We start from the raw sequence: 57,671 nt of genomic DNA, 5'->3' as shown, positions 1-57,671 counted from the left end.
GCGCTCCAGCAGGAACCCGCGCAGCTCCTGCACGGTGGGACCCGAGGCCCCGTCCGGCACGATGACCGCGCAGATCCGCTCGCCCTCACCGCCCGGCTCGGGGATCCCGACGGCGGCGCAGCGGCGCACCCGCGGGTGGGCGGCCACGTGGGCCTCGACCTCCTCCGCGGAGACGCTCTCGCCGTTGCGGTCGATCGTGTCCTTGACCCGGCCCTCCACCACGAGGTGGCCGGAGGGCAGCTGCCGGACGAGGTCCCCGGAGCAGTAGAAGCCGTCGGGCGTGAAGGCCGTGGCGTTCACCTCGGGGGCGCGGTAGTAGCCGCGCAGCGTGTACGGTCCGCGCACCAGGAGTTCGCCCACCTCCCCGGGCGGCACCTCCCGGCCGTCGGAGTCCACGACGCGCAGCTCGTCGTCCTCGCTGAGCGGGCGGCCCTGGGACACGGCGACGAGATCGGCGTCGTCCCCGGGACGGGTGTAGTTCAGGAGGCCCTCGGCCATGCCGAAGACCTGCTGGACGGCGCAGCCGAGCGTGTCCGGGATGGTCCGGGCCAGGTCTGCGGAGAGCTTCGACCCGCCGGCCTGGAGGACCCGCAGGCTGGAGATGTCCGCCGGGTCCCACTCGGCCGCGTCGATCCACAGCGGGATCAGCGGCGGCACCAGCGCGGTGTGCGTGACCCGCTCGGACTCGATCAGGGGGAAGGCGTCACCGGGGGCCGGGGACGGGGCAAGGACGACCTTCCCGCCGACCGACAGGGTGCCGAGCATGCCGGGGCAGGCCAGGGGGAAGTTGTGCGCGATCGGCAGGCTCGCCAAGTACACGGTGTCCTGGTCGAGTTCGCACACCGCAGCGCTGGCCCGGGCGTTGAACCCGTAGTCGTTGTGGGTCCTGGGGATCAGCTTGGGAACCCCCGTCGTCCCGCCCGACACCAGCAGGAGGGCGACGTCGGCGGGGTCCGGGTCGGCGAAGGATCGGGGCTCGGCGTCCACCTTCGCGAGCGCCGTGTACGGTCCGGGGTCACCCGCGACCAGCACGTGCCGCAGGTCCGGAGCCTGTTCCAGTACGGCAGCGGCCAACGTCCGGTAGTCGAACGCCCCGTACTCGTCGGCGATCACGTAGGCCACCGCCCCGGACAGGCGCGCCAGGTGGCCGATCTCGGTGATCCGGTGGGCGGGCAGCGTCAGCGCCGGTACGGCGCCGAGGCGGGCCAGTGCGAAGAACAGGACCGGGAACGCGGCGTCGTTGGGCAGCTGGACCAGGACCCGGTCGCCGGCCCCGATCCCGAGGTCGGCCAGACCGGCGGCCATCCGGTCGGCCCGCTCGTCGAGTTGACGGTAACTCAGCCGCTCGGTCCCGGCGACGACGGCGGTGCGGTCCGCGTACTCCTGCGCCCAGTCGTGAAGCAGCGTGCCGAGGGTCCGGCCGTCCCAGTGGCCGGCCGCCGCGTAGCGGGCTGCGGTCTCCTCCGGCCAGGGGGTCAGTCCCGAAGGCAGGGGAGCGGGGGGCATGGTGGCGTCTTGGGTCACGGTGACTCGACTCTCGTGGGCCGGAGGGCGCCGTGCGCACTCACTGTGTTCCGCTCGTCAGGGGCGTGGACGCCGGAACCGCTGACGGCATCCACAAACAAGTCTGGTTAGGTTAACCTAACTCTCGTCGTTGCACACCTCCCGTCGCGAAGGGTGCTCAGGATGGTCATGTCTGTTGCTGCGAAAGCTGTTTGACGTCAGTTTTCGACCGCACTCCTCACTGGGCACCGCCGCCTCCGCCCGGGCATCCGGAAGGCGCGAAACAGGCCCGCGACTCCTTCACCACACGACGCGTTAGGAAGAAGCCGCTTCATGTTGTCGATCGACGACCTCCGCCGTGTGGTCACCGACCTGCTCGGCTCGGACGCCGAGCCCGTCGGTGACCAGGTCAACCTCATCGAACTGGGCCTGGACTCGCTCAAGTTGATGAGGATCGCGGACCGCTTCCGGCGGGCCGGGATGGACGTGGGATTCGCCGACCTGGCACGACGGCCGACCCTGGCCGCATGGGGAACCCTGCTCGCCGCCGCCGCTCCGCAGCCCGTGGCCGCCGCCGAGCCCACCACCACCGCAGCCGCCCCCGCCCGGCCGGCCCCGGCCGACGGCCTTCCCGACGGGGCGGAGCCCTTCCCGCTCGCGCTGATGCAGCACGCGTACTGGATCGGCCGGGGATCACAGACCCTCGGAGCGGTGGCGGCACACCTGTACACCGAGTTCGAGGGAAGCGGCGTCGACCCGGACCGGCTGGGCACGGCGGTGGCCGCCCTCGCCGAACGGCACCCCATGCTCCGCGCGCGGATCCTCGACGACGGCCGGCAGGTCATCGGACCGTGGACCCGCGGCACCCGCATCCCCGTCCTCGACCTGCGCCACGCCACCGAGGAGGAGGCCGAGCGGGAGGCCGACCGGCTGCGGGACGAACTCTCCCACCAACTCCTGGACGTGTCGGAGGGTCAGGTCTTCGACGTCCGCCTCACCCGGCTGCCCGGCGGCCGCACCCGGGTCCACGTCGACGTGGACATGCTGGCCGCCGACGCACGCAGCTTCCGCGTCATGCTCGCCGACCTGGTCCACCTCTACGATCACCCCGACCAGCCGCTCCCCGAACTCGCCTACACCTACTCCCGCTACCTCGCGGAACGCCGCGCCCAGCCACCGCGCCCGCAGGACGTCGCCTGGTGGCGCGAGCGCCTGGGCGAACTCCCCGGCGCGCCCGACCTGCCGACCCGCCCCGAAGCGGAACGCGGCCCGGCCAATCGCGTCACCCGGCTCCACCACTGGCTCGCCCCCGAACAGCGGGCCGCCCTCACCGAACAGGCCCGCAAGCACGCGGTCACCCCCGCCGTCGCCGCCGCCACCGCCTTCGCCGAGGTGCTCGGCGCCTGGAGCGGAGAGCCCCGCTTCCTGCTCAACGTCCCCATGTTCGACCGCCGTCCGCTCCACCCCGACGTCGACGGCCTCGTGGGCGACTTCACCAGCTCCGTCCTCCTCGACGTCGACCTCACCGGCGTCCGCAGCTTCGCGGACCGGGCGCGCGACGCCCAGGACCGGATGCACGCCGCGGCCGCCCACTCCTCGTACTCGGGCGTCGAGGTCCTGCGGGACCTCTCCCGCGACCAGGGCACGCAGGTCCTCGCGCCGGTCGTCTTCACCAGCGCCCTCGACCTCGGCGAGCTCTTCGGCGCCGAAGTGGAACGCGTACTGGGCGAACCCGTGTGGATCGTCTCCCAGGGCCCGCAGGTCCTGCTCGACGCCCAGATCACCGAACTCCACGACGGACTCCTCGTGAACTGGGACGTCCGGTCGGACGCCTTCCCCGACGGCACCGCCGAAGCCATGTTCGCGGCCTTCACCGACCTGATCGGCCGGGTCGCCGACGGCACCGCCTGGGACGTCCCGGTCGGCCCGCTCGCCACCCCCGCCCAGCTCGCCGTACGCGCCGCGGCGAACCGCACCGACGGGCCCGTCCCGCAACACCCCCTGCACCACTCCTTCTTCGCCCGGGCCGCCGTAGCGCCGTCCGCGCCCGCGGTCCTCGCCGCCGACGGCACGACCCTCGACTACGGCCGGCTCGCGGACCGGGCGCTGCGCGTCGCCGGAGCCCTCCGCGACCACGGGGTCGAGCCGGGCGACGCCGTAGCGATCAGCCTCCCCAAGGGCCCCGACCAGATCGTCGCCGTCCTCGGCGTCCACGCCGCCGGCGCCCACTACGTACCGATCGGCATCGAGCAGCCCCCCGCCCGGGCGCGGTCCATACGCGAGCGGGCGGGCGCCACCCTCGTCCTCGGCTCCACCACCGGGCCCGGTGCCCTCGCCCTCGGCGAAGCCTCCACCTGGCCCGACCCGCTGCCCGAGCCGGTGTACGCCGCACCCGACACCGTCGCGTACGTCCTGTTCACCTCGGGCTCCACCGGAGAGCCCAAGGGCGTCGAGGTCTCCCACCGGGCCGCCGCCAACACCGTCGACGACCTGGTCGAACGGCTCGGCCTCGGCACCGGCGACCGCACCCTGGCCCTGTCCGCCCTCGACTTCGACCTGTCCGTCTTCGACGTCTTCGCCCCCCTGTCCGCGGGCGGCGCCGTGGTCACCGTCGACGAGGCCACCCGCAAGGACGCCGCCGCCTGGACGGGCCTGGTACGCCGGCACGCCGTCACCGTCCTCAACTGCGTGCCCAGCCTGCTCGACATGCTGCTGACCGCGGCCGAGCAGGACCCGCCCGGCGACACGCTGCGCGCCGTCCTCCTCGGCGGCGACTGGGTCGGCGTGGACCTGCCCGTCCGCCTGCACGCCCAGGTCCCCGGCTGCCGCTTCCTCGGGCTGGGCGGCACCACCGAGACCGCCATCCACTCCACCGTCCAGGAAGCCGTCGGCGGCCGGGTGCCCGCCCGGTGGACGAGCGTCCCCTACGGCACCCCCCTGCGCAACGTCCGCTGCCGCGTCGTCGACGTCCAGGGCCGGGACTGCCCCGACTGGGTCGCCGGCGAACTGTGGATCGGCGGCACGGGCGTGGCCGACGGCTACCGCCAGGACCCCGTCCGCACCGCGGACCGCTTCCTCGAACAGGACGGACTGCGCTGGTACCGCACCGGCGACCGCGCGCGCTACTGGCCCGACGGCACCCTGGAGTTCCTCGGACGCGCCGACGACCAGGTGAAGATCCGCGGCTTCCGCATCGAACTCGGAGAGGTCGAAGCAGCCCTCGCCGAGCACCCCGCGGTCCGCCAGGCCACCGCCCTCGTCCTGCGCACCGGCCCCACGCCGAGGCTCTGCGCCGTCGTCGCGACCGGGACCGGGGAGGCCGACACGGAGGACATCCGCGCCCGGGCCGCCGAACGCCTGCCCGCCCACATGCTGCCCGACACCCTCGCCGTACTCGACGAGATGCCGCTGACCGCCAACGGCAAGACGGACCGCCGCGCACTGCGCGAGCTCCTCACCGGGCGGATGGGGACGGACCGCGCCCAGGCCGGGGCGCGGACCGCGCTGGAAGACGTGATCGCCCGTGTCTGGGCCGACGTCCTCGCCGCCGGATCCGTGGGCCGGGAGGACGACTTCTTCGCCCTCGGAGGCGACTCCATCCTCGCCACGCGCATCACCTCCCGGCTGCGTGAGGCCCTCGACACCGACGACCTGTCGGTCCACGACGTCCTCGCCTCCCTCACCGTGGCCGACCTCGCCCGCAGGCTCACCGCCCGCGAGGAGGAACGCGGCCGGCTGGAGGCCGTGGCCGAGGTCTTCCTGGAGATCGACGGTCTCACCGACGAGGAGATCGAGGCCCAGCTGGCGGCCGGCGACGGCAGCGGCACCGCCCCCGCGGGCCCGGACCATGCCTGAACACCCGCCCGCACACGCGGGCACCGGCGCCTCAGCCTGGTTCCGCCGGTACGCTCCCCGGCCGGACGCCGCTGCACGCATCGTGTGCTTCGGCCCGGCCGGCGGGGCCCCGGCCTTCTACCGGGACTGGGCCCGTACGGTCCCCCAGGACGTGGAGGTCCTCTCGGTGGTCCTCCCGGGGCGCGAACGCCGGACGGCCGAGCCCGCGATCACCCGCATGGCCGACCTGGCCGACGCGCTCGCGCGGGCCGTGACCGCATGCCTGGACCGGCCCACCGTGTTCTTCGGACACAGCATGGGGGCGTCCGTCGCCTTCGAGGTCACCCGCCGGCTCGAACTCCGGCCGGGACCACGGCCCGTGGGCCTGGTGGTCTCGGGCCGCCCCAGCCCCCGCCTGCTGCTGGAACACCCCTCGCCGGTCGCCGGCTACGACGACGAGCAGATAATCGCCTACCTGCGCGGCCTGGGCGGCACCCCCGACGAACTCCTCGACGACCCGGCGGTCCACGAACTGATCCTGCCGCCGTGCAGGGCGGACTTCGGGGTCATCGGGCGCTACGCACCGGACCTCGGCCGGCCCCGGATCAGCACCCCGGTCCGCGTGCTCCGGGGTGCGTCCGACCCCGCCACGCCCGCCTGGGACGCCCTCCGCTGGCGTGAGGTCGCCTCACGGGTGACCGTCCCGGACGCCCTGCCCGGTGGCCACTTCTACCTGCTGGACCACCTGCCCGCCGTGGTCGACCACGTGCTCCGAACCCTGCGGGGCGAGGCGGACACCGCTCCGGGCGGGGCTTGGGCTGCAAGCCCCTCCACCGATCCCCGCGGGACCACCCGCCCCACCGGCCCGACCGGCCCCACCGGCCCCACACGCCCCTCCGGACCCACCGACTCCGGGAAAGAGAGAGAAGTCGTGACCCAGGCCCCTGCCTACCATGAGCGCCGGATACCGCTGACCGGCGACGTGCTGAGCACCGCGGCTGCCCTGTCCGAGACCTCGGCGGACGCCTACGTGCTCTACGAGAACCGAGGCGCCGTCGGATGGGCCGAAGGCGAACACGGCACCATCACCGTCCACGCGGACCGCACCGTCCTCACCGTCAAGGACTCCGGAGCGGCGGACACCTCCGCGGTGTTCACCGCCGAGGGCGGCGTGCTCGACGCCCTGGACCGGGCCCTCGCCGCCGTACCCGTCCACGGCTGGCGTGCCTACGGCTGGGCGGCCTTCGAACTCAGCTACCCCCTGCACGGCCTGCCCGCCACACCCGGCGACGCCCCGCTGGCCGTGCTGGCCGTCCCGGCACGCGAGGTGCGGCTGGAGGAGGGCGGCGCCCTGCTCCGCACCCTCGATGCGAACGAACTCGACTCCCTGGAACAGCGCGTACGCTCGGCGGCCGCCCTCGGCGGTGCCGTCGGCAGCAGCCACCGCGTCCTCGCGGACGTCGACAACCACGACGCGGAGTCCTACAAGGCGGCGGTCTCCGCCGCCGTGGACGAGATCCGCGCGGGGAAGCTCACCAAGGTCATCCTGTCCCGCGCCGTGCCGGTGCCCTCGCCGATCGACCTGCCCACCACCTACGTGGAGGGCCGCCGCGGCAACGATCCGGCCCGTTCGTTCCTCCTGCGCCTGGCCGGCTGGGAGACCGCCGGCTTCAGCCCGGAGATCGTCGCCGCCGTCGGCGGGGCGGGCCACGTCGTCGCCCAGCCGCTGGCGGGGACACGTGCCCTCGAAGGGGACCCGGAGGGCGATGCCGGCCGCCGGGCCGAGCTGTACCGGGACGAGAAGGAGGTCTTCGAGCACGCGGCCTCCGTCCGCCTGGTCGTCGAGGAGCTCCAGCAGGTCTGCACGCGGGAGTCGGTCACCGTGGACGACTTCATGTCCATCAAGGAGCGCGGCAGCGTCCAGCACCTGGCCTCCCGGCTCTCGGGCACCCTCGCCGACGGGCACACGGCGTGGGACGCCGTCGGCGCGCTGTTCCCGGCCGTCACCGCGTCCGGCATCCCCAAGGCCGAGGGATGCGACCTCATCCGGCGCGCCGAGTCCGGCCCCCGCGGCCTCTACAGCGGCGCGGTGCTGACCGTGGACGCGGACGGCACGGTCGACGCGGCGCTCGTCCTGCGCAGCGTCTACCGGCACGAGGGCCGCACCTGGCTGCGGGCCGGCGCCGGAATCGTCGCGCACTCCACCCCGGAGCGCGAACTGGAGGAGACCCGTGAGAAGCTGCGCAGCGTCTCGCGGTTCCTCGTGCCGGCGGCGGAAGCCCCGGTCTCCGACGGTCCCGAGGTCTCCGCCCTGGACGAGGAGTCCGCAGCGCTGGCCCGCTGAACCTCCACCGACCGGGTCGGAAGCACGACGGGCCGGGCGCCGCGCGCAGAAGCGCGGCACCCGGCCCGTCCGGCCGGTCGTGCGACGCGTCGTCAGGACGCCTTGCGCAGCTCCAGCGTGCAGCACTTCACGCTGCCGCCGGCCTTGAGCAGCTCGGACAGGTCGACGCCCAGGGGACGGTAGCCGCGGTCGCGCAGCTGCGCGGCCAGGCCCACGGCCCCCTGCGGGAGGACGACGTTGAGACCGTCCGAGGTGGCGTTGAGGCCGAAGACGCGGGCGTCGGCATCGCCGGCGATCAGCGCGTCGGGGAACAGCCGGCGCAGGACGGCCCGGCTGGAAGCCGAGAACGCCGGCGGGTAGTAGGCGACGGTCTGGTCGTCCAGCACGCTCAGCGCGGTGTCCAGGTGGTAGTACTCCGGGTCCACGAGGGTCAGACTGATCACCGGCCGGCCGAAGAAGTCCTGGGCCTCCGCGTGCGAGCGGGGGTCGCTGCGGAACCCGGTGCCCGCCAGCAGCAGATCACCGACGAGGAGGTAGTCGCCCTCGCCCTCGTTGACCAGTTCGGCGGTCTTGGGCCCGGGGAACCCGTTGCCGTGCAGCCAGTCGCGGTACGCGGGAGCCTCCGCGACCCGCTCCGCGTCACGGAACCTCGCCACGAGGGCGCGGCCGTCGATCACCGTGGCCCCGTTCGCGGCGAAGACCATGTCCGGCAGGCCCTCGACGGGCTCGATCAGGTCCACCGTGTGGCCGAGGTCCACGTACACCTGGCGCAGCTGCTCCCACTGGGCCACGGCCAGAGCCCTGTCCACCGGCTTGCCCGGGTCCATCCACGGGTTGATGGAGTAGACCACGTCGAAGTACGTGGGGCGGCACATGAGGTAGTGCCGGGGCGTCGCAGTGCGCATGGTGTGAGTCCCTGGGGTGATGGGCTGTCCTCTTGCCGTCGCTCCGTCAGCGACCCGAGGCAGAACGCGAGTAGTAAAGCAAGGCTTACCTAAATTCCGCAACGGGGGGTTACGATGCAGGAGTTGGAGGCGAAGCAGCGTGCCGGACGCAGGACGGCCGGCCCGCGCCCGTCGCTCTCGGGGAGAGGAGTCGGTCATGCCTGCACCCGTGGACGGACCCGTCGAGCAGGCGCACCGGAAGGTCGCGGAGCTCGACGACGCCGTGATGGAACTCGTCCGCAGGCGCACCGCCGCTCACGCGGAACTCGTCGCCCTGCGGGTCCGGGCCGGCCTGCCCGCCACGGAACTCGCGCGCGAGAACGAGGTCATGCGCCGCTACAACGAAGCCCTGGGCCCGAGCGGTACGGCACTCGCCCTGCTCCTGATGGAGCTCGCCCGCCGGACCCGGGTGCCCGAGGTGCGCATCCCGGCCCGGCCCCGGCGCCAGGGCGAGCAGGCCAGGATCGAAGCGCACCGGGCGTAGCCGGCACCGTGACCGCGCTGGTCGACCGCTACGGGGTCAGGCACTCGGCGAGCAGGCCGACGACGTCGTGCCAGGCCCGCCGCGCGTGCAGTGGGTGGTGGCCGACGCCGGGGACCACGGGGTGGTCGACCGGCGGGTGGTGGAAGGCGTGCAGGGCGCCGCCGTAGACCACGAGGCGCCAGTCGACGCCCGCCGCCTGCATCTCGGCGGCGAAAGCGTCCCGTTGCGCGAGCGACATGATCGGGTCTTCCGACCCGACCCCGGCCCACACCGGGCAGCGGATGCGCGCGGCCTCGCCCGGGCGGCCCGTGGTCAGCGCGTTGACCGTCCCGATCGCACGCAGGTCGACGCCGGCACGACCGAGCTCCAGCGCGACGGCGCCCCCGGTGCCGTAGCCGACGGCGGCGATCCGGCCGGGGTCGGTCCGCGGCTCGGCGCGCAAGACGTCGAGCGCCGCATGACCGATGTCCCGCATCCGGTCCGGGCTGGCGAGCAGCGGCATGCAACGGGCCAGCATCTCCTCGGGGTCACCCAGGTACCGCCCGCCGTGAAGGTCGAAGGCCAGCGCCACGTATCCCAGCTCGGCGAGAGCATCGGCCCGGCGGCGCTCGACGTCGCTGAGCCCCGTGCCCTCCGGCCCGAGCAGCACCGCCGGCCGGCGATCGACTCCGGCCGGGAGGGCGAGGTACCCGATCATCGTCAGACCGTCGGCCGGGTACTCGACCGTGCGCGTCGTCATCGTGGTCATACGACGGGACTGTAGTGATCGTCGGTCCGGTCGGGCCGCTGTTCCGCCGCCGGCGGAACAGCGCGGGCGGTCGGCGGTCAGCGGTAGGCGGCGAGGAAGGCGCGGACGCCGGCGGCGGCGTAGTGGTCGAGGTCGGCCTCGGTGTGCTGGGGGCCGCCGTGGAACATGGCCTTGTTCACGGGGATCCACAGCAGCAGGCCGGAGAAGTGGTGGGCGGCCAGGAGCGGCTCCTCGCACCGGAGCAGCCCGTGGTCGGCGAGGCGCTCGAAGGTGCCCGCCAGGGTGGCCAGGACCCGTTCGAACCCCTGCTCGTACCAGCTGGCGCCCAGTTCGGGGAAGGAGTCCGCGTTGGCGATGACCAGGCGCCGGAGCTGGAGCACCTCGGGCCGGGTGAGTGCGGCCAGGAACTGGCGGGCGAGACGGGTCAGGTTGTCTTCCAGGGCTTCTGCGTCGGCCGGGATGTGGGCCACCAGGTCGACCATGCCGTCGATCCGGTCGGTGGTGGCCAGGACGATCTCGGCGAACAGCTTCTCCTTGTCGGAGAAGTGCTTGTAGACGGTCTGCTTGGACACCGCGGCCAGCTTGGCGATGTCGTCCATGCTGGTGCCGGAGTAGCCCTTGTTCATGAACGCGCTGGTCGCCGCCTCCATGATCGCCTGGTGCTTCAGCGCCGACCGGCCCTGCTCGCTCGCTTCCATGCCACCTCCCGGGTTCGGTACTGGACGGTCCCAGTCGTCAGGGCAAGTACTGTACCGTCCAGTTCCATGATTGGGTGTGGGAGTACCCCCACACCGCCGACGCGCCGCGGGATAGGGTCGGACAGTGGCAGGAGGAGAGCAGGGCATGAGCGAAGAGGAACCGGAACTGTCCGGCGGCGAAGGCGGCGAAGGGGGCGAAGGCGGCGAAGCGCCCGATCCGGCGGCCGAGGTGCTCGCCCGTCGGATCGAGTACCTCTTCGAGTACGTGCAGCCCCTGGGCCGCCGGTACACGCTGCAGGAGGTCGTCGACGGCATCAAGGAGGCCGCGGGGCCCGGCGACGCCAAGCTGTCGGTGGGCCGGCTGTGGGCACTGGCCAAGGGCAGGGCGCCGAATCCGACCGTGGGCACCCTGCGCGTGCTGGGCGCGTTCTTCGGCGTACCGCTGGCCTACTTCGTCGACGACGAGGTCGAGGCCCGGGTCTCCGCCCAGCTCGCCCTGATCGCCGCGATGCGGGCGAACGACGTGCGCTCGGTGGCGCTGCGCGCGGCGGCCGTGGCGACCATGTCGACGCAGGGCATCGAGGCCGTCCGTTCCCTGATCGAGAAGGGCGGCGCCGCCGCGGGCGGGCCGAGCGCATAGCGGCGCCGCCACGCGCCCGCGACGCCCCGCGGCCCCGGGAGGGGGCCGCCGGAATGTGTCATGTCCCTGTGTAAAGATCGATGGATCACGCACGGCCTGACCAGCCGCGCGGCCGTCCGGCTGCACAAGGGGACACGGAAGACGCATGGACCGCGAAGACTGGCGGGCCCTCAGGGGGAGATATCAGGCGCTGATCCGGCGCTTCGCACTACCGCACCCCTTCCAGGTGGAACACCTCTGCGAGGCCATCGCCGCCGAGCGCGGGCGGCCGCTGCACCTGCTGCCGATGCCGGACTCCATGCCCGTGGGCGCCGGCGTCTGCGGCATGTGGGTTTCCTTCGGCTCCGCGGACCAGGTCTACTACAACGTGGTGACCAGCCGCCCCCACCAGACCCACATCATCCTGCACGAGCTCGCCCACATCCTGCTCGACCACCGCGAGTCGACCGCTCCGGAGCCGGCGATGCTCGCCCAGCTCTTCCCCGACCTCGATCCGGCCATGGCCGCCCGCCTGCTGGGCCGCACCAGGACGACGGCCACGACCCGGCAGGAGCAGGAGGCCGAACTGCTCGCCTCGGTGATGTGGCAGCACTTCAGCGCGGCGCCCGCGACCCTGCCGACCGCCGCACCCCACACGGCCGACACCCTGAACCGGGTGATCGGCGCCTTCTCCCACCGTTCCACACCCCCGAGGTCCCGTTGAGGCTCTTCGACTTCGTCGCCGTCCCACCGCTGTGGCTGTTCGTCTTCTGGAAGCTGCCCGGGATCCGGGCGGCGCCCCGGCAGCACCGGTTGATGTGGCGGATGTGGGCGATCTGGGCCGTGGCCTTCACGATCGGCATCCCCGCCGTACGCCGGGTCATCGATGCCGCCGTGGGGCTGGAGAGCTTCACCAACCTGCCCGTCCACATGCTGTCGTTGTGCGCGATGGCGATGCTGTTCGAGTTCATCCGGGAGGCCACGGGGGCGCGCCACCACGGGATGGCGCGCCTGCGCTGGGCCGTGCTGGGCCTGGCCGAGGCGGGGCTGGTGGTGACCTTCGCGCTCACCCCGCTGCCGGACGGCGAGGCGGACCTGGTGACGGCCGTCAACTCCCCTGCGATGACGGCCTATTGGATGATCTTCCTCGGCTACGTGGCGTACGGGGTGGTGAGCGCCATCCGGCTGTGCTGGCGTTACGGGCGGCACGCCGCGCCGGGTCCGACCCGGACCTCGATGCGCCTGCTGGGCCTGGCCAGCTGCCTGGGCCTGGTGTACGTCGTTCACCGGCTGGTCCACCTGGTGGCGACGGCCGCGGGAGGGCCCGGGCCGTCCGCGCGCGGGGTGGTGGCGACCACGCAGGCCCTGCTCGCCGGGACCCTGCTGCTGCTCGTGGCCAGCGTGTGCTGGCCCTCGCTGGCGGAGGGGCGGCGGCGGGCCCGCCTGCGGCGGCAGGTGAAGGCCATCCGCCCGTTCTGGCGCCTGCTCACCGGGGCGACCCCGGAAGTCGTGCTGCCGCTGCCGGAGGAGCTGCACGAGGACGAGGAACTCGTCCGGTACCGCTACGTCATCGAAATACGGGACAGCGCCATGGCCCTGTCCGGCCACGTCGGCGAGGCGGAGCAGGAGGACGCCCGCCGGGCCGCGGCCGACGCCGGGGTGCCCGGCCCGGAGGAGACGGCCGAGGCGGCGGTCCTGCTGTTCGCCGCGGGGTGCGAACGGGCGGGCCTGCCGCCCAGGTTCCCCGAGCACGCCCTGGTGCAGGAGAGCGCCGACCTGGACACCGAGGCCGAGTGGCTGCGCAGGGTAGCCCTGGCGGCTGCGGCGCCGGCGGCGGCCAGGATCGCCGAAGCCCTCCGGGCCGCAGCGGAGGCGGCGGACGGCGTGAACGCCGGCCACCGCGGTACCGAGTAGGCCGTGCGCCCCGGTACGGCGGGCTGACCAGGCCCCACCGGCCGGCAGGCGGCGTCGACCCGACGTCGACGGGCAGGGCGGTCATGCCAGCAGGCGCAGTGATGCCGCCGCGATTCCCACCCGTACGCTCTGGCCCCAGCTCAGCTGCAGCGCATCGGCTTCCATCCCGTCGCCGAAGACCACGAGCCGGTCCGATTCCACGGTCAGCCGCAGCCCCTGCTCGCGCTCGAGATGGCCGGAGGTCCTCGAGGTTCCGGTGGCGGGGGACGGCCAGGCCTCACGCACGAACCACAGGAGCCGGCGGTCGCAGGGCGCGGGCAGCCGGGTGGTGCTGCCGCGTTCCAGCCACAGGGAGCGCAGCCAGCCGGTGGCCCCGGTGCCGGTGCCGACGATCACGCCGGAGGACGCCTGGGGCTCGCCCGGGCCCTGTTCGCCGTCGGGGCCCAGGCGGTAGCGCGCCGTCTGGTGGCCGGGCGGGCCCAGATAGATCTCGTTCAGCGCGAGCAGGCGCTGGGTGTCGTCGGCGACGGCCTCGACCATGGTCAGTTCTTCCGTCCGCCCCCCGGCGATCGCCGCACGCAGGAGGGCGGCCGTGTCGGCGCAGCGGTGGCGGACCAGGACTCCCGGGTTGCGACCCGGGTCGGTGTCGATGCCCACCACCGGCTGCCCGGAGAGGTACTTCGCGGTGTTGGCCACCAGGCCGTCCTGCCCGACCACGACCACCACGTCCTCCGGCGCGAACAGGAAGCGGTCCAGGTCCGCCCGTTCGACCTGGGAGCTGCGCCAGGTGAGCGGAACCGCCGCGGCCACCTCCCGCAGCGCCCGCCGGGTCCGGTTGTGGCGCTCGAGCACCTCGTCGATCGAGCGGTGCCGGCTGGAGAGGAAGAACGCGGCCTGGCCGTGCGTCCCGTGGCGGTCGATCAGTTCCTCGTACTCGGTCCTGCGGTGCACGAGCACCGCCCGGGGGGCCAGGCTCACGTGTCCGCCCCGGGACCCGGTCGCCCGAGCCTGCCGATCAGCCCGGTGAGGACGTCGGGGGTGAGCGTGATGCTTTCGACCCGCGGCAGGTTCTCCGCCAGGCGGGTCGCCGCCAGGGCGTACAGCGTGCCGGGGCCGGTCTCGCCGTGCACCCGCAACCAGGCGGCCTGGGCCTCCGCACGCGCCGAGCCGGTCTCGCGCGCCGCCGCGGCGTCCGCGCGGGCCAGACGGACCTTGCGCTCCGCCTCGGCCTCGGTCCGTACTCGGTCGGCCGCCGCCTTCTCCTCGGCCTCGCGCCGGGAGTTGATGCCCCGCTGCTCCACCAGCTGTTCCTCGCGCCGGGCCAGTTCGATCTGGCTGGCCAGCTCGTTCTCGGCGATCGCGCGCTCGCGTTCGACGGCGACCGCCCGCCGCTCGTAGGTGGCCCGGTCCGCCTCCATCTGGATCTGTTCGCGGGCCGGCGTCCGCAGGGCGCGCTCCACCTCGGGTTCGGGCCGGATCGCGACGACGCGCACGGCCACCACGTCGAGGCCGGTGGCCGGGAGTCTGGGCTCGGCGGCGAGGCCGGCGGCGACGCTCTGCCGCACGGCCGCGACGCCGTCGACCAGGGCGACGGCCAGTGGAGTGCGGGCCAGCACGTCCAGGGTGTGCTGCTGAGCGGTCTCGGTGAGGAGGGTGGAGATCTGCTCCAGCGGGGCTCCGCGCCAGCTGCCGGTGTCCGGGTCGACGGAGAAGTCGAGCCGGTCCGCCGCCTCGGCCGGGTCGCTGATCCGGTAGGTGACGGTGGCCTGCACGGTGACGTCCTGGAAGTCGGCCGTGCGGGCATGGAACGCCATGGCCAACTCCCGCTCGTCGACGGGAACTTCGGACAGTGCCGCCGACAGCGACCGGTACCAGAAGCTGAGCCCGCGGCCGTCGTGGACGAGTCGGCCGCGCTTGTGGTGGCGGATGTGACTGGTGGGCGCGGATCGCAGATGACGCCAGCCGAAGCGCCGGGTGATGTCGGCCATGGTGAACCCCCTCATTTCGTCACCATGACGATAATGGAGGGGTGGCGATATCGTCAAGTGGACGAGAACAGGCGGGCGACCGGCGCGGTGCGGGGGCACCGCGCCGGTCGCGCGGCCTCAGCGGGCCGTCGCGAAGTTCTGGGTCCAGTAGTGGCTGGTCCCGGAGAGGCCGACGCCTATCTCCTTGAACGAGCAGTTGAGGATGTTCGCCCTGTGGCCGGGGCTGTGCATCCAGGCGTTCATGACCTTGGCGGGGGTGTTGTAGCCGTAGGCCACGTTCTCGCCGTAGGTGCGCCACTGGTACCCGGCGCGGGTGATGCGCTGGCCGGGGTTGGAGCCGTCGGAGCCGGTGTGCGACATCCGGTGGTGGCGGGCCTGGTCCCGGCTGTGGCTCTGGGCGGCCTTGGTCAGCTTCGCGTTGACCTTCACCGGGCGGCAACCGGCCTTGGCGCGCTCCCTGTTGACCAGCGCGACGACCTTGGCGGTCGGGCTGGTGGTGGCCGTCGCCGCGGGGGCGGCCGGCGGGGTTTCCTGGGAGGCCATGGCGGCCGTGGGTATGCCCGTGATGCCCAGGGCGGCGACCGCGATGGCCGCCTTCCGGAAGTGAGTCGTCCTGCGGTGCTTGTGCATGCGTGACCTCATTCGATGTGCGAAAGGCCGACGGCGCCGGGGTCTCCGGCGCCGGACGGGCCGCCATTCTTCGAAGTCGACGAGGACATGGCAAGTCGCTCCGCTTCGGCGTGCGTCAGCCGGGCCGCACCGAGCTTGAAATGAGCGCGCGGTCATGCAAGTCGCCCGGTCGGCGCCCGGCGCGCAATTTCTGACGATCAGTCAAAGTCCGTTTTCACCTGCGACTTCATCGTCCCGGTCCCTGATGCCGAGACGGGCATCGCGCCGGAGTCGGAGCATGTCGCTGCTCATCGGGCATGTGCGGACATAGCGAGGCGCGGCAGGCGGCCGTGATGCTTCCGTTACCCCGCAGTGATCCGTGATCCATGTCACGGTGCTCCGCGCTGGGACATCACTGCCGAAGTCGCGTCTGTGACGGACCGTGAGGCCCCGCCCGTTCCGCGGTCAGTCGTCGCAGGACTCGGCCAGGTAGTCGGCCGCCAGTCGGCCCGCCCGCGTGAACCAGTCGGCGAGGACGGCCACTTCGTCGGGCGTGTACTCGGCGAAGAGCTGGGCCAGGCGCACGTAGTACGGCTCGTAGACGGCCCGGACGCGGTCCGCGGCCGCCGGGACCGCGACCACGCGCACCCGTCGCCGGTCGGCGGGGTCCGGCTGCCGGGTCACGAAACCGCCGCGTTCCAGACGGTTCAGGATGCCCGTGACCGCGCCGGTCGTGACATGGGCCCGGGCCGCGAGGTCGCCCGCGGTGACCGGGGTGTCGCCGGCCTCGAGGACGTAGGCGAAGCAGATCAGGTCGGTCGCGCTGAGCCCGAGGTTCCGGGCGAACTCCTGTTGGCCGACCATGCTCGTCGCGATCAGGTGGTCCATCGCTCCGATCGCTTCGGCGGGGGTGGCGGCGGGGCGGGGGGAGCCTTCCATGAAAAATCCCTTAGCTGCTAAGATAAATTCCTCACTTGCTGAGACATCTTAGATCCGTGCAGGTCGGAAGGGGTTGCAAGGATGAGCGGACATGGGTACGACGAGGGCCACACCGTCGCCGGATGGACCGGGACGGCCGTGGCGACGGCCGGGGCGGCCCTGACCGGGGTGGGCGTGTGCGGGTGGGCCCCCGGCATCTGGTCGGGGCTCGGGGTGCTGGTGCTGGCCGCCCTGCTCACCTGGGCCCTGCACCTCGCGGGCTGGGGCAAGGCCCCCGGGCCCCGGCCCGTCGGCGAGTGGGGCCTGCGGTCCCGCGACCTGGCCGCTCGCGCCGGGCACGAGGACTGCCTCGGCTGCCGCCTGGCCGGCCGGCGCCGGGCGTCCGTACCGGACGCGGACGTCGGGGCGGCCGTGGCCCCGGTACTCGCGAGCGGCACCGCGGCCGCGGACCCGGCCTCCTGAAACCGGCGGACGGATGGGCCTGCCGGCGGCTGTGCGCCCGGGCGGACGCGCCCCCGCGCTGCCCCGACCGCCGGCGGGGCCGTCAGTCCCGGCCCGCCGCCGGGACGTGGCCCGCCGCTGTCCGCACCGTGGCCTCCAGCTCGTCGCGGTCCATCCCGAGTGTCTCCGCGAAGTGGTCCAGGGCCGTATCCAGCAGCCACCAGGGTTCGCGGGCGTCTTCCCAGGCGTCCCGCCAGATCACGTGCTGCTCGTCCGTCCACCGGGCCGAGTCGCCGAGCTCCTCCTGGAGCCGGGCCAGGTCGGCCTGCGCTTCGTCGGTCGCCTCCTGCATCTCTATCAGTTCGTCGAGCACGTCGGACAGTTCGGTTTCCATGGCGGGAGTCTAAGTACTCCCGAGGAAGTGATCTCCGAATTGTGTCGACAGGGCGCCTCGGCACCCGGCACAGTGGCCACCCGTGACGAGCAGTGAACTGTGGACCCGTGAGACCGCCGACCGCTACGACGCCGAGGAGGCCGGAGCGTCCTCGGCCGCCGTCCTCGGACCGACCCTCACCTTCCTCGCCGAGCTCGCCGGAGACGGCCGGGCGTTGGAGTTCGCCATCGGAACCGGACGGGTGGGCGTCCCGCTCCGGGAACGCGGCGTGCCGGTGGTGGGCATCGAACTGTCCGAGCACATGGCGGCGGTGCTGCGGCGCAAGACGGACGAGGAGACACTCCCGGTGACCGTGGGGGACATGGCCACCACCGTCGTCCCCGGCCAGTTCTCCCTGGTCTACCTCGTCTACAACACCATCACGAACCTGCTCACGCAGGACGAGCAGGTCGAGTGCTTCCGCAACGCCGCACGGCATCTGGAGCCCGGCGGCCGGTTCGTCATCGAGCTGGGTGTGCCGCCGCTGCGGTTCCTGCCGCCCGGCCAGGTCGCGGTGCCCTTCGACGTCTCCGAGCGGCATCTCGGCTTCGACACCTTCGACCTGGTCGAGCAGGTGCTCGTCTCGCACCACTTCACCCGTGACGGCGACGACGGCCGCTACCGCCGTGAGAACTCCCGGCACCGGTACGCCTGGCCGGCGGAGCTCGACCTGATGGCGCGGATCGCCGGGCTCGAACTGGAACGCCGGGTCGCGGACTGGGACGGAGCTCCGTTCACCCAGGACTCGGCGAAGCACATCTCCGTGTGGCGCAAGCCGGTCTGAGGCCGGCCACCGGGCCCTTCCCACGGTCTCGGCCGAGCCTGCCGGGAGCAGTGACGGGGACCTCGGACAGCGGGAGGCCGCCGGTGGCGGCAGCGGTGTGGGGGAGTGGGGGAGGGGCGGAGTGGCGGAGCCGGGTCCGCCGACGGGACGTGCCCCGCGTACCCGGGAATCGCCCGGCACGACCCCTGGGAGCCAGGCACGACCGCGACCGGTCAGCGCACGGCGCCCACCCCCGCGCCAACGGTCGCCGAAGGCGGAACCGAGTGTCCGACCTGCGCCGATGCCGCACGGATCGTGCGGCACCGGAGTCGAGGGGCAGCATGGAAGGGAGCCTTCGACCCGGCGCGCGCCCTGAGCGGGCTCCGCGAAGGAAGGAGCTGTCCAGGATGGGTGCCCACCAGCCGCGGCCCGGCCAGGGGCCGGACCGCCGGGCGGCGGCGTCGCCGCCGGGAGGGCTGCTCGACCTGCTCAGCGTCGCCGCCATCGTGCTGGACACCCGCGGTCGGATCGTGTTCTGGAGCCCCCAGGCCGACGAGGTCTTCGGCTACACCGCCGACGAGGCCCTCGGCCACGACGCGGCCATGCTGGTCCGCGAAGAGCACAAGGACCTCGTGGTCAAACTGTTCGCCGAGGTGATGAGCACCGGAGCGAGCTGGGCCGGCGCGTTCCCGATCCGGCACAAGGACGGCAGCACGCGCCTGGTGGAGTTCCGCAACATGCGGCTGCTGGACGACCTCGGCGACGTCTACGCCCTGGGCATCGCCGCCGACCAGCGGACGCTGCAGCGCGTGGAGACCGACCTGGCCCTTTCCCAGCGCCTGGTCTCACAGGCCCCGATCGGCATCGCCCTGCTGGACACCGACCTGCGCTACCTGCTGGTCAACCCGGCCCTGGAACGCATCAACGGCGTCCCGGCCGCCGACCACATCGGCAAGCACCCCCACGACATCCTGGCGTTCCTCGACATCGACACCATCGAGTCCGCGATGCGCCAGGTGCTGATGACGGGCACGCCCCTGATCGACCAGTACACCGTCGGCCGCACCAAGGCCGACCCCGAGCACGACCACGCCTGGTCGGTCTCGTACTACCGGCTCGACGGTCCCAGCGGCCGGGTGATCGGCGTCGCGAACTCGGTGGTCGACGTCAGTGAACGCCACCGGGCCACCACCGAGGCCGACCGGGCCCGGCGCCGCCTGGCCATGGTCGCGGACGTCTCCGCCCGCGTCGGCTCCACCCTCGAGGTGGAGCACACCGCCCAGGAGCTGGTCGACGTCGCCGTGCCCGACCTGGCCGACCTCGCGGCGGTGGACGTCCTCGACGACGTCCTGGCCTTCCGCCGCACCGCACCCTCCCACGAGCCGGGCCCGGAGCTGTTCCGCGCACTCGCCGTGGCCGCCGCCTACCCCACCCACGCCACCACCGCCTCCCTGGCGGCCGGCGACCTCGCGGCGTACGGCGCGGACCGGCTGATCACCCGTTGCGTCCACACCGGACAGCCCATCGTCGTCACCCGCGCCGACGGCGACGACCTGCGGCACATCGCCCGCGACGCCGATGCGGCGGCCGCCTTCGCACGGGCCGGCGTGCACTCCTACCTCGCCGTGCCGCTGATCGCCCGCAACGAGGTCCTCGGCGCGTTCGACCTGCTGCGCGCCCGCAACCCCCTCCCCTTCGACGAGGACGACGTCCTCCTCGCGGCGGAGATCGCCGCCCGGGCCGCCGTCGCCATCGACAACGCCCGCTGGCACCAGAGCGTCCGCAACACCGCCGAAACCCTCCAGCGCAGCCTCCTGCCGGGCCACCCGCCCCCGCTCGCGGGCCTGGACGTCGCCTCCCTCTACCAGCCCGCCCAGGCCACCCACGAGATCGGCGGCGACTGGTACGACGTCATCCCCCTGGAGGGCGACAAGACCGCCCTGGTGGTCGGCGACGTCATGGGCAACGGCATCGACGCCGCCGCCACCATGGGCCGCCTGCGCACCGCCACCTGCACCCTCGCCGACCTCGACCTCGCCCCCGACCAGGTCCTCCAGCACCTGGACAAGATCACCCGGGGCCTGGAGCACTACATCGCCACCTGCATCTACGCCGTCTACGACCCCCTCCACCACCGGTGCCACATCGCCAACGCCGGGCACCTCCCGCCCGTCCTCGCCCCAGCCGGCCACCACCCCAGGCTGCTCGACCTGCCCACCGGCGCGCCCCTCGGCGTCGGCGGCGTCCCCTTCGACACCACCGCCTTCGACCTGCGCCCCGGCGACCGGCTGGTCCTCTACACCGACGGCCTCGTCGAAACCCGCCACCACCCCATCGACGAACGCCTCGACACCCTGCTGCGCACCCTCGACGAACCGCGCCGGCCCCTTCAGGAGACCTGCCGGTGGCTCCTGCGCTCCCTGCGGTGCCCCGACGACCACGACGACGTCGCGATCCTCCTCGCACAAGCCGCGCCCACGCCCTGACCAGGCCGCGCCCTCCCGGGCAGGCGGGACGGTGGACTCGGCGGGACGATGAAGGGGGAAGCGCCGCACCGCGGCGTGCCCCGTACCAGCCGCCCGGCAAGCGGAGCGAACCCGTCGGGCCGGCGTGCGGCCGGCCCGCGCCCCCGCCCCACCGGAGGAGCGCCATGAACCGCCGCGTCCCAGCCCGTCGCCCCCGCGTCACCGCCCGCCTCACCGCCCTGGGCGCGGCACCGCTCATCGCCCTGTCCGCGCTCGCCCCGGCGGCCACGGCCGCGACCACCACCGCGCCCGCCGCAGCCGCAGCCGCCACCACGTTCCCGGACACCTGCCACCTGCGGAGCCTGCCCGCGGACCCGTACCACCTGGGCTGCCGCGAGGGCTTCGACCTGGGGGTGGCGGCAGGCCACGAGAACGGGCTGAACTGCCAGAAGCTCCCGCCCCCGCTGTCGCCCGTGAACCCCACCCCGTACGAGAAGGGCAAGCGGCAGGGCTACGTCGAGGGTTACAACCAGGCCTTCCAGCACACCTACGAGCGCAACTGCGACCTGCCCCAGCTCCCGCCGCCGCAGACGCAGCCGCCGCAGTCCCAGACGCCGGAGGGCATGGCCGCCGCGGGCCAGGCCGCCGGAGCCAAGTGGGGCGCGGAGGACGCCCGGCTCACCTGCACCCGCGAGCACGCCGACCTGACCCCGCCGGCGAAACCCGACACGCTGATCACCGCCTACCAGAACGGCTACCGCGTCGGCTACGACGTCGCCTACGACGAGGCGTACCGCCGGCACTGCATGAACAGATGACCTCGAGAAACAGCAAAGGCAAGGATCCCGACGGACTCCTTGCCATGTTCAACTTATAACGCATAGGGGGGCTTGCGGCAAGGGCCGGGGCATCGCTCAGAATCTCCCGCTGTAACCGGAAATTCCGAAACGGGGGTTCTATGTTCGACGTCGTCATCGCCGGTGCCGGACCGACCGGGCTGATGCTCGCCGCGGAACTGCGGCTGCACGGTGTGCGCGTGGTCGTGCTGGAGCGGGAGGCCGAGCCGACCAAGGTGGTCCGTGCGCTCGGCCTGCACGCCCGCAGCGTCGAGGTGATGGCCCAGCGCGGCCTGCTGGACCGGTTCCTGGCGTGCGGGCAGAAGTTCGCGGTCGGCGGGTTCTTCGCGGGCATCGACAGGCCGTGGCCGGAGCACCTCGACACCGCGCACCCGTACGTACTCGGCATTCCGCAGCCCGTCACCGACCGGCTGCTGACCGAGCACGCCGTCGCACTCGGCACGGAGATCCGGCGGGGCTGCGAACTGGTCGGAGTGGCCCAGGACGAGGACGGGGTGACCGTCGAGCTGGCGGACGGCTCGCACATGCGCTCGCGGTACCTCGTCGGTTGCGACGGCGGCCGCAGCACGGTGCGCAAGCTGCTCGGCATCGGCTTCCCCGGCGAGCCCGCCAGGGCCGACACCCTGCTGGGCGAGATGCGGGTGTCCGTGCAGCCGGAGACCCTGGCCGCCACGGTGGCCGAAGTCCGCAGGACACAGCTCCGGTTCGGGGCCATGCCCCTGGGTGACGGGGCGTACCGCGTGATCGTGCCCGCCGAAGGCGTGGCGGAGGACCGTACGACCCCGCCGACCCTCGAGGAGTTCAAACGGCAACTGCGGGCGCACGCCGGCACCGACTTCGGCGTGCACGATGCCCGCTGGCTGTCCCGGTTCGGCGATGCCACCCGGCAGGCCGAGCGCTACCGCGCCGGCCGGGTACTGCTGGCCGGCGACGCCGCGCACGTCCACCCGCCGACCGGCGGGCAGGGCCTCAACCTCGGCATCCAGGACGCGTTCAACCTCGGCTGGAAGCTGGCCGCCGAGGTCGGCGGCCGGGCGCCGGAGGGCCTCCTCGACAGCTACGAGAGCGAACGGCACCCGGTGGCGGCCGCGGTACTGGACAACACCCGCGCGCAGATGGAGCTGATGTCCACCGAGCCCGGTCCGCAGTCGGTACGCCGGCTGATCACGGAACTGATGGGGTTCGAGGAGGTGAACCGCCACCTGATCGAGAAGATCACCGCCCTCGGGGTCCGCTACGACCTCGGCGAGGGCCACGACCTGCTCGGCCGGCACCTGCGGGACGTGACGCTCAAGCGCGGCAGCCTGTACGAGCTGATGCACACTGGCCGCGGGCTGCTGCTCGACCAGACGGGCGGCCTGTCGGCGGCGGGCTGGGCCGACCGCGTCGACCACGTGGTCGACGTCAGCGACGAGTTGGACGTGCCCGCAGTGCTGCTGCGGCCCGACGGCCACGTGGTCTGGGCCGGCGAAGCCCAGCAGGACCTGGAGGCGGCACTCCAGCGGTGGTACGGCACCGCCGCCGACTGAGCAGCGGCGGGCGCGGTCCGCGAGGGGTGTGCCTGATCCGACCGCCCCCGCTACGTCCTACTCCTCCGGCTCCCAGGCGCGGAGCAGGTCGGGCAGCCCTGCGTCTCCGTCCACGCGCAAGGAGTCGGCGGGGATGCGGTCGTACAGGTAGAGGACCAGCTCACTGGCCGTGCCATGGACGGAGACGCCGGCCGCGTCGGAGTCGTGGCCGGTGGCGGCAGTGGGCGCGGGGATGCGGGTGGAGCGTGCGCCGTCACCGTCGACCGTGAGGCGCCAGGACCGGCCCCCGGTAACGGTCTCCGCCACCCAGGTGCTTCACCAGATCGAACAGCGTCCACCCGGGGCACGTCGGCACCGGTACGTCGAGACCGGGCGCGGCGGCGACCGCGGTACGGAAGGCGGTCGACCGTTCGTCGATCAGTCGCAGCAGGTCGGGGAACTCGAGATTCTTTTCCACGCCGGACATCTGTCACCGCGCTCCGCCGATGGACAGCGGTTCTTTGCCGGCCGGGGCTACTCCACGAGTGCCGCGGTGCACTGCTCGGCGAGGTCCTCCGCGTGCGGCGGTAGTTCGGTGCCCGCGCGGACATGGCGGCGGACGATGGACAGCGGGAGGTCGATCAATGCGAGCGTGACGCGCTCCCGGGCCTGTTCGCCGACGGCGCCCAGGGCCTCGCCGAGGCCGTGCACCGCGGCGAGGGTCCGGTGGTTGCCCGCATCGGCGCGGGTGATGTGCTCCTGTGACCAGTGCGCCCGGTCGAAGTCGGCGGCGCCGTACAGGAGGAGGGCCGCCTCCTCGGGGTGGTGGCGGCTCCAGGCGACCACGTGCCGGGACGCCGCGCGCGCCGCCCGGCGGGGATCGCCCTCGCTGCCGAGCACGTCGGCGTAGCCCTCCTGGAAGCGCTCCACCGTGCGCAGCCACACCTCCGCGAGCAGGGCCGTGCGGCCGCTGAAGCGGTGGTACACGGACCCGCTCGGCGCGCCGACGGCCTGGGCGACCGCGGACATGGTCACGCACGCCGGTCCGCCGGCGGCGGCGAGGCGGACGGCGGCGTCGAGGAGCTGCTCCGTACTGAAGCGGGGTGGTCTCGCCATGAAACAGAGGGTACCCTCCAATTTATTGGAGGGCTGTCTCCAATAAAGCGTTGGGGGAGAGACATGGGCGTCTACAACGTGCACGAGCGCCTGCTGGCCGCCGGAACCGGCGAGGTGGGCGCGCTCATCGACACACTGGCCGGCGGGGACGACGACCGGCTCTGGCCAGGCGAGCAGTGGTCGCCGATGGAGTTCGACCGCCCCTTGGGTCCCGGAGCCGCGGGCGGTCACGGACCGGTCCGGTACACCGTGACCGGCTACGTGCCGGGCCGGTGGATCCGCTTCGAGTTCACCGGCCCCAGCGGCTTCGACGGCTTCCACGAACTGGCCGTGCTGCCCGCCGGTCCCGACCACACCCGTCTGCACCACACCTTGACCATGTCCACGCGCGGCCCGGCCCGGCTCACCTGGCCGCTGGTCTTCCGCCCGATGCACGACGCCTGCATGGAGGACGCCTTCGACCGCGCCGAACTCGCCTGCACCGGCACGGTCCTGCGCCCGGCCCGCTGGTCGCGGTACGTCCGCTTCCTCCACGCCCTCGCCTCCCGCACCCTCCGCCACCGCGAGCAGTCCGGCGCCGACAGCTGAGCAGCGGTCACGACGGTGGCCTCGGTCAGCCCGTACGGAGAGCGGCAGCGCCCGGCGCGGTCGGCAGCTCGGCCGCGCTGCCTACCGCGCCGGACGGTGACAGCGCCGCTCCGACAGCGGCCCACAGGGCGGTGACGATCAGTGCCGCCCAGGCGATGTGGATCACGCTGGCCATCGCGAACACGACCGTCAGGCTGCCGAACAGCAGCGCCATGTGGCCGGCGCAACGGAGCCGCCCAACAGCCCGGCCGCCTTGCCCGCCTTGGCGGGTACGCCGGACCCCGTGCCCGGGGGCAGGATGCCGTCGGCAGTACGGTCCCCGCGGGGGGCTCCGCCGTTGCCGTCGCCCGTACCACTGCCGGTGGGACCGGCCGACTCACTCCCTTGCCCGCCCGGCCGACCAGGAACCCGGCCACGGCCGCGCCAACCAGGAAGACCCCCCGGGCGCCGGCGGGCGAACTCCTGCAGGTCGCCGACCAGCCCCTCGGGGCCGCTGCGCTCCATACGGGTGGCGACCTCATGACCGCCGTCCGCGATCTTCCGGACCCTTTGGGCCATGGCGGAGTCGGACTTCCCGTCCTCGCTCCTCTCCTGCAGTTCCTGCGCCAGCCGGCGCACGTTCTCGGCCAGATGCCGGGTCTGGGCCTGCGCCTGGCCCTCCAGCTGATCGCGCAGGTCGCCGACGAGGTTCCCCGCCCCGTCGGCGCCTGCCCGGATTCGAGCACCCAACCCCCCCGGGCCGGTCCGGCCACCACACCACACCACACCGGGGGCGACCGGGGGCGTCCGGAACGTGGGGATGGGGCCGCTGCCCCGCCCGGGGCGGCCCCATCCCCGTCGTACCGGGCGTCGCGCGGCACGTCCGTTACTCCCGAGTGCCGTGCGGCGCTTCGGGCTTCCCGGTTCCCATGACCTCTTCCGCCGCCTCCTTGAGCTTCTGCGCCATGCCAGGACCCCGACTCCTGTCGTCGGACCGGGACGCCTTCCGCTGCCTCTCCTCCTCCGGCGTCATGTCGTTCTCGCCGGTCACTTGCTCCAGTGGTGATCTGCTGTCCTTCGGGTCAGGCATGACGGCGCTCCTTTGGCTCCTTCGGTGCCGGACCCTGCGCCTGTCCACTCCCCGTCTCCTGAACCCTCGCGGTCTCGTCGGGCCGGGACCGCGCGCCGCGGTCAGTCGGAGACCGTTCCGCTCATCAGATCGATCAAGCGCGGCATCCCGCCCTCGGCCAGCGCACGCCGCTGGTCGTCAGCGGGCGTGCCGACCCGGAGGAGACGGTGGACGAGCCCGCTCACCGCCCGCAGGTCGCCTGCTTCCTCGAGGGCGGGCCCGATGTGCTCCAGCAGGGCGTAGAGCACGTCCCCACTGCTGTGGGGGCGGCCGAGGGGATCGACCAGGGTGCCGTTCAGCCCGTACCGGGCGGCATGCCAGTTCGCCGCCTGAAGCAGCTCGGGGGCGGTCACCGGCAGGGCGGCGCCCGACTTCTCCTCCATGATCGCCGTGGCCACCAGGGCCCGGACGATCCCCGCGAACATCACGGCGTCGTCGGCCCGCAGCTGGACGTCGAGACACCGCACTTCGACGGTGGGGTAGCGCTCGGACAGCCGGGCCTGCCAGTACACCTGCCCCCGGTCGGCGATGACACCCGATGCCACGAGGGCGTCCAGGCGCTGTCCGTAGTCGGCGAAGGAGTCGAAGAGCGGGGGCGGGCCGCTGACGGGCCACCGGCTGAAGACGATGGTGCGCCAGCTCGCGAAACCCGTGTCCCGTCCGTCCCACAGGGGGGAATTGGCACCCATGGCCAGCAGCACCGGCAGCCAGCCGCGGATGCGGTTGAGGACCGCTACACCCGTCTCCGGGTCGGGCACGCCGGCGTGGACGTGCATACCGCAGATCAGCTGCTCGTCGACGAGCTGGCGGGCCTCCCCCTCCATGCGCAGGTAGCGCGGGGACGGGGTCACCGGCACCGGAAGGGTCCCCCGCACCGGCGCCGCACCCGTGGCCGCGACACGGCAGCCGCTCGCCTCCGCGGCCGAGCCGATGGCATGCCGCAGGCGCAGGAGGTGCCCTCCCACCTCGTGAAGGGTGGAGCACACGGGGGTGGCGACCTCCACCTGCGCCTGGAGCAGTTCGTCCTGGACCTCGTCGCGTTCCGCGAAGGGTTGGAGGCCGGCGGTTCGGCACACGGCCTCGACCAGCGGTGTGGGCACGCCCGTGACCGGGTCCACCAGCAAATACTCTTCTTCGACACCTACTGTGATCACACCCCCCGACTACCCCCCATCGGGATGATCACCCCTCGGCCGAGCCGCCCGTCAGCGAACGGAGCCGGCGGAAGGGCCGAGCCCGGGAACCCGGGGCCTCACCGGGGGCGCCGGCCCCTGGACGCCGGGTTTCCCGGCCGCTTCTGGGAGCGCTCTCAGGGGGCGGGCGGCAGCGCTTATCCTGTTCGGCGTCGGACCGAGCGGTGCGGCGTCGGCCGCGGACGGAAACAGGAGTGCCTGACTTGCCCGAGCAGACCGCGGGGTCGTCCCGTCCCACACTGGAAGCCGTCGCCGCGCGGGCCGGCGTGTCCCGGGCGACGGTCTCACGGGTCGTCAACGGCGGGGCGGGCGTGCGGCGGCCGGTGGCGGACAAGGTCCGCGAGGCGGTCCGGGAACTCGGCTACGTGCCGAACCGCGCGGCCCGCTCGCTGGTCACGCGCCGCCACGGAGCGGTCGCCGTGATCATCGCGGAGCCGGAGTTCCGCATCTTCTCCGACCCGTTCTTCGAGAAGCAGGTGCGCGGGATCAGCCGCGAGCTGACCGCCCAGGACACCCAGCTGGTGCTGCTGTGGGTGGAGGGCCTCGGCGACCACGAGCGCATCGCGCGCTACCTGGACGCCGGGCACGTGGACGGGGCGCTGGCCTTCTCCCTGCACAGCGACGACCGGCTGCCCGCGCTGATCGCGCGCAGCCGGGTACCCGTGGTGTTCGGGGGGCGTCCGGCACCGGCGGCCGGGCCGGACGTGCCCTTCGTCGACTGCGACAACCGCGGTGGCGCCCGGGCCGCGGTAGCGCACCTGGTGTCCCTGGGGCGCCGCCGCATCGGCCACATCGCGGGCCCCCTCAACCAGACCTCGGCGCTGGACCGGATCGCCGGCTACCACGACGTGCTGGTCGACGCCGATCCGGCGCTGCTGTGCCAGGGCGACTTCACCCTGGAGGGCGGGGCCCGCGCGATGGCCGGGCTGCTCGACCGGCAGCCGGACCTCGACGCCGTCTTCGCCGCCAACGACCTGATGGCCGCGGGTGCCCTGCGCACCCTGCGGGAGCGCGGGCTCCGGGTGCCGGAGGACGTGGCGGTGGTGGGGTTCGACGACATGGACGCGGTGGTCCGGGAGGCCGAGCCGGCGCTCACCACGGTGCGGCAGGACATCGAGGGCATGGGCCGTCTGATGGTCAGGCTGCTGATGCGGGTGCTGGACGGGGCGGCCGGCGCGGCGTCGGCGTCGGTGATCACGCCGACGAGTCTGGTCCGGCGCGTGTCGGCGTGAGGATACGGCGGCGGGCGCGGGGCCCGTGCTGCCCCGCGCCCGCCGCTCTTCCCTACCGCGTTCCCACCCGTGCGGGTCAGTCGTACGGGATGACCAGGACGGAGGTGTCCGTGCCCGTCCGGAGCCGGGCATCGGCGCTGCCGATCGCGCTCCACACCTCCAGCCGGACCGTTCCGCCGCGCAGGTCGCCGAGCGTGCCGGTGGCGGCCTTGAGGCCCCGGGTCTGGTTGTACTCCTCCCAGCCGGCGACCGGGTCGGTGGCGAAGTAGTGGTAGGTCTCCGTCCGCTCGAAGGTGCCGTCGCCGGTGAGGTCGTAGCTGACCCGGGCCTGCTGGCCGAGGCCGACGGCCGGGCCGGCGTCGACCGGGAGGCGGAACGCGGTCGTGCCGCCCGCCCGGAGGGTGCCGTTGACTCCCCTGGCCTCGTAGACCAGCGGCTCGTACGGGGTGCCGTCGTGGTTGGTGCCGTCGGCCGAGGGGACGGTGTCGCTGCCGGGCGTGCCGTCCGTGGCGGTGGTGAGCACGCCGCCCGAGCGGAGGCGGTAGGTGTCACCGCCGGAGGGGTCCGGGTCGGGGTCGGGGTCCGTGCCGCTCCCGGTGGCGGTGGCCGTGGAACGGGGCGGCACGCTGAGGGTCCTGCCGTCGGAGAAGGTGACCGTACGGGTGGCGGATCCGTGGTTGTGGGCGGCGTAGGTGCGGGTGCCGTTCCGGCTGAAGACCGCGGAGGTGGGAACGGAGCCGGTCACCGAAGGGTCGGGGGCGCCGAGGGCGTTCAGGGACGTGATCCAGTGGTAGGTGTGGGCCTTGGACTCGCCCGCCTCGGGGGTGTACCCGGCATGGCCCGCGTCCCACTTGGTCTTCGCGGCCGCCGGGTCGGCCAGTGACTGGAACTCCCACAGGACGTCCCGCCATTCGGCCGCGGGGCCGCCGTTCTCGCGCTCCATCTCGGCGATGTTGCGCCGGATCGCGTCCTTGTGGCCGCCCAGGTGGAGCGATCCGCCGGTGACAGGGAGGACGTTGATGCCGTGGATCTCCTCGGGGTTGGCGGTCCACCAGGTGGCGTAGGCGGCGCCGCTGCCCCAGACCATGCCGGCGGTGTCGTGGCCGAAGGAGGCGGGGAAGACCTGCCCGTCCGCGTCGAACCAGTACTGGGCGATGGCCTCGCCCTCCGTGGCGAGCAGGTACGAGCCGAGGTCGCGCAGACCCGTGTCGCCGGTGGCGGACCCCCAGAGCACCAGGGCGGCACTGAGGTTGGTGGACTCGGAGGAGGACTCCTGGTTGTTGCCGGCGGCGAAGCCCTGGTGTCCGGAGGCCCAGCTGTGGCCGGCGTAGACGTCGAACCCCCGCAGGAAGGGGAAGGCACTGTCGGTGCGGGAGGGGTTGGCGGTGTCGCGGATCAGCGTCTTCACCATGCCGCCCCAGGCGGAGTCGGCGGCCCAGCCGGGGTCGTACTGGGCGACGATCGCGGCGGCGTAGACGTAGTAGCCGTAATGGAAGTGGTGGTCGTTGAGCTCGGTGTCGCTGCCGTAGGAGGCGGGGTAGCCGGTGAGGGTCTTCCAGGTGCGGTCGTAGGAGAACTCGTTGGCGCCGCCGGCGGTGAGCCAGTCCTGGAGGCGGCCCTTGAGGAGGGTGAGGAGCCGGTCGCGGATGGCGGTCTCGCCGATCTGTTCGGCGAGCGGCACGAGCTGGGCGAGTCGGCCGAGCGCCTTGCCGGTCCAGTAGGTGTCGACGGCCCCGGAGAACGGGTCGGCGGCGTACGCGACCTCGTTCAGGTACCCGCGCAGCCGGGCGGTGTCGACGTCGCCCGTGCGGGGGAGGGCGGGGAGGACCGGGGCGGTCTTCTGGGTGGTGGTGAAGGCGGCGCCCTCCCGGACCTTCATGGTGCCGCGCGGCGAGACGTACGTGTAGGGGGTGAGGGGGTCGGTGGTGTGGAGCCACTGGTGCCGGTAGAGGGCCTGGAGGGTGCCGCGTTCGGTGCCCTCCTTGGCTTCGGTGGTGAGGGTGTAGGTGGCGCGGACGGTGCCGCCGGTGGTGCTCCAGTCGACGCGGGATCCGGTGACGAAGCTGAACGCGTACTTCCGGTACGTGGCGAGGGCGTCGGGGGAGGGGAGCACGGCGACGGAGAAGTAGTTCCGGCCGCCGAGCCCGGCGCTGATCGTGGTGCCGCTGACGGTCCAGTCGGCGCCGGTCGGGGCGAAGAGGGCGTAGTGGTGGCCGGCGACGGTGATGCCCAGGACGTTGCCCTGGTCCGCGAAGACGGTGGGGGCGCCGGCGGTGGTGAGGCGGGCGTCACCGCCGGTGCCCTGGGCGTACACGAACGGGCTGCCGTGGCCGATGGTGGTGCGCAGGGTGCGGGTGCCGTCGGACCAGTAGGGGGTGACGGTCCAGTCGGACCAGGAGTCGGCCTTGGTGTCGGGCGAGTTCAGTCCGGTGAGGCCGACGGTGAGGTCGCGTTTGTGGGCGAACTCGTACTGGCGGCCGTCCCCCACGACGGCGGGGGCGGTGGGGTAGCCGATCTCCAGTCCGCCGGGGACCGCCTGGTAGGTGAGGGGATGGCCGTACATGGGGGTGGAGTACGGGTTGTCGCCGTAGCGCTGGAAGGCCAGCGAGGACCACCAGTCGTTGGTGGGGACCGGTTTGCCCGCGGCCGCGGGGGTGACCTTGGGGGTGACGGGCGTACCGGTGTTGGTGGTGGGGCCGGAGGTTCCGGCGGGCCGGGTGTCGGAATGGCTTCCGGCGCCCACGGGGACGGTGGCGGCTGCCACCGGGCCCGCGGCCGGTCCGAGGCCGACGGCGGCCAGGACGGCGGCCAGGACGAGGGGGGCGGCTCGGCCCGAGTGGGGGACGGGCATGGGGAACACCTCATGTCATCGCGGTGGGTCATGTCCGGGACTCGTATCCGAGAGCGCTCTCAGTTGGCCGGAAACGTAAGACTCCCGAAACACAGGTGTCAAGGGAACGCGCAACAACGGAAGTTGGGGCCCATTCCGGACCATCGCGGCTTCGACTCTTGACGGATCATGTCCGCCGCGGGCACGCTCCCCTCGCTGACTGAGAGCGCTCTCAGGCCCTCGTTCACGTTCTCCCCGCTCACGTTCGTCCCCCGAAGCCAAGGGAGGCTTCCCATGCCCACTGCCCGACCCGTCGGCGGAACCGCCGGCAGAACCGCCGGCACCACGGCCGGCCCCGCGGCCCTCCGTCTGGGGGCGGTCGTCCTCGCCGGGGCCCTGCTCGCCGCCTGCGGCGGTTCTCCGGAAGGCGGCACCTCCGGCAGCGCGGACGGCAAGGTCACGATCACCGTGGACCTGTTCGGGTCCTTCGGCTACGAGGAGGCCGGGCTGTACGACGAGTACGAGAAGCTGCACCCGGGCGTCACCATCAAGCAGACCGACACCGAGGACGAGGCCGACTACTGGAAGTCGCTGCAGACCCGGCTGGCCGGCGGGGGCGGTCTCGCCGACGTCCAGGCCGTGGAGGTGGGCCGGATCGCCTCCGTCGCGCAGCAGCAGGCAGACAGGTTCGAGGACCTGCGCAAGCACGGGGCGGACGCGCTGAAGGGCCAGTTCGCCGAGGCCACGTGGGCGGCGGCCACCGGACGGAACGGCGAGATCCTGGGCCTGGGCACCGACGTGGGACCCGAGGCGATGTGCTACCGGACCGACCTGTTCGCCCGGGCCGGTCTGCCGACCGACCGCGAGGAGCTCTCCAGGAAGTGGGCGACGTGGGAGGGCTACCTGGAACTCGGCCGCCAGTACAAGACGAACACCCCCGACCGGAGCGCCTGGCTCGACAGCGTCGGCAGCCTCTACTCCGTCATGATCGGCCAGCAGAAGGAGCGCTACTACGACGCCTCCGGCAAGCTGGTCTGGGACACCAACCCCGCCCTGAAAGCGGCCTGGGACGCGTCGGTGACCGCGGCACGGAGCGGGCTGAGCGCCAAACTGGACCAGTGGTCACCCCAGTGGAACCAGGCGTTCGCCGCCGGCTCCTTCGCCACCCTGCCCTGCCCGGCCTGGATGCTCGGCTACATCAAGGGGCAGGCCGGTGATGCCGGCAAGGGCAAGTGGGACGTCGCCAAGCTGCCGGCGGGCGCGGGCAACTGGGGCGGCTCGTACCTGGCCGTGCCACGCGCCGCCAAGCACAAGAAGCAGGCGTACGAGCTGATCACCTGGCTCACGGCGCCCGCGCAGCAGGCCAAGCTCTTCCGCAAGCAGGGCAACTTCCCGTCCGCCACCGGCGCCATCGCCGAGATCTCGGGGGCGACCGACCCCTACTTCTCCGGCGCCCCCATCGGCCGGATCTTCGGCGATGCCGCGAAGGCCGCCCCGGTCCAGGTCCTCGGCGTGCACGACCAGAACATCGCCCAGCAGATCACCAACGCCCTGGGCGAGGTCGAACGCAAGGGCACGGCACCGGAGCAGGCCTGGGCCAACGCCAGGAAGGGCGTGGCGAACACCATCGGCTGACCGCCCCGACGGCTCGCCTCGACGGGCCCCCGACAGCCCGCCCCGACAGCCCGCCCCGACGGCCCGCATCGGCTGACCGCCTCCGCCGACCGGCTCCCGAACACTCCACCTGCCCCTCCCGAAGGGCCGCAACGTGACCCTGACAGCAGACACACGGACGACACGGCGCCGACCGTCCCCGGCCCGTCCGTCCACCCTCCGGCGAACGTGGCGCACGCTCTCCCCGTACGCCTACGTCGCCCCCTTCTTCACCCTGTTCACCGCCTTCGGGCTCTTCCCGCTGCTCTACACGGCGTACGTGTCCCTGTACCGCGTGGAGCTGCAGACACCCGGCGACATGCAGTGGCGGGGGCTCGGCAACTACACCGCGCTCCTCGGCGACGAGTTCTTCTGGACCTCGCTGCGCAACACCTTCACCATCGGGGTGCTGTCCACCGTCCCGCAGCTGGTCATGGCGCTCGGCCTCGCGCACCTCCTCAACCACAGGCTGCGGGGCCGCACCTTCTTCCGCACCGCCATGCTGCTTCCGTACGCCACCTCGGTCGCCGCCGCCACGCTCGTCTTCGCCCAGCTCTACGGCCGGGACTTCGGCCTGGTCAACCACGTGCTGGGGCTCGTCGGCATCGACCCGGTCGACTGGCAGACCGGCACGCTCGCCTCCCAGATCGCCGTCTCCTCCATCGTCGTCTGGCGCTGGACCGGCTACAACGCACTGATCTACCTGGCCGGCATGCAGTCCATCCCGCACGAGCTCTACGAGGCCGCCGAGATGGACGGGGCGTCCCGGTGGCGGCAGTTCTTCCACGTCACCCTGCCCGGGCTGCGGCCGACCATCCTCTTCACGGTCGTCGTGTCCACGATCGGGGCCACCCAGCTCTTCGGCGAACCGCTGCTGTTCGAGGGATCCGTCTCCGGCGGCATCTCCCACCAGTACCAGACGCTCGGCCTGTACATGTACGAGCAGGGCTGGGGCTTCTTCCACCTGGGCCGGGCGGCCGCCATCGCCTGGGTGATGTTCCTGCTGATCGTGCTGGTCATCGGCGTCAACGCCGTGATCGGACGGCGCCGCACCCGCAAGGAGACAGCACGATGACCGTCCTCGACCACGAGGAGACCGGCCGATGACCTCCCTCGCCGATCCGCCGGTCACGCGCCCGCGGCCCCCCGGGCCGCCCGCCGCCGACGGACGCCGCCGGTCCCGCGCCGGCCGCACGATGCAGGGCGGGAAACTCGCCCATGCGGTCCTGGTCCTCGCCGTGCTGGTCTCGGCCTTCCCCTTCTACTGGACCATCGTCGCGGCCAGCCGCTCCAACGCCGACCTCGCCCGGGTGCCGCCGACCCTCCTGCCCGGCCCCCACCTGCTGCGGAACTTCGAGGCGGTGGTGGAGGAGGCCGACATAGGCCGGGCGCTGGTCAACTCCCTCGTCGTGTCTGGGTCGATCACCCTCGGCACGGTCCTGTGCTCCACGCTCGCCGGGTTCGCCTTCGCCAAACTGCGCTTCCGCGGCCGCGGCGCACTGCTCGCCGTCACGGTCGGCACCATGATGATCCCGCCGCAGCTCGGCGTCATCCCGCTGTTCATGCTCATCGCCGAGCTCCAGTGGGTCAACCAGCTCCAGGCCGTCGTCCTGCCCGGACTGGTCTCCGCCTTCGGCGTGTTCTTCATGCGGCAGTACCTCGCCCAGGCGCTGCCGGACGAACTGATCGAAGCGGCCCGCGTGGACGGCGCCTCCTCCGCCCGGATCTTCTGGTCGATCGTGGTGCCCGTCGCCCGGCCCGGCATGGCCGTGCTCGGCCTGCTGACCTTCATGACCGCCTGGAACGACTTCTTCTGGCCGGTCGTCGCCCTCAGCTCGTCCGAGCCGACCGTGCAGGTCGCCCTGCGGCAACTCGGCGGCGGCTACGTCAACGACCAGTCCGTCATCATGGCCGGCACGCTGCTGGGCACCCTGCCGGTCCTGCTGGTCTTCGGCCTGCTCGGGCGGCAGATCGTCGGCGGCATCATGCAGGGCGCGGTCAAGGGCTGAACGCGCCGGGGCCCACGCATCCCCCCACCCCACGGACGACGGCTCGCCGCTCACCGGCAGGGCCGGCCGCCCACCCTCGACCCCTCTCATCCACGGGAGACCCCCACCCATGACCTCCACAGACGCGCTTCCACGCCCCGGCGCCACCCTCCGGTTCCCCGAGCACTTCCGCTGGGGTACGGCCACCGCCGCGTACCAGATCGAGGGAGCCGCGGACGAAGACGGCCGGACCCCCTCCATCTGGGACACGTTCAGCCGCACCCCGGGCAAGGTGCGCAACGGCGACACCGGCGACATCGCCGCCGACCACTACCACCGCGTCAGCGAGGACGTCGCGCTCATGCGGCAACTCGGCGTGTCCGACTACCGCTTCTCCCTCGCCTGGCCCCGCGTGCAGCCGACCGGCCGGGGACCCGCGCTCCAGAAGGGCCTGGACTTCTACCGCCGCCTGACCGACGAGCTGCGCGCGGCGGGCATCCGCCCCGTGGCCACCCTCTACCACTGGGACCTCCCCCAGGAGCTGGAGGACGCCGGCGGCTGGCCGCACCGGGAGACCGCGTACCGCTTCGCCGAGTACGCGGGCCTCGCGGCGGAAGCGCTCGGCGACCGGGTGGCGACCTGGACCACCCTCAACGAGCCCTGGTGCGCGGCCTTCCTCGGCTACGGCAGCGGGGTGCACGCCCCCGGCCGCACCAGCGCCGTCGACTCGCTGCGCGCCGCCCACCACCTCAACCTGGCGCACGGCCTCGCCGTCCAGGCGCTGCGCGGAGCCCTGCCCGGCACCGCCGAGATCTCGCTCACCCTGAACCTCCACGCGGTGCGCGCCCACACCGACTCGCCGGAGGACCTCGACGCGGCCCGCCGCATCGACGCCGTCGGCAACCGGATCTTCCTCGATCCGGTCTTCCACGGCCGCCTCCCGGAGGACCTGGTCAGGGACACGGCGTCGGTCACCGACTGGTCCTTCGTCGAGGACGGAGACCTCCGGACGGCCGCCGCCCCGGTCGACTCGCTGGGCATCAACTACTACTCGCCCACCGAGGTCGCGGCCGCCACCCCGTCTCCGCCCTCCCTGTCGCCCTCGCCCTGGGCCGGTGCGGAGCGGTACGTCCGCTTCGCCGACGTACCCGGCCCGCGTACGGCCATGGACTGGCCGGTCGACGCCGACGGGCTGTACGAGCTGCTGGTCCGGCTCCGGGACGACCTGCCGGGCGTACCGCTCGTCGTCACCGAGAACGGTGCGGCGTACGAGGACTACGCCGATCCCTCGGGGCAGGTGAAGGACCCCGAGCGGGTGGCCTATCTGCAGGCCCACTTGGCGGCCGTGCACCGGGCCGTCGAGGACGGCGCCGATGTCCGCGGCTACTTCCTGTGGTCCCTGATGGACAACTTCGAATGGGCCTACGGCTACAGCAAGCGGTTCGGCATCGTCCATGTCGACTTCCCGACCCAGCGCCGCACGTTCAAGGCGAGCGCCCGCTGGTACGCGGACGTCATCGCCCGCGGCGGCCTGACCCCCTGACCCCGACCGCCGGGTCCAGTGGTGCCGTCGGCCGTCGGCCGTCCGGTCTACCGGGGACGCTCTGACCCGCTGGCGTTCACCCGCCGGTGGAGCGGCAGGCTCACGCTGCTGCTGGCCGAGACGGACGGCTGAGCCGCACGGAACACCGGTGCCCCGGCGGGTCCTCCTGCCGGGGCACCGGTGCGTCCGGAGCGAAATACTTCGCCATCGTCCCAATTCGATATCCACGTCCACGGATATCCCTTTTCCAATTCGATGATCCTCCGTCGAGCGCCCGGGTGGCGCGCCGGGCACTGCAAAGGTGATCTTGCGTGCAAACCGGGCATCCCGTCTGAGATGGGCGGAGAAGTGCCTGGTCAAAGGTGGTGCGGGGTGTGGTGTAGCGGGCAGTAGAGTGACCCCGACATACTCGACAGACGGAGTGCGCGTGAAAACAAGAAAGCCCCGTTCCGGATTTCCGGGCGGTCGGGGGAGTACGCGAATTGCCGCGCTCTCCGTGGTGGGTGCGATAACGGCTGCCGGTCTCGGCGTACTGGCGCCCGTGCCGACAGCGGCCGCCGCCACGGATCCCGTTGCCGAGGGCTCGATGAGCCCCGAGGACTTCGCGCTCGCCAAGGCGAAGGAGACCGGGCAGCCCTACGAGCTGGTCTCGGCCCGGACGGAAGCCTCGGACACCTGGGCGATGCCGACCGGAAAGTGGTCCGTCAAGCGCTACGGCACCCCGGTGCGGGTGCTGCGCGCCGGAGTCTGGGTGCCCACGGATCCGACGCTGGTGTTCGCGGCCGACGGCAAGGTCGTCTCCAAGGCCGCGACGGTGTCCGTCACGTTCTCCGGTGGCGGCACCGCCCCGTTGCTGACCGGTGTGAAGGACGGCCGCACGCTGTCCCTGTCATGGCCCAAGGCGCTGCCGAAGCCCACGCTCGCCGGCAACGTCGCGACGTACGCGAACGTCCTGCCGGACGTGGACCTCCAGGTGAAGGCCGAGGTCGAAGGGTTCTCGCAGCTGTTGGTCGTCAAGACCGCCGAAGCCGCGAAGAACCCCGAGCTCGCGGCCCTGAAGTTCCGGATCGGCACCGTCGGGCTGAACGTCACGACGGACGCCGCGACCGGAGCGATCACCGCGGTCAACCCCGCCGGTCAGAGGGTCTTCACCAGCCCTTCCCCGCTGATGTGGGACTCCACCACCACGGCAGCGTCGGCAGGGACGCAGACCGCGCCCTCCGCCATGACGCTGCAGTCCTCCGCCACGACCCTCACCACCGGGGAAGAGGCGCCCGCACCCGCCGACGCCTTCATCCCGCAGGTCGGCGCCCAGGACGCGCACATGCCGACGACGGTCGCGAACGGCACCCTGGAGATCAAGCCCGACCAGGCGCTGCTGACCGGAGCCCAGACCAGGTACCCGGTCTTCATCGACCCGTCATGGGCATGGGGCGAACGGCAGAACTGGACGCGGGTCTACAAGAAGTACCCGAACACCTCGTACTGGAACAGCAAGGACGACGTTCGCGTCGGCTACGAGACCGAGACCAACGGCCTCTCCCGCTCCTTCTTCCAGTTCGACACCTCCAACCTCAAGGGCGCCCAGGTCAACAAGTCGACGCTGCGGGTCCGCAACACCTGGTCCTGGTCGTGCCAGGACCGGCCGGTGCAGCTGTGGCACGTCGGCGGGATCTCCCCCAAGACCACCTGGAACAACCAGCCCGGCAAGATCGGCGGCTCGCCGCTGGCCACCGTCAACGACTCCAAGGGCTGGAGCAAGGACTGCGCCGCGGGGAACCTGGAGTTCGACACGACCGGGCTGGCCAGGCAGGCCGCCGCGGGCGGCTGGTCCAGCGTGACCGTCGGTCTCTACGCCGGCAACGAGTCGGACACCTTCGGCTGGAAGCGCTTCGACCCGAAGACCCTGACGGTCGAGACCGAGTACAACAACCCGCCCGCCACGCCGAGCGGACTCGGGACGAACCCGTCCACCTCCTGCACCGCGGGCGGTCTCGTCGGCAACGCGAGTGTCAGCCTGCACGCCGCCGTCGACGACGCGGACGGCGGCAACCTCCAGGCCGACTTCGAGCTCTACAAGACCGGCCAGAGCACCGCGACCGCGAAGCAGTCCGTCCCGGCGAACAAGGGCAGGGTGGCCACCTGGGCCGTCCCCGACGCCAGCCTCCCCGATGGCGACTACACGTGGCGGGTCCGGGCGAAGGACCAGGACAACGCCTACTCCGCCTGGTCGGCCACGTGCAAGTTCTCCGTCGACCGGGACCGCCCCGGCACTCCGCCGCTGATCAGCTCGACCCAGTTCCCGGACGGCAGGAGCGGCTGGCCGGCCGTCACCGGCAAGGCCCGCACGCCGGGCACCTTCACGCTCAGCGCCAACGGCGTGGCCGACGCCAAGGAGATCCTCTACTACACGGACTTCGACCCCGGCGCGCGCGCCGTCGCGCCCGGCACGAACGTGACCCTCACCCCGCCCGGCTTCGGACCCCACTACGTCTACGCCTACACGGTGGACAAGGCCGGCAACCGGTCCGACACCACCGCCTACCTGTTCTACGCGGCCCGCTCCGCAGAGCGGGACGGTCCGGGCGACCTGAACGGTGACGGCCACCGGGACATCTGGACGCTCGACAAGCAGGGCTCGCTGCTCACTTACGCGGGGCAGGGCAACGGCAAGTTCTCCGCCGCCACCAACGGCGGGCAGAGCTTCCAGGGCGCCCACATCGCACCGGGCGGCGACTGGGGCCAGGACGGCTACAACGACCTCCTCGTCCTCAAGTACGACGACGTCGAGAAGAAGAAGAGGCTCTGGGTCCACCCCAACAACGGCAGCGGCACCGTGTCCGGCCCGCAAGCCGAACTGAACGTCTCCTGCCCCGCCGTCAACGAGGAGACGGGCTGCCTCGGCGACGAGACGTGGACCGGCGACGACCACTGGTTCAACGCGGAACAGGTCATCTCGGCCGGCGACCTCAACGGTGACAATCACCCCGACGTCCTGGTCAAGCAGGGCAAGTTCCTCTGGGCCTACTACGGCAACCGCGCCGCCCCCGACCTCGACCTCGGCAACACCCGCGCCCCGGTGCTCGTCGGGGGTGGCGACTGGGACAGGTTCACCGTCATCGCCCCGGGCGACCTGAACGGTGACGGGATCGCCGACCTGTGGCTGCGCGACAACGCGAGCGGCGACATCCTGCGCTCGTACGGCAGCAAGGCCCCCAACGGCTACCTCGACCCGACGACCTGGGGCAACACGGCCGCCCGCGTCAAGATCGGAACCGGCGTCGGGGCCGCCACGTACCCGACCGTCGGGTCCGTCGGCGACGTCACCGGCGACGGCATCGCCGACCTGTGGGCCCGCAAGACCGACAACACCGTGACCGGCTGGCCGGGCAAGACGCCCGCAGCCGACAACGTCTCCTTCGCCGCCTCCTTCCCCATCGACGGCATCGGCGGCGCCCGGATCACCGCCGGCACCACGCTCGCCTCCGGCCAGGAGTTCAACAGCGGCAACGCCAAGCTCGTGATGCAGAGCGACGGCAACCTCGTGCTGCAGACGAGGACGGGCAAGCCGATCTGGGCGACCAACACCAACGGCAACCCCGGCGCCATCGCCCGCATGCAGAGCGACGGCAACCTCGTCGTCTACAAGGCCGACGGCACCACCAAGCTGTGGAGCAGCAACACCAACACGCCCTACTCCTACGCCGTACTCAACCCCCGCGGCGTACTCGTCATCCACAACGCCTCCGGCCAGGGCCTGTGGACCAGCGGCTCGCAAAGTCGCCCGGACTACAACGGCGACGGCTTCACCGACGTCCTCGCCATCGACCCCCACGGCGACATGTGGGTCTACCCCGGCACCGGCGGCACCGGCACGAGCACCCTCGGCAGCCGCTACCTCGTCGGCATCGGCTGGTGGCCGGAGCACTGGACCCACGCCTACACCGCCGACCTCGACAACGACGGCTACTCGGACGTCATCGGACGGACCAAGGAAGGCGACCTCTGGCTCTACCCCGGCAACGGCGGAAGCGGCACCTACTCCTTCGGAGCCCCGGTCATGATCGGCGTCGGCTGGAACTTCCACGCCCTGGGCTTCGGTGACATCAACGGCGACGGCCGGACCGACGTCGCCGCCCGGGACACCAACGGCGACCTGTGGATGTACCCCCACATCGGCGGGACCGGCACCGGCACGCTCGGACCCCGCGCCTTCCTCGGCAACGGCTTCTGGCCCGACGGCTGGACCACGCTGCGGTTCGCGGACCTCAACGGCGACTACAAGACCGACATCCTGGGCCGCACCAACGGCGGCGAACTGTACGTCTTCCCCAACACCACCAAGGACGGCGTGGTCAGCTTCGGCGCCCGCTACTTCACCGGCAACGGCTGGTGGCCGGGCGAGTGGAACCCCTACGCCACCGACCTCAACAGCGACGGTTCCCCCGAACAGGTGGGCGTCACGCGCAACGGTGAGCTCTTCGACTTCCTGAACGAGCGCACCCTCGTCGGCACCGGCTGGCAGTCCTTCAACGTCATCCTCTGACCGGACGGGCCCGGCAAGGGGCGGGGTGCCGCACGAGCGGTACCCCGCCCCCTTGCCGTTACGTGCGGACGGGCCCGCACGCGGCCGGGCCCCGGGGGCACCGACGCTGCCGCCGCACGGCGCCAGAGGCACCCCTCCGCGCGGTAGCGCTGCGCCGGAAGGTTGAAGCCCCGGCCGGGCCACCCGCGAGAACACGGCGACGCCCCGAGATTCGAAGGCATGGACAACACGGCCGTGGTGGTCATCGACATGCTCAACCCCTACCAGCACCAGGACGCACACCTCCTGGTCCCCTCCGTCCGGGCCGCCCTGTCCGGCGTCGTGGACGTGCTCGCCGCGGCCCGGGCCGCCGACGTGCCGGTCGTCTACGTGAACGACAACTTCGGCCAGTGGCGCTCGCACCACGGCCAGATCATCGACGCCGCGCTGGCGGGTGAGCACCCCGAGCTGGTGGAGCCCGTCCTCCCGGACGAGGACTCCCTCTTCGTCGTCAAGGCCCGCCACTCCGTCTTCTACGAGACCCCGCTCGCCTATCTGCTCAGCACCATGGACATCTCCCGGCTGGTGCTGGTGGGCCAGGTCACCGAGCAGTGCGTGCTCTACTCCGCCCTGGACGCCCACATCCGCCACCTCGACGTCGTCGTCCCCACGCAAGCCGTCGCCCACATCCATGCCGACCTCGCCGACGCCGCCCTGCGCATGATGGAGCTCAACATGGGCGCCCGGCTGACCAGCGACCCCCTGCGTTTCTGACCCCCCCGGGGCCCGACGACCGGCGGGTGGTGCCGCGGTACACCACCCGCCGGAGGTCAGGGGGCTCCGGACGCGTTCACGGCCGGTCGCCCTCGGTGCGGTATCGCTGCGCGAGCCGTGCGAGGGCGACCGCGCCGAGGAGGAGTCCGAAGTCGCGCAGCGCGACGTCGTAGTGGCCGGGGACGGTGAGCAGGTTGACGATGATCCCCGCAAGCCATCCGGCCACCAGCCAGCCCCCGAAGCGAGGGGCCAGCGCGACGGCCACGCCGGCCAGGATCTCGACGACGCCCACGGCGTACATGGCCGCCTGGGCGCTGCCGGGCAGGATGCCGTCGATCCACGGCGCGAGGTAGGCGGACCAGTCCGTGAGGAGGTTGGCGAACTTGTCCAGGCCGAACAGGATCGGCGCCACGGTGAATCCGGTACGGAGGATGACGAACGCCTGGTAGCCCGGGTCGGCGAGCGCCGGCCGCTCGGCGCCCGGAGGGGTGCGTGTCGTTGGCGAGGCCATGACCCTCTCCCTTCTAAAAGCAAGGTTCATTTCTCATAGAAGCTCGGTCCGGCTCTATAGTCAAGAGCTGTGGGTTTTACACTGGTGTGCGTGGACACACCGAAGGAAGTACGCGGTCCCGACGTCTCCGACATCTCTGACGTCTCCGACGTCTCCGCCATCGCCGCCCTCGACGAGCCGACCCGCAGGAGGCTGTACGACCACGTGGTGCGCCAGCCGGGCGCCGTCAGCCGTGACGAGGCGGCCGCGGCGCTCGGGCTGGCCCGGAAGACCGCCGCGTTCCACCTCGACCGGCTGGCCGGAGAATCCCTGCTCGACGTCGTCTACGAGCGCCGCAGCGGACGCTCCGGACCGGGCGCCGGAAGGCCGGCGAAGCTCTACCGCCGCTCGGCGAGGCAGGTCGCCGTCCACCTGCCGGAACGCCACTACGAGCTGGCCGGACGGCTACTCGCCCGAGCCGTGGAGGAATCCGACGCGACGGGTGAACCGGTGCGCCAGGTGCTGCACCGCGAGGCCGAGGCCCTCGGCGCGCGACTGGGCGAACGGAACGAGACGAACCTCTTCACCCTGCTGGAGCGGTACGGCTACGAGCCACGCCGCGAGGACGCCGGCATCGTCCTGGCCAACTGTCCCTTCCACACACTGGCCCGGGAACACACCCGGACCGTGTGCGGCATGAACCTCCACCTGCTCCGCGGAGTCCTCAGCGGTCTCGACGCGACAGGCCTCCAGGCATCCCTGGCACCCAGCCCAGGCCACTGCTGCGTCCGCCTGGAGCCGCACGCCGCATCGAACCCGCCGGACGCCTGACCGCTCCGCCCCGGTCCTACCCACGAGTGGTAGTCGCCGGGCAGGGCCGAACCGATGGCCCGCTTGGCCGGACGCTACCGGAACACCGGCCGCCGCAACGGGAGTCCCGTCCGGTTCCGCTTCCGGGACCCCCGACCGCCGGGGGCCGGACCTCGGCCGACGCGTCGGCCCCGTCCACGCGCAGAGCGGCAGGGCCGCCTCTTCCGGCCCGGACCTCGCCATCACTCCCGGCACGTGCCACGAGAACGGCAGGAAACCGAACCCGGTCGACCTCCTCCGGCGTCGTCCGGCGTGGGCCTGATCTGCGGGCTCGCCCTGGGCGGCCCGCGGTGGCGCGCGGTCCCAACGGGACGTCGCCGCGCGCCGTGTGATACTTACTCACCCGGCGCGCGGACACGCGCACGCCGACCCGCTCTGAGCAAAACTTGAGCTTTCCCCCGGCCCTTCATAACGATCGGATCTCATCAATCCGCCTCCGTTTGGCGCCCCGGGCCCCTGTCGGCGAGCCATGATCACTGCCGGTGAGAACCCGCGGATGCAAACGTCCGATATGGCTCTTGATCAACGGATCGACCGCATGCGGAGGGTGGCGTATCCGGCCGCACGACCGTCGCCGTCGGGCCCTCCCCAACCCCGGCCGGTGATGTGAGGATGCGCGAGCTGCGAGACAAACGATCTCGCAGGCCAGGAAGGCACTCACATGAACCGTCGTACAGGGGACCGGGCGGGGCGCGTGGCCCCGCTGATATCCCTTGCGCATGGGCGAGTCGGACCCCGCCGGGGCCGCACTCTGCCGCGCGTGGCCATGGCGATGGCCACCCTCATGGCACTGGAGGCCGCGGTGGTCGTCGCGACCACCGGTCAGGCCGTGGCGCTGCCCCAGGGGAAGACCCCGGCCGCACCCCAGAAGCCCGTCAGGTACGCCAACTCCGCCAAGGACCTGGCCTCCGCGCAGGTCGCCGCCCGCCTGTCGGGCCACCGGGTCGAGGCGCTCTCCGAGCGCACCGAGAACGCGTCCACCTTCGCCAACCCCGACGGCAGCACGACCGTCGAGGCCGCCAGCGGCCCCATCCGCTTCCAGGACGCCTCCGGCACCTGGCAGCCCATCGACGTGGACCTCGTCCCGTCCGCCGGCGGCGGGCTGCGCGCCAAGTCGCACCCGCTCGACCTCAAGCTGGCCGGCCGCACGCCCACCGACAAGGCGGCCAAGATCAAGGCGGCCGGCGCCCCCGGTGCCGGGAAGACGCCGTCCACCCCCCTGGTCTCGCTCGCCGAGGACGGCAAGCAGCTGACCATCGGGTGGCGCGGCGCGCTGCCCGAACCGAAGATCGAAGGCACCTCAGCCCGCTACGTCGACGCGCTCACCCGCACCGACCTGATCGTCGAGTCGACCCGTACCGGCTTCGAGCAGTACCTGGAGCTCAAGGACCGCAGCGCCATCGCGGCCAACGGCTCGGTCACCCTCACGCTGACCGCCAAGGGCGTCAAGGCCCAGGTCAACGACGACCGTTCGGTCACCTTCCTCGACACCCGGACGGGCAAGCAGGTCGGCGTCCTGCCGGCGCCCGTCATGTGGGACGCCGACGTCGACCCGAAGTCCGGCGACCACAAGAACATCGCCGACGTGGGCCTGAAGGTCACGCAGAACGGCGACGAGATCGACCTGACGCTCACTCCGGACGCGAAGTTCCTGGCTGACCCCAAGACGAAGTTCCCGGTCACCATCGACCCGGCCGTCAGCATCGGCGTCGGCTTCGACACCTTCGTCCAGCAGGGCTACACGACGGACGTGTCGGCGCAGACCGAACTGAAGCTCGGCAACAACGGCTCCGGCCAGATCGCCCGCTCCTTCCTCAGCTTCCCCATGGCGAAGATGACGGGCAAGCAGATCCTCGACGCCAAGCTGAACCTGTGGAACCACCACTCCTGGTCCTGCACGGCCAAGGGCTGGGAGGTCTGGGACACCGGCTCGGCGTCCACCTCCACCCGCTGGACCAGCCAGCCGAGCTGGGGCAAGAAGTGGGCGTCCAGCACGTCCACCAAGGGCTTCTCGTCCTCCTGCAACGACGGCTGGGTGAGCCAGGGCATCACCTCGCTCGCCGCCGCCTGGGCCGCCAACGGCAACAGCAACAACACCCTCGGCATCCGGGCCACCGACGAGTCCGACCCGTACGGCTGGAAGCGCTTCAACTCCGGCAACGCGGCCTCGAACACCCCCTACCTGTCCGTCACGTACAACACCAAGCCCGGCGTGGCGTCCCCGGTGTCACCGCTGACCGGCACCTCGACCAGCGACACCACGCCCACCCTGACGGGCAAGGCCACCGACGCCGACGGCAACACCGTCCGGCTCACCTACGAGATCTGGACGCCGACCGGCACCACGGCCCTGCAGAGCGGAACCTCCGCGTTCGTCGCCTCGGGCGCCAACGCCCCCTGGACGCCGACCACCGCCCTGGCCCCCGGCCAGTACAAGTGGCGCGCCTCCGTCTACGACGGCTCGGCGTACAACGGCAACTGGTCGGCCTGGCAGACCTTCACGGTCGACACCACCGCCCCGGCCGCGTCGACCATCTCCTCGACGCACTTCCCGGCGGGCCAGTGGTCCGGAACCCCCGACGGCAACGGCAACTTCACCGGCGACTTCACCTTCACCCCGCCCTCCGGCGACGTGAAGGACATCCAGTACTCGCTCGACGGCGGTAGCTGGACCACGGTCGCCACCACCACGGCCGTCACCCGCTCGCTGACCTTCGGCGCCGGCGATCACACCCTCAAGGCGCGCACCCGCGACGCCGCCGGCAACACCTCGGCCGAGACCGCCTACACCTTCTCCGCCGGTGGCGGCGCCGCGCTGCTCACCCCGGGCGAGGGCGAGCGCCCGGCCCGCCGCGTGGGCCTGTCCGCCCAGGGCAAGGACAACCACACCGGCGTCGTCTACCAGTACCGCCGCGGCGAGACGGACACCTGGAAGGACGTCCCCGTGGCGGACGTCCGCAAGGCGTCCGACGGCTCCACCGTCCCCGGCTGGCCGGCCTCCGCCCCCGCGGGCAACCCGATCGGCCTCACCTGGAACATCACCGACACCCTCGCCGCCGACGGCGCGATCGACGTGCGGGCCGGCTTCACCAGCGGCTCGGGGTACACCTACTCCCCGCACCACACGATCACCGTCGACCGCATCGCCGGTGACGCACCGCTGACCTCCGTCGGACCGGGCACGCTCAACCAGCTGACCGGTGACTTCTCCCTCACCGAGACCGACGCCTCCGCGTTCGACATGTCGGTGACGCGTTCCGCCTCCTCCCGCCGCCCCGGCGCGGGCGCGGCGCAGGACGGCCAGGCCCCGATCTTCGGCAAGGAGTGGACCTCCGGCACCGTCGCCGAACTGACCGAGACCCGGTGGTCCTACGTCAAGAAGACCTCCGCCACCTCCGTCGCGATCGTCGACAACACCGGTGAGGAGGTCGGCTTCACCGCCACCTCCGGCAACGGCTGGAAGCCCGAACCGGGCTCCGAGGAACTGCTCCTCACCGGCTCCCTGACCGGCTCGTTCACCCTGAAGGAGAACGACGGCGCCACCGTCACCTTCGCCAAGGCCGACGCGGCCGGCCTCAACTGGCCGATGACCGGCGCCACCAAGGGCGGCCTGGAGCACGCCACCACCACGGTCGTCTCCGAAGCCGTGACGGTCGACGGCAAGAAGCTGGCCCGTCCCAAGCGGATCATCGCACCCACCTCCGCGGTCTCCGCGCAGACCTGCACCACGGCACCCGCCACCAAGGGCTGCCGCGCCCTGGAGTTCGTCTACGCGGACACCACCACCGCCACCGGCTACTCCACCGGCGCCGACTTCGGCGACTTCGCCGGACAGGTCAAGGAGATCCGTCTGTGGTCCACCTGGGGCGGCGCCGCCGGCGCCACCTCCCAGGCCATCGCGACGTACCGCTACGACGCGGGCGGCAAGCTGCGCCAGGCGTGGAACCCCCACCTGAACCAGGGCATGCAGACCCAGTACTCGTACGACTCCGCGGGCCGCGTCACGTGGTACCACGCACAGTCCGAGATCCCCTGGGACTTCACCTACGGCAAGGCGGGCAACGCCGCCACCGCCGGTGACGGCATGCTGCTGAAGGCCACCCGCAAGGGCCTCAAGCAGGGCACGGCCGACGTCGAGGAGGGCACCGCCTCCACCAGCGTCGTCTACGACGTACCGCTGACCGGAACCACCGCCCCCTACAAGATGGGTGCCGCGGACGTGAAGGCGTGGGGCCAGACCGACGCCCCGACCGACGCCACCGCCGTCTTCCCGGCGGACTCCGTCCCGGCCGGCCACGCCGGTTCGGCCCTCACCGCGGCGGACTACAAGCGCGCCCGGATCACGTACACCAACGCCTCCGGCCGCGAGGTCAACGCCGCCGAGCCCGGCGGTCACGTCTCCGCCACGGAGTACGACCACCACGGCAACGCCGTCCGCGAGCTGACCGCGGACAACCGTGCCCTGGCACTGGGCGTCACGGACGCCGACAAGGCCCAGCTGGCCGACCTCGGCATCAACGGACTGGCCACCGCCGACCGCGCGGAGCTGCTCTCCAACCGGTCGATCTTCGACGCCAAGGGCACCCGCGAGCTCCAGGAGCTCGGCCCGCTGCACCGCATCTCGCTGGCCGAGGACCTGAAGTCGGGCAGCACCACCGTGGCGACCGCCGGTGCCTCCGTCGTCGCCCGCGGCTGGACCGTCAACGAGTACGACGCGGGCCGTCCGACCGACGGCACCGCGACCATCGAGGACCAGGTCACCAAGGCCACCAAGGGCGCCCAGCTGCTCGTGCACCCGACGCTGCACGCCGACGCGCGGGCCACGCAGACGGTCTACGACTGGGTCAAGGGCCTGTCCACCAAGACGATCCAGGACCCGTCCGGTCTGGCGATCACCAGCTCGACCGAGACCGACGCGCAGGGCCGGGTCACCAAGTCGATCCGTCCCGGCTCCAACGGTTCCGACGCGGCCACCTTCGTGACCAGGTACTGGTCCGCCACCGGCACCGGTGAGTGCGCCGGCCGCCCGGAGTGGGCCGACCTGCCGTGCTACAGCGGCCCGGCGACCGCCACCACCGGCGGCGGCACCAACCCCGCCGAGCTGCCCGGCCGTACGGTCGAGTACAACTGGTGGGGTGAGATCTCCAAGGTCTCCGAGACCGCCAACGGCGTGACCCGCACCACCCTCACCGAGTTCGACAACGCCGGTCGCCCCACCTCGGTGAAGACCACCGGCGGCGTCGGCGCGGCGGTACCCGACCGTGCCTTCGAGTACGACCCGCACACCGGCAACGTGGTCAAGACCACCTCGCCGACCGGCGGCACCATCACCCAGCAGTACGACAAGCTCGGCCGGCTCATCTCGTACACGGACGCCGACGGTGGCACCACCACCTTCGCGTACGACCTGCTGAACCGCCCGGTCAAGGCCACCGACTCCGCGCCGTCGACCGTGACGTACGCCTACGATCACGACGCCGAGCCGCGCGGCCTCGTCACCAGCACCACCGACTCGGTCGCCGGCACCTTCTCCACCACCTACGACGCCGACGGCGGCGTGGCCACGGAGAAGCTCCCCGGCGGCTACACCCTGAAGGTCCGCGAGGACTCCACCGGCGCCGGCCTGGAGCGGGTCTACACCCGCGACAGCGACGGTCAGATGGTGTACTCCGACATCGTGAGCCGGTCGGCGCACGGCCAGGCGCTCACCCACTCCGGCTGGTCCGCCCAGGACTACTCCTACGACCGTGCCGGACGACTGACCCGCGTCAACGACACCGTCGGCGACGTGTGCACGACCCGCTCGTACACCTTCGACAAGCGCAGCAACCGCACCGGACTGACCACGGCGGAAGGTGCCGCCGGCACCGACTGCCCGACCACCGGCGGCACCGCCAAGACGTACGGGTACGACACCGGCGACCGTCTGGTCGACGCCGGCTACGCCTACGACGCCTTCGGCCGCACCACCGCGCTGCCCGGCAGCACCCTCGACTACTTCGCCAACGACCTGGTGCAGCGTCAGACCTCGGGCGCCAACCGCCAGACGTGGACCCTCGACGCCGCCCACCGCTTCCGCAGCTGGACGGTCGAGACCCAGATCGACGGCGTGTGGACGCAGGAGCAGCACAAGCGCAACCACTACGACGGACAGAGCGACAACCCGCGCTGGATCGTCGAGGACGTGGCCACCGGCGCGCTGACCCGCAACGTCGAATCGGCGAGCGGGCAGCTCGCCGCCACCACCGGCGCCCAGGGCGGCGTCGTCCTCCAGCTGACCAACATCCACGGCGACGTCGCCCTCCAGCTCCCGCTGGACCCGGCCGACGCCCCGCAGGTGCTGGACAGCGACGAGTACGGAGTCGCCCGCGACGGCCGGCCCTCGACCCGCTACGGCTGGCTCGGCGGCAACCAGCGCTCCAGCGAGACCCTCACCGGTCTGACCCTGATGGGCCAGCGCGTCTACAACCCGACCACGGGCAGGTTCCTGTCCGTCGACCCGGTCCCGGCCGGATCGCCGAACTACTACGGCTACCCGGCCGACCCCATCACCATGGTGGACCTCGACGGCCGCGGCTGGAGCAAGGTCTGGTCGTACTACCTGCGTGACTCCCAGGCCAAGAAGCTGGCCAAGGCGCTCAAGGGCGGCGGCAACGTCGCCAAGATCCTCGGCCGGTTCGTCGGCTACATCCCGAGCCCCGTGGGCAAGGCCCTCGGAGTGGCGCTCCAGGCGCTGGGCTGGGGTGCCAAGACGCTCGGCAAGGTCATCGACGCCGCGCGCAAGGCACCGGGCTGGGGCGTGGCCATCCGGTTCGGCATCTGGAAGGGCAAGAAGTGGGGCATCCCGTACTGGGTCCCGCTGATCACCGTCCACCCGTCCCGGGGCAACCGCTGAGGCCGCTCCCGTGGCCGGCACCGCCCTCCTGCCGGACTGACTGACAGCCCGGCGTGACGGCACCTCCCCGGGCCGGCCGACACCCTCGGCCGGCCCGGGTCCAGGCGCCCGCACGGTCCCTTCCGGGGCCGTGCGGGCGCCCGGCCGTTTCCCTCCGCGTGCCCTCCGCCGCATCCTTGTCGCACGACCACCTGAGAAGGACCCCCATGAGCCACCCCTCCCCGCTCCCCGGCGAAGCCCTCCCGGACCGGCGCCACCTGGCCGGACTGCTCGAAGCCGAACGGACCCTCGCCTTCCAGCGCATCACCCCGGCCTGGGCCCACTTCCTGACCGCCGTCGCCGCCGCGGCCGGGATCTGGCTGCCCGCCGAGGGCGCCGCCCGGGCCGTCGCCGTGGCCGCGGTACTGCTGCCCGGCCTCCACCTGCTGCTGCGTGCCAAGGCACTGACCGAGACGGTCATCGTCTTCCGCGACGACGAAGACGGCGACGGCGCCGGCTCCGGCTCCGGCTCCGGAAGCGCGGTGACGCCGGCCGGCAAGAGCCGCGACGACGAGGCCGAACCCGAGGTGGACGACGCCACCATCGGCCGGATCGCCGGCCGCGCCGTCGTCGTCACGGGGGCCCTCGTCTGTGTCGTCCTCGCCCTGGCCATCGCCCTGCTGCCGCTCACCTGGCTCCGCGTCGCCCTGCCGGGCCTGTGCCTGTGGTTCCTCTACGACCTCTACCGCTCCCACCGCAGGCGCGCCGAGGCGCGCGTGGTCGTCGCCCGGGCCGCGACCGAACCGTGGTACCCCGCCTACCGCCGCCTGATCGAGGAACGCCGGGCGTCCCTGAAATGACACACGGTGGGCGTGCGCGGCCGGACGCGCCCCTCATGGGCGCTGTGCGCCCCCGTGCCCGGAGACGGCCGCCCGGAACTCGGTGGGGGTCGTCCCGTACGCTTCGCGGAACATCCGGCTGAACGTGGTGGCACTGGAGAAGCCCCAGCGGGCGGCGATCGCCTGGACGGGACGACCGCTCGCCTCCGGCCGCGCGAGTTCCGCACGCGCCCGTTCCAGTCGGCCCCGGCGGATGTAGGCCGCCACGCTGACGGGGTGGTCGCTGAAGAGGGAGTACAGCGAGCGGAGCGACATGTGGTGCCGGTCCGCGACGGCCCGGGGCGTCAGGTCCGGGTCGCCCAGGTTGTTGTCGATGAAGCGGGTGACCCGGTGGAACATCTCCTGGGCGCGTGCTTCGGCCGGAGCGGCGTCGGGGGCGCCGAGCTGCCGCGCCAGACAGGCGGTCGCCAGGTCGAGTGCGACGGACCCCATGCCGGCGAGTTCCGCGGGCCGGCAGCTCGCGCCCTGGGCGAGCAGGGTCCGCAGGAAACCGCCGAGGATGGCACCCGTTCCCCTGTCACCGCGGATGCGCTGCCCGAGGATGCCCCGGACCTCGTCGTGCCGCAGCGCCAGCGTCGCGTGGGGGATCTGCAGAATGCCCACGGCGGACGGCCCGTGGACGCTCGCCCCTTCGCTCGGGAGCGACGTGTCCGTCAGGACCAGGTCCCCCGCGGCGAGCGACTGGCGGCCCCGCTGGGCGATCCAGAAGGCGCCCCGTGTGACCAGCGCCAACTGGAACTGCTCGGGATCACCCCTGCGGACATGGGCCGACGTGCGGCGCGAGAGCAACGGGGAGAACGTGAGCGCCGACAGCCGCGCGGAACCCAGATCCATGTCGGTGACCTCCGCGTCGAAGTCGGAGGCCTGACCGGCGTCCAGGCTCACGGGCATGAGGTGCTTCGACACCGTCTCGCGGAACCACTCGAACCTCCCGTGAGAAGCCGAACCCTCTTCTCCCGGACCCACCGGACCCACCGGCCCAACCGGACCCACCGGACCCATGCCTCCGTCCCGCCGCGCGGCTTCGGTCATCCGCCACCCCCGGCAGCTTCCCGGCTCGGGTGCGGGACGTCCGCACGGGCCGGCGCGGCCGGCACCGTGGCCGGACGACCGGGTCGACGGAACGCGCATCGCTGCTGCCGGCATCGACCTGTCCGTTGATCCGCTGCCGTTCCCCTGGCGGTCCGCCTCACCGTCAGAGCCTGCGGATCTCGAAGCCGGACCTGGCCTGGTCCAGCAGCTCGTCGGCGGTCTTGCCGGCCGACTTGCCGTCCGGGACGCTGACCGCCAGGGTCAGCCGTTCCTGCCGGGAGGTGACCACGATGAGGAACTTGTGCAGCCGGCGGGGCGCACCCGCGGTGTTCTCGTTGTAGGTCTCGGTGTAGAGCGCGGCGTCGCGGCCCTGGTGGGTGGTGGACTCCACCGTGACGACGGCGCGCGATCCGCCCGTGGGCGGGGTGGCGGCCTCGCGCTCCTGCTTCCACCGGTCGGCGATCGCGCGGGCGGTCTCGGTGGTCTTCTCCTGACGGTCCACGACGAGCCACTGGTCGCCCTTGGGCGTGGTGTAGCGAGTGGCGCGGTAGTCGCCCTTCTCCTTGTCCAGCTTGTCCTCGACGGTGATGGACCAGTCGGCCGGTGCGGCGACGGTCACGTGCATGCGGTACTCGTCGTACTCCTTCCAGCCGTCCGGCAGCCCGTCCCGGGTGAACACGAGGACGAGGGCGGCGATCACGGCGACGGCGAGCGCCGCGGCCGCCGCGATGCCGTACGGGCCGCGGAGGCGGCGCGCCCAGGTCGCCGCGGCCGGTTCGGGGGCCTCCCCGCCGGCGGTCACGGTCGGCGGGTGGCCGGGCCGGTCCTCGCCGGCGGCGGGATTGGCCACCGTGTGCAGCAACTGCTGTGCGACTCCCGCGGTGAGCCGGGTCTCCGGCTCCTTGCGGAGCAGGCCGCTGATCGGACCGGCCAGGTCACCGGCGTTCTGCGGTGCGGGGATCTCGGCGAGCAGGACCGCCTGCAGGGTGGAGGCCGTGGTCTGCCTGCGGAAGGGCGAGACGCCTTCGACGCTCTGGTAGAGCATCACCCCGAGGGACCACAGGTCGGATTCCGGGCCCGGGCGGCGGCCGAGGACGCGTTCCGGGGCGAGGTACTCGGGTGATCCGATGAAGGAGCCGGTGTCGGTGAGTCTCTCCTCGCCCTCCACCTGGGCGATGCCGAAATCGGTGAGGACGACCCGGTCGTGACGGCCCACCATGACGTTGCCCGGCTTGACGTCCCGGTGCAACACCCCCGCCTCGTGGGCGGCGGTGAGCGCGCCCAGGACGGCGAGACCGATCCGTGCGGCTTCGTGCGGGGCGAGCGTGCCTTCGTCCAGGACCTCGGCCAGGGACCTCCCGCGCAGCAGCTCCATCACGATCCAGGGGCGGCCGTCCTCGGTGACCACGTCGTGGATGGTCACCACCGACGGGTGGTCGATCCGGGCGGCCGCACGTGCTTCCCGCTCCATCCGCAGGTAGGCGGTGCGGCGTTCGGACTCCGAGAAGTGCTCCGGCACCCGTGGTTCCTTGACGGCCACGTCGCGGTCCACGACCTCGTCCCTGGCCCGCCACACCGTACCCATCCCGCCGGCACCGAGCCGCTCGAGCAACCGGTAGCGGCCGCCGATGCGGCGCCCGGCGTCAGGTGCGGATGCCGGTGCCGGTGCCGGTGCCGGAACCCGTGCCGGGGCCGGCCGCGGTGCCGGTGGCCGGAGCGCGTAGCTCGTCGGCTCGTCCTGTGTTCCCCCGTTGTTGGTCATGTGCTCATCATGCACCGCGACTTGGTACGTCTTGAGCCATCCGGACGTCTGCTTCCGGTCACGACGGCCTGCACTTCGGCAGCGGCGAGCGCCTGCTCCGCGCGGCTGAGTCCGCCGCGCAGGCAGGTGACCAGGGTGCGGAGCCGGGCCGGGTGCGGCGGCAGCGCGGACACGGCGCTCAGCTCCCGTACTGCTCGCGCCGCTGCGGGCGGGGGCTGGGGAGGGTCTGCCCGTTCACCGCTGCCTCCCCAGCACATGTTCGATTTGCTGCGCGAGTCCGACGCGTGCGGCCGGCCGCTATTTCGAACTGAAGATCGTTTGGCAGTAGGCTCAGTCCGCAACGCGACGCGAAGGGGAGGTCTGTGGCGCGGGTTGCGGTGATCGGCGGGGGAATCAGCGGGCTGGGGACGGCGCTCGTGCTCGGCCGCCGGGGCCATACGGTCACGTTGTTCGAGCAAGCCGCACGGCAGGCCGGAGACGACCTGGACCGGGACTTCTTCCACTGGGACAGGCCCCGAGTCCCCCAGGCCGACCACCCCCACTCGTTCCTCGCGCCCGTCCGCACCGTGCTGCGCGCCGAGACCCCGATGTCTACACGGACCTGCTGGCACGCGGAGCCCGGGCGTACCACGACTTCGACTGGTTCGACGAGCACCCGCCGCACCGGGCCGGCGATGAGGACCTGATAACCCTGCGCACCCGCCGCATCGTGTTGGAGGCCGCCCTGACCGCGGTCTTGCTGCGGGAACCCACCGTCGAAGTGCGGCACGCCTGCCGGGTGCGTGCCCTCACGTTCGAGGAAGGCCGCCCTGCACGTGTCACCGGCGTACGGGTGGGTGCGGAAACGCACCAGGCGGACCTCGTCGTCGACGCGGCCGGCCGCCGCTCGCCGGTCCCCTCCTGGCTGACGACGGCCGGCTGCCGCCCGCCCGTGATCGACAGCCACCGCACCGGCATCGCCTATCTGTGCCGCTGGTACCGGCTGCGCGCCGACGGTCCACGGGATCCCGGACGGGTGAAGACCGGCTCGGCCGCACCCTTCGCTCTCGCCGGCGTCTTCCCTTCGGACAACGACACCTTCGTGGTGCACCTGGTGATCTCCACGAGTGACCCGACCCGAGGCGCGCTCACCGATCCCGCCGTGTTCGAGGCCGCCGCCCGCCTCTTCCCCGCCACCGCCGCCCGGCTCGACCTGGCCCCCGAACCACGGACAGCCGTCCTGGCGATGGCCGGCCTGGACAACCGCTGGACCGCCCTCGTCGACGATGACGGACCCATCGTCACCGGCCTGGTCAACGCCGGGGACAGCCTCATCCACACCAACCCCACCTCGGGCCACGGCGCTGCCCTCGGCCTGCGCGCCGCCCAGCACCTCGCCGCCCATGCCGACCGGATCGCCGCGGACCCCGTCGCCTACCACTCCTGGACCGCAGAGGCCCTCCGCCCGTTGTTCGACGCGCAGGTGACGGCCGACCGCGCCCACGAGCAACGCCTCGGGAAGAGCTCAGGGCCCTCCGATCGACGGGTTGCCGCCCTGGCGGCCTGTGCCTTCGACGATCCCGTCGTCATGCGAGCCCGTGCCCGGGTGCGCCATCTCCTGCAACCGGCCGAGGACGCCTACGGCACCGACGAAGTGAACCGGGCCGTCACCGACTGGCTGGCCGACCACCCGGACTTCTCGCCGACGGACGACGGCCCGACTCGCGACCAGTGGGACGCACTCGTCCAGGGCTGAGCGCCTGCTACGGGCGCGTGACAGAGGTCCGCCGGGTGCCCTGACGCGGCCGTCGGCGACGAGCCGCCGACGCGGCGCGAGCCGCGCCGCGGCTGCCGGCCGGCACTGTCGTGGGTTGCTCTCGCCACGAAAACCCGGTGCGATTGAACTGTGCGAGCGGGAGGTCCACGCCGCAGGATCGTCAAAGGGCATGTGGGACTCTACGAGGAGTGACGGTGTGGTGAAGCGTGCGGAGGCGCCTGATGATCCTCTCCTCGACTTCGCCCGCCTGCTCACGGAAGCCGCCGAGACCCTGGTGACGACGCTGGCCGACGCCACCCGGCACGCTCCCCCTCCGAGGTTGTCCGCCCTGCAGTGGCAGGCCCTGCGGGTCGTGCGCCGTTCTCCGGGCCTCAACCTCACCCGTCTGGCGGACGAGGTCGGGGCAGCCGCCCCGGCGGCCAGCCGGCTGTGTGACCGGCTGGAGGCGGCGGGCCTCCTGCGCCGGGAGCAGCAGCCCGTGAACCGTCGCGAGATCGGCCTCTTCCTGACCAAACACGGCCACGAAGCCGTGGAGGCGCTGGCCGACCAGCGCGCGCGGGTGATCCACGACATCCTCGCCCACATGGACCCGGACGAGCGCGCGCAGCTCCTCGCCGGACTGCGGGCCTTCGCCCGTGCGGCAGGCGGCCCGGCCGAAGGCACCGGCCCCGTCCCGTCGTGAGCGCCCCCGGCCCGCCTCACCGCTTCCCCCGACGCCGGGAGGCTACCGCCCAGTAGGCGCCGGCCGCCCGTGCCAGTCCAGACACACGACCGCGGCATCCGCCGGAAGCTCGCCGCCGTGGTGTTGTACCAGCCCGTCCACCAGGGCCCGCGCCGCCTCGAGGGCGGACGCCCGGCGCGTGGCGGCGATGGTCTCCCGCAGCGCTCGTTCCCCGAAGGCGCTGCCGTCGGGGGAGGGGGAGCCGTGAACGCCACTGCTGACCATGACCAGCCGGTCACCGCTCCGCACGTCGAACCGCTGACGCTGGTAGACGGTCTCCTCGAACATGCCCAGCGGGAGCTGGGCGTCCAGGGTGATGCGTTCCGCCATGCCGTCGCGCAGCCGGAACACCTGGGGCGATCCCGCGTCCACCGCCTGCACCTGGCCGGTCGCGAGGTCGAACCGCAGCAGCAGGCTCGGTGCCGATCGCGCGCCGCCGTACTCCCCGTAGACGGCCTGGTCGGCGAGGTGGGCCTGGTCCTCCAGCGGGACCCCGGCGCGACGTGCGTTGCGCAGCGCGTTCACGGTGAGGCTCGTCAGCAGGGCCGCGCTGATGCCGTGGCCCTGCCCGTCGGTCACCGTGACCGTCAGCGAATCCTCGGTGGTGCTCCAGTCGAAGTTGTCCCCGCCGATGTCGTAGGCGGGCTCCAGATGAGCGCCCAGCGTGTACTCCTCCCTGGAGAGCCCGCGACCCGGCAGCAGCTGCCACTGCATCTCCGCGGCCAGGGTCAGCCGCTGGCGGCGACGGGCCAGCAGGTACAGGTCCGTGTCACGCTCGGCGACGAGCAACTCGTGACCCAGCGCCGTGGCGAAGGCGGCCAGCTCCAGCACCTCCGGCGCCTCCTTGGCCGGCTCGGGCATCCGGACGGACAACACGCCCAGCCGATCGCCACGCACGGTGATCGGCAGATGGGCGATGACCACCCCCGCCTCGGGTGTCATCTCCAGCACCGACGTCTGGACGGAGAAGGCCCGCCCGGCCGGCGCGCCGCCGCGCACCGGCACTTCGGCGGCCGTGTGCGGCGGGTGGGTCACCGACTGCAGGACGGAGAGGCCGTAGTCCGCCAGCAGCAACGTCACCTCCTGCGCCTGGACGTAGGCGACGAGCAGGGACCGCGCCGTCGACAGCAACGCGGTGGACGGAGCGGCCCGCAGGGCGCTCTCCGCATCACCCAGCCAGCCTCCAGGGGACACGCTCATGCCCACTCTCCCTCGTGCTCCGCCCGGGAAGGCGCTGCCTCCCCCTCGCCCGGCCGCGCCCCGGGTCCCCCGTGCCGGAAGTCCACGGCCCCGGTGTGCCTGGGTCTCCGGCGTGCGGCCTCGCCTGTGCACCTACCCCATTGTCACGTCCTTCACCGCGGGGGCGGCGCGTCCGACGTGCGCGGTACGCCGGACGGCCGCGCGCGTCCGCGCCCACGGCCCCTCCACGGCCCCCTGCGCCCGGTGCGTCCGGTGGTTCACCCGGCCGGCGGACGGCCGTGCCAGTCGAGGCAGACCACCATCGCGTCGTCATCGGCGTCGATGGGCCCGCGATGACCGGACAGTTCCTGCAGGACGGCGCGCGGTACCTGCGAAGGCGGGAGCAGACGGGTGTTGGCCATCGCGCGGACCAGGGCGCGCTCGCTG

44 protein-coding genes and 1 pseudogene (2 of these 45 cut by a window edge) are annotated in these 57,671 nt (G+C 72.5%); 24 read left to right on the top strand and 21 right to left on the bottom strand.

Annotated elements, in window-relative coordinates:
- Positions 1-1,524: the 5' portion of a (2,3-dihydroxybenzoyl)adenylate synthase gene (locus tag ACFY61_RS21965; RefSeq protein ID WP_389474275.1), read on the bottom strand. The gene continues 123 nt to the left of window position 1, outside the view; the window shows 1,524 of its 1,647 coding nt (coding positions 1-1,524); the start codon lies at positions 1,522-1,524; its stop codon lies off the left edge, out of view.
- Positions 1,525-1,836: 312 nt separating this feature from the next.
- Here ACFY61_RS21965 and ACFY61_RS21960 point away from each other — a divergent pair, with 312 nt between their 5' ends.
- Both ACFY61_RS21960 and ACFY61_RS21955 read left to right on the top strand, forming a co-directional pair.
- Positions 1,837-5,358, top strand: coding sequence for an amino acid adenylation domain-containing protein (locus tag ACFY61_RS21960; protein ID WP_389474273.1), 3,522 nt, complete (start codon positions 1,837-1,839; stop codon positions 5,356-5,358).
- Entirely contained in the window at positions 5,351-7,681 is a 2,331-nt protein-coding gene (locus ACFY61_RS21955; RefSeq protein ID WP_389474271.1) for a salicylate synthase, read from the top strand. The genes ACFY61_RS21960 and ACFY61_RS21955 overlap by 8 nt, the downstream gene beginning before the upstream one ends.
- Before the next feature lie 92 nt (positions 7,682-7,773).
- Here the strand turns inward: ACFY61_RS21955 and ddaH are convergent, their stop codons facing one another.
- Positions 7,774-8,586 carry a dimethylargininase gene (gene ddaH, locus ACFY61_RS21950; RefSeq protein ID WP_389474270.1) on the bottom strand — a complete coding sequence of 271 codons (813 nt, stop codon included), beginning with the start codon at positions 8,584-8,586 and terminating at the stop codon, positions 7,774-7,776.
- Positions 8,587-8,782: 196 nt separating this feature from the next.
- Between ddaH and ACFY61_RS21945 the strand changes: the two genes are divergently transcribed.
- A complete protein-coding gene (locus tag ACFY61_RS21945; RefSeq protein WP_389474268.1) occupies positions 8,783-9,109 on the top strand; it encodes a chorismate mutase in 327 nt (108 codons plus the stop codon).
- Between the two features lie 28 nt (positions 9,110-9,137).
- Here the strand turns inward: ACFY61_RS21945 and ACFY61_RS21940 are convergent, their stop codons facing one another.
- Both ACFY61_RS21940 and ACFY61_RS21935 read right to left on the bottom strand, forming a co-directional pair.
- Positions 9,138-9,857, bottom strand: a complete 720-nt coding sequence (locus ACFY61_RS21940; RefSeq protein WP_389474267.1) for a dienelactone hydrolase family protein — start codon at positions 9,855-9,857, stop codon at positions 9,138-9,140.
- A 77-nt stretch (positions 9,858-9,934) separates the two neighbouring features.
- Positions 9,935-10,555, bottom strand: coding sequence for a TetR/AcrR family transcriptional regulator (locus tag ACFY61_RS21935; RefSeq protein WP_389474265.1), 621 nt, complete (start codon positions 10,553-10,555; stop codon positions 9,935-9,937).
- A gap of 145 nt (positions 10,556-10,700) precedes the next feature.
- Between ACFY61_RS21935 and ACFY61_RS21930 the strand changes: the two genes are divergently transcribed.
- The 3 genes from ACFY61_RS21930 to ACFY61_RS21920 all read left to right on the top strand — a co-directional run bounded on the left by ACFY61_RS21930 (position 10,701) and on the right by ACFY61_RS21920 (position 13,088).
- Positions 10,701-11,195, top strand: coding sequence for a hypothetical protein (locus ACFY61_RS21930; RefSeq protein WP_389474263.1), 495 nt, complete (start codon positions 10,701-10,703; stop codon positions 11,193-11,195).
- A 145-nt stretch (positions 11,196-11,340) separates the two neighbouring features.
- Positions 11,341-11,898 carry a hypothetical protein gene (locus ACFY61_RS21925; protein WP_389474262.1) on the top strand — a complete coding sequence of 186 codons (558 nt, stop codon included), beginning with the start codon at positions 11,341-11,343 and terminating at the stop codon, positions 11,896-11,898.
- Positions 11,895-13,088 carry an MAB_1171c family putative transporter gene (locus tag ACFY61_RS21920; protein ID WP_389474260.1) on the top strand — a complete coding sequence of 398 codons (1,194 nt, stop codon included), beginning with the start codon at positions 11,895-11,897 and terminating at the stop codon, positions 13,086-13,088. Before ACFY61_RS21925 ends, ACFY61_RS21920 begins: the two co-directional genes overlap by 4 nt.
- 81 nt (positions 13,089-13,169) lie before the next feature.
- Here ACFY61_RS21920 and ACFY61_RS21915 read toward each other — a convergent pair whose 3' ends face one another.
- The 4 genes from ACFY61_RS21915 to ACFY61_RS21900 form a co-directional block, all read right to left on the bottom strand.
- Positions 13,170-14,066: a hypothetical protein gene (locus ACFY61_RS21915; protein ID WP_389474258.1), complete on the bottom strand. Its 897-nt coding sequence runs from the start codon at positions 14,064-14,066 to the stop codon at positions 13,170-13,172.
- Positions 14,063-15,076, bottom strand: a complete 1,014-nt coding sequence (locus tag ACFY61_RS21910; RefSeq protein ID WP_389474256.1) for an SPFH domain-containing protein — start codon at positions 15,074-15,076, stop codon at positions 14,063-14,065. The genes ACFY61_RS21915 and ACFY61_RS21910 overlap by 4 nt, the downstream gene beginning before the upstream one ends.
- Before the next feature lie 117 nt (positions 15,077-15,193).
- Positions 15,194-15,706: a CAP domain-containing protein gene (locus tag ACFY61_RS21905; RefSeq protein ID WP_389474254.1), complete on the bottom strand. Its 513-nt coding sequence runs from the start codon at positions 15,704-15,706 to the stop codon at positions 15,194-15,196.
- Positions 15,707-16,150: 444 nt separating this feature from the next.
- A complete protein-coding gene (locus tag ACFY61_RS21900; RefSeq protein ID WP_389474252.1) occupies positions 16,151-16,624 on the bottom strand; it encodes a MarR family winged helix-turn-helix transcriptional regulator in 474 nt (157 codons plus the stop codon).
- Positions 16,625-16,705: 81 nt separating this feature from the next.
- On the opposite strand from ACFY61_RS21900, the gene ACFY61_RS21895 reads away from it, so the two are divergent.
- Positions 16,706-17,086 (top strand): HGxxPAAW family protein, encoded by a 381-nt coding sequence (locus ACFY61_RS21895; RefSeq protein ID WP_389474250.1) that lies wholly within the window; start codon positions 16,706-16,708, stop codon positions 17,084-17,086.
- Between the two features lie 82 nt (positions 17,087-17,168).
- On the opposite strand, the gene ACFY61_RS21890 is transcribed toward ACFY61_RS21895, so the two are convergent.
- Positions 17,169-17,459 (bottom strand): hypothetical protein, encoded by a 291-nt coding sequence (locus ACFY61_RS21890; protein WP_389474248.1) that lies wholly within the window; start codon positions 17,457-17,459, stop codon positions 17,169-17,171.
- Positions 17,460-17,541: 82 nt separating this feature from the next.
- On the opposite strand from ACFY61_RS21890, the gene ACFY61_RS21885 reads away from it, so the two are divergent.
- The 4 genes from ACFY61_RS21885 (at position 17,542) to rox (ending at position 23,112) form a co-directional block, all read left to right on the top strand.
- The gene (locus ACFY61_RS21885; protein ID WP_389474247.1) at positions 17,542-18,282 is read left to right on the top strand and encodes a class I SAM-dependent DNA methyltransferase; all 741 of its coding nucleotides are present in this window, start codon (positions 17,542-17,544) and stop codon (positions 18,280-18,282) included.
- Between the two features lie 386 nt (positions 18,283-18,668).
- Positions 18,669-20,747 (top strand): SpoIIE family protein phosphatase, encoded by a 2,079-nt coding sequence (locus ACFY61_RS21880; RefSeq protein WP_389474245.1) that lies wholly within the window; start codon positions 18,669-18,671, stop codon positions 20,745-20,747.
- A gap of 164 nt (positions 20,748-20,911) precedes the next feature.
- Positions 20,912-21,544 carry a hypothetical protein gene (locus tag ACFY61_RS21875; protein ID WP_389474243.1) on the top strand — a complete coding sequence of 211 codons (633 nt, stop codon included), beginning with the start codon at positions 20,912-20,914 and terminating at the stop codon, positions 21,542-21,544.
- Positions 21,545-21,684: 140 nt separating this feature from the next.
- A complete protein-coding gene (rox, locus tag ACFY61_RS21870) occupies positions 21,685-23,112 on the top strand; it encodes a rifampin monooxygenase (protein WP_389474242.1) in 1,428 nt (475 codons plus the stop codon).
- A gap of 57 nt (positions 23,113-23,169) precedes the next feature.
- On the opposite strand, the gene ACFY61_RS21865 is transcribed toward rox, so the two are convergent.
- From ACFY61_RS21865 to ACFY61_RS21855, 3 genes are read right to left on the bottom strand one after another with little or no spacing between them, the layout of a single operon-like run.
- A complete protein-coding gene (locus ACFY61_RS21865; protein WP_389474240.1) occupies positions 23,170-23,418 on the bottom strand; it encodes a hypothetical protein in 249 nt (82 codons plus the stop codon).
- Positions 23,366-23,578, bottom strand: a complete 213-nt coding sequence (locus tag ACFY61_RS21860) for a maleylpyruvate isomerase N-terminal domain-containing protein (RefSeq protein WP_389474238.1) — start codon at positions 23,576-23,578, stop codon at positions 23,366-23,368. Before ACFY61_RS21860 ends, ACFY61_RS21865 begins: the two co-directional genes overlap by 53 nt.
- Before the next feature lie 47 nt (positions 23,579-23,625).
- The gene (locus ACFY61_RS21855) at positions 23,626-24,207 is read right to left on the bottom strand and encodes a TetR/AcrR family transcriptional regulator (RefSeq protein WP_389474236.1); all 582 of its coding nucleotides are present in this window, start codon (positions 24,205-24,207) and stop codon (positions 23,626-23,628) included.
- A gap of 63 nt (positions 24,208-24,270) precedes the next feature.
- Between ACFY61_RS21855 and ACFY61_RS21850 the strand changes: the two genes are divergently transcribed.
- Positions 24,271-24,795: an SRPBCC family protein gene (locus ACFY61_RS21850; RefSeq protein ID WP_389474234.1), complete on the top strand. Its 525-nt coding sequence runs from the start codon at positions 24,271-24,273 to the stop codon at positions 24,793-24,795.
- A gap of 25 nt (positions 24,796-24,820) precedes the next feature.
- Here ACFY61_RS21850 and ACFY61_RS21845 read toward each other — a convergent pair whose 3' ends face one another.
- The 3 genes from ACFY61_RS21845 to ACFY61_RS21835 all read right to left on the bottom strand — a co-directional run bounded on the left by ACFY61_RS21845 (position 24,821) and on the right by ACFY61_RS21835 (position 27,057).
- A complete protein-coding gene (locus ACFY61_RS21845) occupies positions 24,821-25,009 on the bottom strand; it encodes a hypothetical protein (RefSeq protein WP_389474233.1) in 189 nt (62 codons plus the stop codon).
- 651 nt (positions 25,010-25,660) lie between these two features.
- Entirely contained in the window at positions 25,661-25,864 is a 204-nt protein-coding gene (locus ACFY61_RS21840) for a hypothetical protein (protein WP_389474231.1), read from the bottom strand.
- Positions 25,865-25,965: 101 nt separating this feature from the next.
- Positions 25,966-27,057 (bottom strand): glutamate--cysteine ligase, encoded by a 1,092-nt coding sequence (locus ACFY61_RS21835; protein ID WP_389474229.1) that lies wholly within the window; start codon positions 27,055-27,057, stop codon positions 25,966-25,968.
- Between the two features lie 242 nt (positions 27,058-27,299).
- On the opposite strand from ACFY61_RS21835, the gene ACFY61_RS21830 reads away from it, so the two are divergent.
- A complete protein-coding gene (locus tag ACFY61_RS21830; RefSeq protein ID WP_389474227.1) occupies positions 27,300-28,328 on the top strand; it encodes a LacI family DNA-binding transcriptional regulator in 1,029 nt (342 codons plus the stop codon).
- Positions 28,329-28,404: 76 nt separating this feature from the next.
- On the opposite strand, the gene ACFY61_RS21825 is transcribed toward ACFY61_RS21830, so the two are convergent.
- Entirely contained in the window at positions 28,405-31,179 is a 2,775-nt protein-coding gene (locus ACFY61_RS21825; protein ID WP_389474226.1) for a glycosyl hydrolase, read from the bottom strand.
- Positions 31,180-31,452: 273 nt separating this feature from the next.
- Between ACFY61_RS21825 and ACFY61_RS21820 the strand changes: the two genes are divergently transcribed.
- The 6 genes from ACFY61_RS21820 (at position 31,453) to ACFY61_RS21795 (ending at position 41,641) form a co-directional block, all read left to right on the top strand.
- Positions 31,453-32,793 (top strand): extracellular solute-binding protein, encoded by a 1,341-nt coding sequence (locus ACFY61_RS21820; RefSeq protein ID WP_389474224.1) that lies wholly within the window; start codon positions 31,453-31,455, stop codon positions 32,791-32,793.
- Positions 32,794-32,926: 133 nt separating this feature from the next.
- Positions 32,927-33,886 carry a carbohydrate ABC transporter permease gene (locus ACFY61_RS21815; RefSeq protein WP_389474223.1) on the top strand — a complete coding sequence of 320 codons (960 nt, stop codon included), beginning with the start codon at positions 32,927-32,929 and terminating at the stop codon, positions 33,884-33,886.
- A gap of 28 nt (positions 33,887-33,914) precedes the next feature.
- On the top strand, positions 33,915-34,820 hold the full coding sequence (locus tag ACFY61_RS21810) for a carbohydrate ABC transporter permease (protein ID WP_389474222.1): 906 nt from the start codon (positions 33,915-33,917) through the stop codon (positions 34,818-34,820).
- Between the two features lie 109 nt (positions 34,821-34,929).
- Entirely contained in the window at positions 34,930-36,342 is a 1,413-nt protein-coding gene (locus ACFY61_RS21805; protein ID WP_389474221.1) for a GH1 family beta-glucosidase, read from the top strand.
- A 541-nt stretch (positions 36,343-36,883) separates the two neighbouring features.
- Positions 36,884-40,888: an FG-GAP-like repeat-containing protein gene (locus tag ACFY61_RS21800; protein WP_389474220.1), complete on the top strand. Its 4,005-nt coding sequence runs from the start codon at positions 36,884-36,886 to the stop codon at positions 40,886-40,888.
- Between the two features lie 219 nt (positions 40,889-41,107).
- A complete protein-coding gene (locus ACFY61_RS21795; protein ID WP_389474218.1) occupies positions 41,108-41,641 on the top strand; it encodes a cysteine hydrolase family protein in 534 nt (177 codons plus the stop codon).
- Positions 41,642-41,717: 76 nt separating this feature from the next.
- Here ACFY61_RS21795 and ACFY61_RS21790 read toward each other — a convergent pair whose 3' ends face one another.
- Positions 41,718-42,152, bottom strand: a complete 435-nt coding sequence (locus tag ACFY61_RS21790; RefSeq protein WP_389474216.1) for a hypothetical protein — start codon at positions 42,150-42,152, stop codon at positions 41,718-41,720.
- Positions 42,153-42,236: 84 nt separating this feature from the next.
- Here ACFY61_RS21790 and ACFY61_RS21785 point away from each other — a divergent pair, with 84 nt between their 5' ends.
- From ACFY61_RS21785 to ACFY61_RS21775, 3 genes are all read left to right on the top strand, one after another.
- Positions 42,237-42,962, top strand: coding sequence for a helix-turn-helix transcriptional regulator (locus ACFY61_RS21785; protein ID WP_389474365.1), 726 nt, complete (start codon positions 42,237-42,239; stop codon positions 42,960-42,962).
- Positions 42,963-43,767: 805 nt separating this feature from the next.
- Positions 43,768-49,896 carry a DNRLRE domain-containing protein gene (locus ACFY61_RS21780; RefSeq protein WP_389474363.1) on the top strand — a complete coding sequence of 2,043 codons (6,129 nt, stop codon included), beginning with the start codon at positions 43,768-43,770 and terminating at the stop codon, positions 49,894-49,896.
- Between the two features lie 206 nt (positions 49,897-50,102).
- Positions 50,103-50,735, top strand: a complete 633-nt coding sequence (locus tag ACFY61_RS21775; protein ID WP_389474214.1) for a hypothetical protein — start codon at positions 50,103-50,105, stop codon at positions 50,733-50,735.
- 33 nt (positions 50,736-50,768) lie between these two features.
- Here ACFY61_RS21775 and ACFY61_RS21770 read toward each other — a convergent pair whose 3' ends face one another.
- Both ACFY61_RS21770 and ACFY61_RS21765 read right to left on the bottom strand, forming a co-directional pair.
- Positions 50,769-51,680: a helix-turn-helix domain-containing protein gene (locus tag ACFY61_RS21770; RefSeq protein ID WP_389474213.1), complete on the bottom strand. Its 912-nt coding sequence runs from the start codon at positions 51,678-51,680 to the stop codon at positions 50,769-50,771.
- A gap of 289 nt (positions 51,681-51,969) precedes the next feature.
- Entirely contained in the window at positions 51,970-53,568 is a 1,599-nt protein-coding gene (locus tag ACFY61_RS21765; protein ID WP_389474211.1) for a serine/threonine-protein kinase, read from the bottom strand.
- A gap of 362 nt (positions 53,569-53,930) precedes the next feature.
- Here ACFY61_RS21765 and ACFY61_RS21760 point away from each other — a divergent pair.
- Positions 53,931-55,303: pseudogene (locus ACFY61_RS21760) on the top strand (FAD-dependent oxidoreductase).
- A gap of 217 nt (positions 55,304-55,520) precedes the next feature.
- Positions 55,521-56,006 (top strand): MarR family winged helix-turn-helix transcriptional regulator, encoded by a 486-nt coding sequence (locus ACFY61_RS21755; RefSeq protein WP_389474210.1) that lies wholly within the window; start codon positions 55,521-55,523, stop codon positions 56,004-56,006.
- Between the two features lie 42 nt (positions 56,007-56,048).
- Here the strand turns inward: ACFY61_RS21755 and ACFY61_RS21750 are convergent, their stop codons facing one another.
- Together ACFY61_RS21750 and ACFY61_RS21745 are read right to left on the bottom strand one after the other, a co-directional pair.
- Positions 56,049-57,245, bottom strand: a complete 1,197-nt coding sequence (locus tag ACFY61_RS21750; protein WP_389474208.1) for a PP2C family protein-serine/threonine phosphatase — start codon at positions 57,243-57,245, stop codon at positions 56,049-56,051.
- Between the two features lie 257 nt (positions 57,246-57,502).
- A protein-coding gene (locus tag ACFY61_RS21745) for a PP2C family protein-serine/threonine phosphatase (RefSeq protein ID WP_389474206.1) crosses the window boundary here: on the bottom strand, positions 57,503-57,671 show its 3' end. It continues 1,007 nt past the right edge of the window; the window shows 169 of its 1,176 coding nt (coding positions 1,008-1,176); its start codon lies beyond the right edge, outside the window — the gene reads right to left on this strand; its stop codon occupies positions 57,503-57,505.

The sequence above is a fragment of the Streptomyces sp. NPDC012888 genome, assembly GCF_042900645.1.
Taxonomy (GTDB): Bacteria; Actinomycetota; Actinomycetes; order Streptomycetales; family Streptomycetaceae; genus Streptomyces.
Note: the sequence above shows the minus strand (reverse complement) of the source record. Positions and strands in the feature narration are given on the sequence as shown.

Bases quoted from the DNA above. Each gene is read 5' to 3' on its own strand.
- ACFY61_RS21765 (WP_389474211.1), bottom strand. From the start codon at position 53,568: ATGACCAACAACGGGGGAACACAGGACGAGCCGACGAGCTACGCGCTC.
- ACFY61_RS21875 (WP_389474243.1), top strand. From the start codon at position 20,912: ATGAACCGCCGCGTCCCAGCCCGTCGCCCCCGCGTCACCGCCCGCCTC.
- ACFY61_RS21840 (WP_389474231.1), bottom strand. From the start codon at position 25,864: ATGCCTGACCCGAAGGACAGCAGATCACCACTGGAGCAAGTGACCGGC.
- ACFY61_RS21900 (WP_389474252.1), bottom strand. From the start codon at position 16,624: ATGGAAGGCTCCCCCCGCCCCGCCGCCACCCCCGCCGAAGCGATCGGA.
- ddaH (WP_389474270.1), bottom strand. From the start codon at position 8,586: ATGCGCACTGCGACGCCCCGGCACTACCTCATGTGCCGCCCCACGTAC.
- ACFY61_RS21935 (WP_389474265.1), bottom strand. From the start codon at position 10,555: ATGGAAGCGAGCGAGCAGGGCCGGTCGGCGCTGAAGCACCAGGCGATC.
- ACFY61_RS21795 (WP_389474218.1), top strand. From the start codon at position 41,108: ATGGACAACACGGCCGTGGTGGTCATCGACATGCTCAACCCCTACCAG.
- ACFY61_RS21925 (WP_389474262.1), top strand. From the start codon at position 11,341: ATGGACCGCGAAGACTGGCGGGCCCTCAGGGGGAGATATCAGGCGCTG.
- ACFY61_RS21945 (WP_389474268.1), top strand. From the start codon at position 8,783: ATGCCTGCACCCGTGGACGGACCCGTCGAGCAGGCGCACCGGAAGGTC.
- ACFY61_RS21780 (WP_389474363.1), top strand. From the start codon at position 43,768: ATGGCGATGGCCACCCTCATGGCACTGGAGGCCGCGGTGGTCGTCGCG.
- rox (WP_389474242.1), top strand. From the start codon at position 21,685: ATGTTCGACGTCGTCATCGCCGGTGCCGGACCGACCGGGCTGATGCTC.
- ACFY61_RS21805 (WP_389474221.1), top strand. From the start codon at position 34,930: ATGACCTCCACAGACGCGCTTCCACGCCCCGGCGCCACCCTCCGGTTC.
- ACFY61_RS21750 (WP_389474208.1), bottom strand. From the start codon at position 57,245: ATGAGCGTGTCCCCTGGAGGCTGGCTGGGTGATGCGGAGAGCGCCCTG.
- ACFY61_RS21910 (WP_389474256.1), bottom strand. From the start codon at position 15,076: ATGGCCGACATCACCCGGCGCTTCGGCTGGCGTCATCTGCGATCCGCG.
- ACFY61_RS21775 (WP_389474214.1), top strand. From the start codon at position 50,103: ATGAGCCACCCCTCCCCGCTCCCCGGCGAAGCCCTCCCGGACCGGCGC.
- ACFY61_RS21820 (WP_389474224.1), top strand. From the start codon at position 31,453: ATGCCCACTGCCCGACCCGTCGGCGGAACCGCCGGCAGAACCGCCGGC.
- ACFY61_RS21960 (WP_389474273.1), top strand. From the start codon at position 1,837: ATGTTGTCGATCGACGACCTCCGCCGTGTGGTCACCGACCTGCTCGGC.
- ACFY61_RS21895 (WP_389474250.1), top strand. From the start codon at position 16,706: ATGAGCGGACATGGGTACGACGAGGGCCACACCGTCGCCGGATGGACC.
- ACFY61_RS21905 (WP_389474254.1), bottom strand. From the start codon at position 15,706: ATGCACAAGCACCGCAGGACGACTCACTTCCGGAAGGCGGCCATCGCG.
- ACFY61_RS21880 (WP_389474245.1), top strand. From the start codon at position 18,669: ATGGGTGCCCACCAGCCGCGGCCCGGCCAGGGGCCGGACCGCCGGGCG.
- ACFY61_RS21930 (WP_389474263.1), top strand. From the start codon at position 10,701: ATGAGCGAAGAGGAACCGGAACTGTCCGGCGGCGAAGGCGGCGAAGGG.
- ACFY61_RS21850 (WP_389474234.1), top strand. From the start codon at position 24,271: ATGGGCGTCTACAACGTGCACGAGCGCCTGCTGGCCGCCGGAACCGGC.
- ACFY61_RS21825 (WP_389474226.1), bottom strand. From the start codon at position 31,179: ATGCCCGTCCCCCACTCGGGCCGAGCCGCCCCCCTCGTCCTGGCCGCC.
- ACFY61_RS21890 (WP_389474248.1), bottom strand. From the start codon at position 17,459: ATGGAAACCGAACTGTCCGACGTGCTCGACGAACTGATAGAGATGCAG.
- ACFY61_RS21855 (WP_389474236.1), bottom strand. From the start codon at position 24,207: ATGGCGAGACCACCCCGCTTCAGTACGGAGCAGCTCCTCGACGCCGCC.
- ACFY61_RS21845 (WP_389474233.1), bottom strand. From the start codon at position 25,009: ATGGCGCTGCTGTTCGGCAGCCTGACGGTCGTGTTCGCGATGGCCAGC.
- ACFY61_RS21790 (WP_389474216.1), bottom strand. From the start codon at position 42,152: ATGGCCTCGCCAACGACACGCACCCCTCCGGGCGCCGAGCGGCCGGCG.
- ACFY61_RS21955 (WP_389474271.1), top strand. From the start codon at position 5,351: ATGCCTGAACACCCGCCCGCACACGCGGGCACCGGCGCCTCAGCCTGG.
- ACFY61_RS21810 (WP_389474222.1), top strand. From the start codon at position 33,915: ATGACCTCCCTCGCCGATCCGCCGGTCACGCGCCCGCGGCCCCCCGGG.
- ACFY61_RS21940 (WP_389474267.1), bottom strand. From the start codon at position 9,857: ATGACCACGATGACGACGCGCACGGTCGAGTACCCGGCCGACGGTCTG.
- ACFY61_RS21860 (WP_389474238.1), bottom strand. From the start codon at position 23,578: ATGTCCGGCGTGGAAAAGAATCTCGAGTTCCCCGACCTGCTGCGACTG.